The 57,671-nt window shown below is 49.0% G+C and carries 48 protein-coding genes and 3 tRNA genes (1 of these 51 running past the window's edge); 31 read left to right on the top strand and 20 right to left on the bottom strand.

The genetic code is table 11. The features are described from left to right. The 4 genes in view from M979_RS13480 to M979_RS13465 are tightly spaced (at most 15 nt apart) and all read right to left on the bottom strand, a layout consistent with a single transcriptional unit that may run on beyond the window. On the bottom strand, positions 1-206 hold the start of the coding sequence (locus M979_RS13480) for an ABC transporter substrate-binding protein (protein ID WP_034457589.1). 1,084 nt of this gene lie to the left of the window's left edge; the window shows 206 of its 1,290 coding nt (coding positions 1-206); it begins with the start codon at positions 204-206; the stop codon falls past the left edge of the window. A gap of 15 nt (positions 207-221) precedes the next feature. Then, positions 222-1,349 (bottom strand): ABC transporter ATP-binding protein, encoded by a 1,128-nt coding sequence (locus tag M979_RS13475; RefSeq protein ID WP_064555231.1) that lies wholly within the window; start codon positions 1,347-1,349, stop codon positions 222-224. Positions 1,350-1,362: 13 nt separating this feature from the next. Continuing rightward, positions 1,363-2,277: a carbohydrate ABC transporter permease gene (locus tag M979_RS13470; RefSeq protein ID WP_064555230.1), complete on the bottom strand. Its 915-nt coding sequence runs from the start codon at positions 2,275-2,277 to the stop codon at positions 1,363-1,365. Continuing rightward, positions 2,270-3,160, bottom strand: a complete 891-nt coding sequence (locus tag M979_RS13465) for a carbohydrate ABC transporter permease (RefSeq protein WP_034457582.1) — start codon at positions 3,158-3,160, stop codon at positions 2,270-2,272. The genes M979_RS13470 and M979_RS13465 overlap by 8 nt, the downstream gene beginning before the upstream one ends. A 687-nt stretch (positions 3,161-3,847) precedes the next feature. Here M979_RS13465 and wzz(fepE) point away from each other — a divergent pair. Next, entirely contained in the window at positions 3,848-4,957 is a 1,110-nt protein-coding gene (gene wzz(fepE), locus M979_RS13455; RefSeq protein ID WP_034457577.1) for an LPS O-antigen length regulator Wzz(fepE), read from the top strand. A gap of 54 nt (positions 4,958-5,011) precedes the next feature. Here the strand turns inward: wzz(fepE) and M979_RS13450 are convergent, their stop codons facing one another. Continuing rightward, positions 5,012-5,335, bottom strand: a complete 324-nt coding sequence (locus M979_RS13450) for a cupin domain-containing protein (RefSeq protein WP_034457575.1) — start codon at positions 5,333-5,335, stop codon at positions 5,012-5,014. Between the two features lie 163 nt (positions 5,336-5,498). On the opposite strand from M979_RS13450, the gene M979_RS13445 reads away from it, so the two are divergent. After that, positions 5,499-6,194, top strand: coding sequence for an aspartate/glutamate racemase (locus M979_RS13445; RefSeq protein WP_064555229.1), 696 nt, complete (start codon positions 5,499-5,501; stop codon positions 6,192-6,194). Positions 6,195-6,401: 207 nt separating this feature from the next. After that, positions 6,402-7,568, top strand: coding sequence for an MFS transporter (locus tag M979_RS13440; protein ID WP_034457570.1), 1,167 nt, complete (start codon positions 6,402-6,404; stop codon positions 7,566-7,568). Position 7,569: 1 nt separating this feature from the next. Here M979_RS13440 and M979_RS13435 read toward each other — a convergent pair whose 3' ends face one another. Beyond that, complete coding sequence (locus M979_RS13435) at positions 7,570-8,493, bottom strand: LysR family transcriptional regulator (RefSeq protein ID WP_034457569.1); 924 nt, start codon at positions 8,491-8,493, stop codon at positions 7,570-7,572. A gap of 113 nt (positions 8,494-8,606) precedes the next feature. On the opposite strand from M979_RS13435, the gene lysA reads away from it, so the two are divergent. Beyond that, positions 8,607-9,869, top strand: coding sequence for a diaminopimelate decarboxylase (gene lysA / locus M979_RS13430; RefSeq protein ID WP_064555228.1), 1,263 nt, complete (start codon positions 8,607-8,609; stop codon positions 9,867-9,869). Positions 9,870-9,965: 96 nt separating this feature from the next. Here the strand turns inward: lysA and M979_RS13425 are convergent, their stop codons facing one another. After that, positions 9,966-10,982, bottom strand: a complete 1,017-nt coding sequence (locus M979_RS13425) for a LacI family DNA-binding transcriptional regulator (RefSeq protein WP_034457565.1) — start codon at positions 10,980-10,982, stop codon at positions 9,966-9,968. Between the two features lie 441 nt (positions 10,983-11,423). Between M979_RS13425 and M979_RS13420 the strand changes: the two genes are divergently transcribed. The 4 genes from M979_RS13420 (at position 11,424) to M979_RS13405 (ending at position 15,503) form a co-directional block, all read left to right on the top strand. Then, a complete protein-coding gene (locus M979_RS13420; RefSeq protein ID WP_064555227.1) occupies positions 11,424-12,761 on the top strand; it encodes a PTS sugar transporter subunit IIC in 1,338 nt (445 codons plus the stop codon). Positions 12,762-12,768: 7 nt separating this feature from the next. Then, positions 12,769-14,196: a glycoside hydrolase family 1 protein gene (locus tag M979_RS13415; protein ID WP_064555226.1), complete on the top strand. Its 1,428-nt coding sequence runs from the start codon at positions 12,769-12,771 to the stop codon at positions 14,194-14,196. Between the two features lie 87 nt (positions 14,197-14,283). After that, positions 14,284-15,057, top strand: a complete 774-nt coding sequence (locus tag M979_RS13410) for a GntR family transcriptional regulator (RefSeq protein WP_064555225.1) — start codon at positions 14,284-14,286, stop codon at positions 15,055-15,057. Continuing rightward, positions 15,054-15,503, top strand: a complete 450-nt coding sequence (locus tag M979_RS13405; protein ID WP_034457560.1) for a GNAT family N-acetyltransferase — start codon at positions 15,054-15,056, stop codon at positions 15,501-15,503. The genes M979_RS13410 and M979_RS13405 overlap by 4 nt, the downstream gene beginning before the upstream one ends. A 3-nt stretch (positions 15,504-15,506) precedes the next feature. On the opposite strand, the gene galR is transcribed toward M979_RS13405, so the two are convergent. Beyond that, positions 15,507-16,514, bottom strand: coding sequence for an HTH-type transcriptional regulator GalR (galR, locus tag M979_RS13400; RefSeq protein WP_064555224.1), 1,008 nt, complete (start codon positions 16,512-16,514; stop codon positions 15,507-15,509). A 689-nt stretch (positions 16,515-17,203) separates the two neighbouring features. Between galR and aas the strand changes: the two genes are divergently transcribed. Both aas and lplT read left to right on the top strand, forming a co-directional pair. Continuing rightward, positions 17,204-19,363, top strand: a complete 2,160-nt coding sequence (gene aas / locus M979_RS13395) for a bifunctional acyl-ACP--phospholipid O-acyltransferase/long-chain-fatty-acid--ACP ligase (protein WP_064555223.1) — start codon at positions 17,204-17,206, stop codon at positions 19,361-19,363. Next, entirely contained in the window at positions 19,356-20,552 is a 1,197-nt protein-coding gene (gene lplT, locus M979_RS13390; RefSeq protein ID WP_167350278.1) for a lysophospholipid transporter LplT, read from the top strand. Before aas ends, lplT begins: the two co-directional genes overlap by 8 nt. A 37-nt stretch (positions 20,553-20,589) precedes the next feature. On the opposite strand, the gene M979_RS13385 is transcribed toward lplT, so the two are convergent. The 4 genes from M979_RS13385 to mutH form a co-directional block, all read right to left on the bottom strand. After that, the gene (locus M979_RS13385; RefSeq protein ID WP_064555222.1) at positions 20,590-21,630 is read right to left on the bottom strand and encodes an NADP(H)-dependent aldo-keto reductase; all 1,041 of its coding nucleotides are present in this window, start codon (positions 21,628-21,630) and stop codon (positions 20,590-20,592) included. A gap of 155 nt (positions 21,631-21,785) precedes the next feature. Then, positions 21,786-22,004 carry a YgdI/YgdR family lipoprotein gene (locus M979_RS13380; protein ID WP_034457556.1) on the bottom strand — a complete coding sequence of 73 codons (219 nt, stop codon included), beginning with the start codon at positions 22,002-22,004 and terminating at the stop codon, positions 21,786-21,788. 127 nt (positions 22,005-22,131) lie between these two features. Next, positions 22,132-22,845 (bottom strand): TerC family protein, encoded by a 714-nt coding sequence (locus M979_RS13375; RefSeq protein ID WP_064513437.1) that lies wholly within the window; start codon positions 22,843-22,845, stop codon positions 22,132-22,134. Between the two features lie 74 nt (positions 22,846-22,919). Next, a complete protein-coding gene (gene mutH / locus M979_RS13370; RefSeq protein WP_064555221.1) occupies positions 22,920-23,606 on the bottom strand; it encodes a DNA mismatch repair endonuclease MutH in 687 nt (228 codons plus the stop codon). 686 nt (positions 23,607-24,292) lie between these two features. Here mutH and rppH point away from each other — a divergent pair. From rppH to recD, 12 genes are all read left to right on the top strand, one after another. After that, positions 24,293-24,823 carry an RNA pyrophosphohydrolase gene (gene rppH / locus M979_RS13365; protein ID WP_034457550.1) on the top strand — a complete coding sequence of 177 codons (531 nt, stop codon included), beginning with the start codon at positions 24,293-24,295 and terminating at the stop codon, positions 24,821-24,823. A 12-nt stretch (positions 24,824-24,835) separates the two neighbouring features. Then, entirely contained in the window at positions 24,836-27,082 is a 2,247-nt protein-coding gene (ptsP, locus tag M979_RS13360) for a phosphoenolpyruvate--protein phosphotransferase (RefSeq protein ID WP_064555220.1), read from the top strand. A gap of 173 nt (positions 27,083-27,255) precedes the next feature. Then, positions 27,256-28,131, top strand: coding sequence for a prolipoprotein diacylglyceryl transferase (gene lgt / locus M979_RS13355; RefSeq protein WP_034457546.1), 876 nt, complete (start codon positions 27,256-27,258; stop codon positions 28,129-28,131). Between the two features lie 6 nt (positions 28,132-28,137). Continuing rightward, entirely contained in the window at positions 28,138-28,932 is a 795-nt protein-coding gene (gene thyA / locus M979_RS13350; protein WP_064555219.1) for a thymidylate synthase, read from the top strand. Between the two features lie 184 nt (positions 28,933-29,116). After that, on the top strand, positions 29,117-29,590 hold the full coding sequence (locus M979_RS13345; protein ID WP_064555218.1) for a prepilin peptidase-dependent protein: 474 nt from the start codon (positions 29,117-29,119) through the stop codon (positions 29,588-29,590). Then, positions 29,581-30,141, top strand: a complete 561-nt coding sequence (locus M979_RS13340) for a prepilin peptidase-dependent protein (RefSeq protein WP_064555217.1) — start codon at positions 29,581-29,583, stop codon at positions 30,139-30,141. The genes M979_RS13345 and M979_RS13340 overlap by 10 nt, the downstream gene beginning before the upstream one ends. Then, positions 30,138-30,566: a DUF2509 family protein gene (locus M979_RS13335; protein WP_074388657.1), complete on the top strand. Its 429-nt coding sequence runs from the start codon at positions 30,138-30,140 to the stop codon at positions 30,564-30,566. The genes M979_RS13340 and M979_RS13335 overlap by 4 nt, the downstream gene beginning before the upstream one ends. After that, positions 30,548-30,889 (top strand): prepilin-type N-terminal cleavage/methylation domain-containing protein, encoded by a 342-nt coding sequence (locus M979_RS13330; protein WP_064555215.1) that lies wholly within the window; start codon positions 30,548-30,550, stop codon positions 30,887-30,889. The genes M979_RS13335 and M979_RS13330 overlap by 19 nt, the downstream gene beginning before the upstream one ends. Before the next feature lie 7 nt (positions 30,890-30,896). Continuing rightward, on the top strand, positions 30,897-34,271 hold the full coding sequence (gene recC, locus M979_RS13325; RefSeq protein ID WP_064555214.1) for an exodeoxyribonuclease V subunit gamma: 3,375 nt from the start codon (positions 30,897-30,899) through the stop codon (positions 34,269-34,271). Positions 34,272-34,426: 155 nt separating this feature from the next. Then, positions 34,427-37,315, top strand: a complete 2,889-nt coding sequence (gene ptrA / locus M979_RS13320; protein WP_064555213.1) for a pitrilysin — start codon at positions 34,427-34,429, stop codon at positions 37,313-37,315. A 44-nt stretch (positions 37,316-37,359) separates the two neighbouring features. Then, the gene (recB, locus tag M979_RS13315; RefSeq protein ID WP_064555212.1) at positions 37,360-40,902 is read left to right on the top strand and encodes an exodeoxyribonuclease V subunit beta; all 3,543 of its coding nucleotides are present in this window, start codon (positions 37,360-37,362) and stop codon (positions 40,900-40,902) included. Next, complete coding sequence (gene recD, locus M979_RS13310; RefSeq protein WP_064555211.1) at positions 40,899-42,734, top strand: exodeoxyribonuclease V subunit alpha; 1,836 nt, start codon at positions 40,899-40,901, stop codon at positions 42,732-42,734. The genes recB and recD overlap by 4 nt, the downstream gene beginning before the upstream one ends. A 24-nt stretch (positions 42,735-42,758) precedes the next feature. On the opposite strand, the gene argA is transcribed toward recD, so the two are convergent. After that, on the bottom strand, positions 42,759-44,090 hold the full coding sequence (argA, locus tag M979_RS13305) for an amino-acid N-acetyltransferase (protein ID WP_064555210.1): 1,332 nt from the start codon (positions 44,088-44,090) through the stop codon (positions 42,759-42,761). Between the two features lie 235 nt (positions 44,091-44,325). On the opposite strand from argA, the gene amiC reads away from it, so the two are divergent. Further along, on the top strand, positions 44,326-45,582 hold the full coding sequence (amiC, locus tag M979_RS13300) for an N-acetylmuramoyl-L-alanine amidase AmiC (RefSeq protein WP_064555209.1): 1,257 nt from the start codon (positions 44,326-44,328) through the stop codon (positions 45,580-45,582). A gap of 118 nt (positions 45,583-45,700) precedes the next feature. On the opposite strand, the gene M979_RS13295 is transcribed toward amiC, so the two are convergent. From M979_RS13295 to M979_RS13285, 3 genes are all read right to left on the bottom strand, one after another. After that, a tRNA-Met gene (locus tag M979_RS13295) sits at positions 45,701-45,777 on the bottom strand. A 62-nt stretch (positions 45,778-45,839) separates the two neighbouring features. Next, positions 45,840-45,916: transfer RNA gene (locus M979_RS13290), tRNA-Met, on the bottom strand. Between the two features lie 64 nt (positions 45,917-45,980). Continuing rightward, positions 45,981-46,057 (bottom strand) — tRNA-Met (locus tag M979_RS13285). 232 nt (positions 46,058-46,289) lie between these two features. Between M979_RS13285 and mltA the strand changes: the two genes are divergently transcribed. Next, positions 46,290-47,390: a murein transglycosylase A gene (gene mltA, locus M979_RS13280; protein WP_064555208.1), complete on the top strand. Its 1,101-nt coding sequence runs from the start codon at positions 46,290-46,292 to the stop codon at positions 47,388-47,390. A gap of 81 nt (positions 47,391-47,471) precedes the next feature. Continuing rightward, a complete protein-coding gene (gene tcdA, locus M979_RS13275; protein WP_064555207.1) occupies positions 47,472-48,281 on the top strand; it encodes a tRNA cyclic N6-threonylcarbamoyladenosine(37) synthase TcdA in 810 nt (269 codons plus the stop codon). Here the strand turns inward: tcdA and csdE are convergent. Both csdE and csdA read right to left on the bottom strand, forming a co-directional pair. Next, a complete protein-coding gene (csdE, locus tag M979_RS13270; RefSeq protein ID WP_034457530.1) occupies positions 48,272-48,712 on the bottom strand; it encodes a cysteine desulfurase sulfur acceptor subunit CsdE in 441 nt (146 codons plus the stop codon). The genes tcdA and csdE overlap by 10 nt on opposite strands. Continuing rightward, positions 48,713-49,918: a cysteine desulfurase CsdA gene (csdA, locus tag M979_RS13265; protein ID WP_064555206.1), complete on the bottom strand. Its 1,206-nt coding sequence runs from the start codon at positions 49,916-49,918 to the stop codon at positions 48,713-48,715. It abuts the gene before it with no gap. Between the two features lie 192 nt (positions 49,919-50,110). Between csdA and M979_RS13260 the strand changes: the two genes are divergently transcribed. From M979_RS13260 to rlmM, 4 genes are all read left to right on the top strand, one after another. Next, positions 50,111-50,338, top strand: coding sequence for a YgdI/YgdR family lipoprotein (locus M979_RS13260; protein ID WP_034457528.1), 228 nt, complete (start codon positions 50,111-50,113; stop codon positions 50,336-50,338). A 368-nt stretch (positions 50,339-50,706) separates the two neighbouring features. Continuing rightward, on the top strand, positions 50,707-51,624 hold the full coding sequence (gene gcvA, locus M979_RS13255; RefSeq protein ID WP_034457527.1) for a glycine cleavage system transcriptional regulator GcvA: 918 nt from the start codon (positions 50,707-50,709) through the stop codon (positions 51,622-51,624). Positions 51,625-51,673: 49 nt separating this feature from the next. Then, on the top strand, positions 51,674-52,069 hold the full coding sequence (locus M979_RS13250; RefSeq protein WP_034457526.1) for a DUF423 domain-containing protein: 396 nt from the start codon (positions 51,674-51,676) through the stop codon (positions 52,067-52,069). After that, positions 52,062-53,162 carry a 23S rRNA (cytidine(2498)-2'-O)-methyltransferase RlmM gene (gene rlmM, locus M979_RS13245; RefSeq protein WP_034457525.1) on the top strand — a complete coding sequence of 367 codons (1,101 nt, stop codon included), beginning with the start codon at positions 52,062-52,064 and terminating at the stop codon, positions 53,160-53,162. Before M979_RS13250 ends, rlmM begins: the two co-directional genes overlap by 8 nt. Positions 53,163-53,202: 40 nt before the next feature. Here the strand turns inward: rlmM and xni are convergent, their stop codons facing one another. Further along, on the bottom strand, positions 53,203-53,973 hold the full coding sequence (gene xni / locus M979_RS13240; RefSeq protein ID WP_064555245.1) for a flap endonuclease Xni: 771 nt from the start codon (positions 53,971-53,973) through the stop codon (positions 53,203-53,205). Positions 53,974-54,159: 186 nt separating this feature from the next. Between xni and M979_RS13235 the strand changes: the two genes are divergently transcribed. After that, a complete protein-coding gene (locus tag M979_RS13235) occupies positions 54,160-55,344 on the top strand; it encodes an aminotransferase-like domain-containing protein (RefSeq protein WP_034457524.1) in 1,185 nt (394 codons plus the stop codon). A 51-nt stretch (positions 55,345-55,395) separates the two neighbouring features. Here M979_RS13235 and kdgT read toward each other — a convergent pair whose 3' ends face one another. Then, positions 55,396-56,388, bottom strand: a complete 993-nt coding sequence (gene kdgT, locus M979_RS13230) for a 2-keto-3-deoxygluconate transporter (RefSeq protein ID WP_064555205.1) — start codon at positions 56,386-56,388, stop codon at positions 55,396-55,398. A gap of 407 nt (positions 56,389-56,795) precedes the next feature. Here kdgT and kduI point away from each other — a divergent pair, with 407 nt between their 5' ends. Further along, positions 56,796-57,632 (top strand): 5-dehydro-4-deoxy-D-glucuronate isomerase, encoded by an 837-nt coding sequence (kduI, locus tag M979_RS13225; RefSeq protein WP_064555204.1) that lies wholly within the window; start codon positions 56,796-56,798, stop codon positions 57,630-57,632. The last annotated feature ends 39 nt before the right edge of the window (positions 57,633-57,671 follow it).

Genomic DNA, 57,671 nt, shown 5'->3' with positions numbered 1-57,671 from the left:
TGGCCGTCCCAACCGGTGTATTCAGACTTCACCTTGATGTTCGGATGTTGCTTCTGGAACTCTTCAACTGCTTTGAGCGTAACCTGGTGGCGTCCATTGCCGCCCCACCAGGACATACGTAAATCAACTTCATCTGCCGCAAACGCCGAGCCGGCAGCCATTCCTAAGGTAGAGGCAATCAGGGTACTTAACAGTACTTTTTTCATTATCATAGACTCCTGTCAGAGAGAGATGTTTTGTTCTGTTTTTGCGTCGAAAATATGACATTTTTCCATGTCAAACTTGAAATACACCTTACGGTGAAGGCCTTTTTCAATCATTGGCTTAGCTTCATCGGAAGGGATGCGGCAGGTCATTTCGAAATCAGCTACTTTCAGGTAGATGAAGAATTCATGGCCCATATTCTCTACACGCACCATCTCGCCGCTGGAATGGCTTTCGGCAAACGGTTCATCAGAGATTGAAATAAACTCAGGACGGATACCGAAGAAAATGTCCTGATTTTTGTATTCAGCACAACGCTTCTGCTGGCGCTCGTTCAGCGCGAGAGTGTCATTACCGACGCTGATCTGCAGGCTGCCGTCTTTTTCAATCAGCTTGCTCGGGCGAATGTTCATTTCTGGCGCACCGATAAAGCCTGCCACAAACATGTTTTTCGGGAAGTGATAGAGGTTATCTGGTGTGTCCACCTGCATGATGTGACCCAATTTCATCACGCAGATACGGTCGCCCATGGTCATCGCTTCAGTCTGGTCGTGAGTCACGTATACGGTGGTCGCAGGTTTGCCGCTTTTCTTGAGTTGCTTATGCAAGTCGGAGATACGAATACGCATCGACGCACGCAGTTTGGCATCAAGGTTAGATAACGGTTCGTCAAACAAGAACACGTCAGGTTTTTTCACAATCGCACGGCCTACGGCCACACGCTGTGCCTGGCCGCCGGATAACTGGCGCGGCAGGCGGTCCATCAGCTCGTCCAACTCAAGGATTTTGGCCGCTTCATTAACTTGAGTGTCGATCTGCTGTTTTGGCAGTTTGCTGAGCTTCAGGCCAAAGGCCAGATTTTCACGCACGGTCATATGTGGATACAGTGCGTAGTTCTGGAACACCATCGCGATACCGCGAGATTTCGGTGCCAGGTTGTTAACGACGCGGTCGCCAATTCTGACCTCACCGCCGCTGATGGTTTCCAGACCTGCCAGCATACGCAAGGTGGTTGATTTCGCGCAGCCAGATGGGCCGACGATAACCATGAATTCACCGTCTTCAATTTTCAGGTCGATACCATGAACCGCCTGGAAGCCGTTGGAGTAAACTTTTTGCAATTTGTTGAAAATAACTTCAGCCATGATATTCCCTCACTTAACCTTTAATTCCGCTGCTGGTCACGCCTTGTACGAAGTAGCGTTGAGCCAGGAAGAAGATGATGATCGATGGCAGAATGGAGATGCTCGCCATTGCCAGAATTTCGTTCCATGGAGCGCCTTCAGTCACGTCGATAGACATTTTGAGCGCCAGTGCAATTGGGTATTTGTCTACGCTGTACACATAAATCAGCGGCCCGATAAAGTCGTTCATTGACCACATGAACTGGAACAGGGCGACAGAGATAATGGCCGGTTTGAGAATCGGCACCACCACATACCACAGCACCTGGAAGGAGTTACAGCCATCAATCTGTGCTGCTTCTTCCATATCGCGTGGAACACCACGCAGGAACTGGATCAACATGAAGACAAAGAACCCCTGGGTTGCGAACGCCATCGGTAGCCACAGCGGCAGATAACTATTCAACATGCCCATTTCACGGAACATCAGGTATTGCGGGATTAACAGCACAGTGCTTGGCAGCAACATGGTGGTAATCAATGTCGCGAACCAAAACTTCTTGAACGGGATTTCGAAACGGGCAAAGCCGTAAGCGACAATCGTTGAAGAGATAATGGTCAGCAGTACTTTTGGAATCACATACTGCATTGTGTTCCACATGTAATGGCCAAAGGTGTACTCAGTACCGGTTTTCCAGCCGTTGACGAAGCCGTCACTGGTTGGGTTTGCCGGCCATAGCCCGAGTGTGGTGAAGATCTCATGGTTCGGTTTAAATGCCGCTGAGAACATCCACACCAATGGGTAGAGCATCAACAGACCGACAATAATCAGCACGATATAACGAACGGTGCGGCTGATTTTTTCACGGCGCAAAGTACGCGCAATTTCTTCTTCTGCAATTTCCGTCGCATTTTTAGCCGCTAACTGGCTTGGTTGAATATCAGCCATTTTTGCCTCCCTTATCTGCGGAGTAGAACACCCAGTATTTCGATGACTTAAAGGCGATGGAGGCAAAGACCGCCACGACCAGGAACAATACCCACGCCAGTGCCGCGCCATAACCCATATCGAAGTATTTGAATGCGGTGTCGTAGATATACAGTGAGAACAAGTAGGTGTAGTGAGTCGGGCCGCCGCCGGTAATGATGTACGGTGCGGTAAACTCCTGGAACGCCTGCGTGGTCTGCATGATGAAGTTGAAGAAGATGACTGGCGTAATCAAAGGCACGGTCACTTTCATGAACATCTGCCATTTAGACGCACCGTCGATCATTGCCGCTTCATACTGTGATTGTGGAACGTTTTGCAATGCCGCCAGGAAGATAACCATCGCCGAGCCGAACTGCCATACACGTAAGAGCGTAACGGACATCAGTGCCAGAGATGGCTCACCCAGCCAGTTCACCGGGTCCAGACCGAACACACCAATAAAGCTATTGAGCAGGCCGTCGATGGCAAACAGCGCACGCCATAAAACGGCGATCGCAACGGAGCTGCCCAGAATAGATGGGATGTAATACGCAGTACGGAAGAAGCCGATGCCGCGCAGTTTAAAGTTCAGAACAAATGCGATACCGAGTGCGAATGCAAGTTTTAACGGGATGGTTAAAAATACATAAGCAAAAGTTACCCCCATGGATTTCCAGAAGAGTGAATCTTCGGTCAACATGTAGCGATAGTTCTCAATACCGGTGAATACCGGCGGGTTCATCAAATCGTACTCAGTAAAACTGAGGAAGAAAGATGAAACAAATGGGAAGGCAGTAAAGACTAACAACCCTATTATGTAGGGCGAAATCCATGCCATTCCCAGCATTTTGTTTTCATTCATACATACCTACCTGGCGCTCAATGGTTTAAAAATTGTTTTCTGCAAAAATCTTTCTCGAAACTCATTGCCTCACCCGTGAAGTAAAACGGTTGGGTCGGAAAGCGGTGGGGGTATCGGTCATATTCATTCCCTGATAATTGGTTGATAATTAAAGGCTTACAACACCGTTACATTTCTGACATCTCTATTGTTTTCTGGATTTCAGAAACATACGAACCATGGTTCCTGATTTGTAAAACAGCGTTTTAATTAATCTTATTACGATTTGTAACCGAGTCATTCGATTCATCATGGAAATGTGATCAACATCGAAACACTGTTTCGATAATGTGAAATGGACGAGGTTTTGTGCGGGATAAAAAAAGGAAGGAGGAAATTCTTAGTTTTTAAACTGCAATAGTTGGTGGTTGTTTTTCAGGTGATTCTTAGGAATAATGCCCATTCATTAAAGAGAGTTACGTTTCGTTACAGAGTTAAGGCTTTGTTATCAGTGCATTACCAGATTGTAGGTATGTTGTTTAAAGTCAGTTTTGATATCGACAGTGACATGCACAAGGAAAAGATAAGCAGCCTTTCTTATGGTTTAAAACCCAACCTATTTCTCAATCTTTGACGTAAGCGCTGCTTAATTTTCTGTTCCTGGAAATTAGACGGGTATTTTCTCAATAACTTAAAAACCGGCCAGTTATGTCTTCTATAGAAATGAAAACCAATCAATTAGAGAACACATCTCCATACCCGCTTATGGCTCCACGCCATGAAGAGATCGATTTACTAAGCCTGATGTCTACTCTATACGCGGCAAAAAAACAGATAATTACAATTACGTTACTATTTGCATTATGTGGATTGGCAGTCAGTTTTTTATTGCCGCAAAAATGGACTAGCGAAGCGATTATCACACCACCTGAAACAGCCAATATTATTGGTTTGCGTCGCGCGATGGTTGATATGACGGTGCTTGGGGTGGATGCGAATATTGATGCGGGTAGCCTCTATAATATGTTTTTGAAGAAATTTGACTCGCAAGAGCTTCGCGAGCAATTTCTGGCAAAATCTCCTTATGTACAGGCATTGGTGAAAAATGCTGATGTGGATAAAAGTGCGCTTTATCGCGCAATATCCAATGTTTCGGAAAAATTTAAGGCAGTCAACAATATCGATCCTAAAAAAACCGACAATGCACCTTATAGTTCCTGGACACTCAGTTTTACCGCACCAGATGCGGAGGCGGCCCAGCAGGTGCTGAAAAGCTATGTTGAGTTTATTGCTGCTGAAGTGAATAAAGACGTTATCTCTAATGTAAAAACTGCTCTTGAACTCAAAGTGGCATTTGAAAAAAACAAACTGGCACTGGACCGTACTGCGCTTGAGAACGATCACAATGTTAACCTGGAGCGTCTGGGATATTCATTGCAGGTAGCAAATGCAGCGGGCCTGAAGGACCCGGTGTATAGCAATGGACAGGCGGTAAAAGATGACCCTGATTACTCTATTGCTCTGGGCTCAAGAGGGATTTCAGAAAAGTTAAAGATTGAGCAGTCAATTAAAGATGTGGCTCAGTTGAATGCTTCGGTACAAAACCGCGATCACATTCTACGTTCCTTAGAAGCCGTAAAGCTGGGTGAGATCGATTTCAAACCTTACCAATTCCAGATGCAGCCTTCGTTACCACTGAAAAAAGATGGTCCGGGTAAATCGTTGATTATCGTATTGGCAGCACTGGTGGGTTTAATTGTCGCATCAGGTATGGTGTTAGTACGTGGTGCATTCGCATCTCGTATGGATATTGATTGAATAAATCAGTATTTCTCAAAAGCGGCGCCTTATCAGGTGCCGCTTTTTTGCAGTTTACTTCAGGAAATCTTCACGCACTGGGGTGAAGGTGTCCAGCAGGGTACCCGCTTTCAGGCACACGCAGCCATGCATCACATGCGGTTCTTTATATAACGTATCACCCGCTGTAACGCGGTGAGTTTCATCACCGATAGTGAATTCAAACTCGCCGGACAGTACATAGGTTAACTGCTCATGTGGATGGTTATGCATCGGGCCGATTGCGCCAGCTTCAAAGTTAACCTGCACACCCATCATTTTACCGTTGTGAGCCAGAATTCGGCGACTTACGCCAGCACCTAAGTCTTCCAGTTTAGTATCTTTAATAAAAGTGAACATTCGCGATCCTTTTCTATGTGAAACGTTGTTTCATTTAATTAATCGTATCCTGAAAAGTCCTTTTGCGATAGTTCACGCCAGCGTTTTGTAAGGCGGATCACGCTTTCCTGATGGGTAATCTCTCTGATATAACCAAAGTAATAAAATTAATAGGTGAAAGGTCATGAAAACAATTGGTTTACTGGGCGGGATGAGTTGGGAGTCGACCATTCCTTATTATCGGTTAATTAATGAAGGTATTAAGGATCGTTTAGGTGGGTTGCATTCCGCTAAGATCCTTCTGCACAGCGTTGATTTTCATGAGATTGAAGCTTGCCAGTCTAAAGGTGAATGGGATTTGGCGGGTGATATGCTGGCACAGGCAGCGTTAGGGCTACAGAAAGCCGGAGCGGAAGGTATTGTGTTGTGCACCAACACGATGCACAAAGTCGCTCACCACATTGAATCTCGCTGTGAGCTGCCGTTTTTGCATATTGCTGACGCAACCGGGCGCGTGATTACCGCGCAAGGTGTGAATAAAGTGGCGCTGCTTGGCACGCGTTACACTATGGAACAAGATTTCTACCGTGGCCGCCTGAGTGCTGAATTTGGTATCGAATCTCTGATCCCGGACGAACCTCAACGGTTGCGTATCAACCAGATTATCTTTGAAGAGCTCTGTCTTGGGAAAATCACCGAAGAATCGAAACGCTACTATCAGCAAGTCATTGAAGAGTTGCAGGGGCAGGGGGCACAAGGGGTGATTTTTGGCTGCACTGAAATCGGGTTGCTGTTAAACCAGCAGGATTGTCCGCTCCCGGTCTTCGATACCGCAGCGATTCACGCCGCCGACGCGGTGAATTTCATGCTGGCCGAGTAATAATTTTTTATTCTATATTTCAAATGGTTAAACGGTAAAAAAGAATATCCTTAGCGTACGCCGGGTCACCCCCGGCGTTTTTTGTGTTATTAATTTGTTAAGCAGCGCACGCTTTTCCAAACAAGCTGCACCTCTGACATCCTCGTAATCTGGCGGTCGAACACAGTTCTGCCGCCTTTTATTATTTCTGTAACCTGGAGTTATTCCATGCCTATTTCCTTACTCGCGCTGGCGATGAGTGCATTTGCCATCGGCACGACGGAGTTCGTTATTATGGGCCTGTTGCCCGATGTGGCAGGGGATCTGGCGATCTCTATTCCCACAGCCGGTTGGTTGATTAGCGGCTATGCGCTGGGTGTGGCGATTGGTGCACCCATCATGGCGTTACTCACGGCAAGATTGCCGCGCAAACTCTCACTGGTGTTACTGATGGTGATTTTTATCGTCGGTAACATCCTGTGTGCCTTAGCGCTCAATTACCATTTCCTGATGTTAGCTCGCGTGATTACAGCACTTTGCCATGGTGCATTCTTCGGTATTGGCGCCGTGGTGGCCGCAAGTCTGGTTGCTCCGAATCGTAAAGCATCAGCGGTGGCACTGATGTTCACCGGTCTGACGCTGGCCAATGTGTTGGGCGTGCCGATTGGCACCTGGTTTGGGCAATTGTACGGTTGGCGTTCGACGTTCTGGGGAGTGGCGATCATCGGTGTGGTCGCATTTATTGCGCTGATCGTCAGCCTGCCGTCGCAGAAAGAGGAAGCGCCGACTGACCTTAAACGTGAAGTCAGCGCTTTGGCTAATGGCAAACTTTGGCTTTCTTTGGCGATGACTGTCTTTTTCGCGGCTGCCATGTTTGCTCTATTTAGTTATATCGCACCGATGTTGTTACAGGTGACTGGTGTGACTCATCAAGGCGTAAGCTGGACACTGTTCTTGATTGGTGCGGGTTTAACAGTCGGTAATATTCTTGGTGGGCGCCTGGCAGACTGGAAAGTTTCCTTTAGCCTGATACTGAGTTTTAGCTTGATTGCTATCTTCTCTTTGCTGTTTCGCTGGACTAGCCACGGTATGTGGCTTGCGGAAATCACCTTATTCCTTTGGGCGATGGCAGCTTTTGCGACAGTTCCCGCGCTGCAAATCAACGTTGTGCTGCATGGTAGAGATGCGCCGAACCTGGTTTCGACGCTGAATATTGCGGCCTTTAATGTTGGCAATGCGCTCGGTGCATGGGTTGGCGGTACAGTCATTGCCCACGGTTTTGGCCTGACAGCTGTTCCGGTTGCGGCGGCAGGGCTTGCGGCTATAGGGCTTATCATTTGCCTGATTAACTTTAGTGGTGGAACGGGTCACCATCAGCCGGTAACCGAGTCGTAATTCAGGCATCGAGCAGTTGATTTAGCGGCTCGATGTAAATCTGCATGCTGTTTTGCAGATGCTCGCTGAAAGCGCTCACTAGCGCAGATGCAGGACGGTGCAGTGGGCGAATCAGGCTCACCGTAAACGGCACCGCCACGCTGAAGCGACGAGCAACCACGCCACTTGAAGCATAATCCAGAGCGGTCAACGGATTGACCACTGATACACCCACCCCAGCCCGTACCATCGCGCAAACCGAGGCTGCACTGTGTGTTTCCATCACCATACGACGCTTTACATCGTGTTCCTGAAACAGCGAGTCCAGAAGCTGACGATAACTGTCGGTGCGTGAAAGGCTAATGTAGTTTTCCCCGGCGAAATCTTGCGGCGTGAGCACTTTTTTACCGGCTAGGCGATGCCCGGCGGGTAACACGCACACTTCATTGAGCGTGAGTAAAGTTTGGCGTTCCGTTCCGGCAGGTGTTGTGGTGTTTTCGGTTAACCCTAAATCATGACGCTGAGCTGATAGCCATTCCTCCAACAGCGGTGATTCCTGCGGCACAATATTCAGACTCAATTCCGGGTAGCGAGCCAGAAATGGTTGAATCAGCATCGGTAAGAATGATTGTGAAAACACGGGTAGGCAGGCTATAGAGAGCTCACCCTGGCGGAATTCGCGCAGGCTTTCAGCAGCACTCAGTATTCTGTCCAGTCCGTACCAGGAGCGCTGTACCTCTTCAAATAGCCTTAAACCCTGCACTGTAGGATGTAAGCGCCCGCGGCTACGTTCGAACAATTGCAGGCCAATCAACTTCTCAAGTCTTGCCAGTTCGCGGCTCACTGTAGGCTGTGAAGTATGCAGTAACCCTGCGGCTTCGGTGAGGTTACCGGCAGTCATTACCGCGTGGAAAATTTCGATATGGCGCAGGGTTATTGAGGGCATGATGGTCTCCTTTATCTATATCAGTTTTGCATAGACTCTGGCTAAAGCGATATTTTTTCTTCACTTCACTCTGTGGCGTAATACAAAAAAACAAATTGTTGCCGGAGCCAACCATGCCACGCCCACTCAATAACACTGACACTGCTTTAAATGCGCAAAACCTGCTGGCATTGCCAGCTGAATTTGGCTGCCCGGTCTGGGTTTACGATGCGCAAATTATTCGCCAGCAGATTGCTCAATTGCGTCAGTTTGATGTGATCCGCTTCGCGCAAAAAGCGTGCTCCAATATTCATATTTTGCGTCTGATGCGCGAGCAGGGCGTGAAGGTTGATTCTGTTTCACAGGGTGAAATTGAGCGTGCGCTGGCGGCAGGTTACAAGCCGCTGGAAAATCACGACGATATCGTATTCACCGCCGATATGATTGACCAGCCGACGCTGCAACTGGTCGCCGAGCAACAGATTCCGGTTAATGCCGGTTCCGTAGATATGCTCCAACAGCTTGGTGAAGTCTCTCCTGGTCATCGCGTATGGTTACGTGTCAACCCGGGCTTCGGCCATGGCCACAGCCAGAAAACCAATACCGGTGGCGAAAACAGCAAGCACGGTATCTGGCACGCAGATTTACCACAGGCACTGGAAGTTATTCAGCGTTACAAACTGCATTTGGTCGGCATCCATATGCATATTGGTTCTGGTGTTGATTACGGCCACCTTGAGCGTGTTTGTGGTGCGATGGTACAGCAGGTGATTGATTTTGGTCAGGATCTGGAGGCGATTTCCGCAGGTGGTGGCTTGTCTATTCCGTATCATGAAGGTGAAGAAACAATCGACACCAACCACTATTACGGATTGTGGAATGCTGCACGTGAAAAAATTGCTCAGCGTCTGGGGCACGCGGTGAAGCTCGAAATTGAACCAGGCCGTTTCCTGGTGGCGGAGTCTGGTGTACTGGTGGCTCAGGTGCGTTCGGTTAAAAACATGGGCTCTCGACACTTTGTGCTGATTGATGCCGGGTTTAACGATCTCATGCGGCCGTCGATGTACGGCAGCTACCACCATATTTCTGCTTTGGCGGGTGATGGGCGTGAGCTGACTCAGTTCCCGTTGGTTGAAACTGTTGTCGCCGGGCCATTATGTGAATCGGGGGATGTATTTACCCAACAGGAAGGCGGAAAAGTAGAAACTCGTGCGCTGCCGCCGGTACAGGTGGGGGATTATCTGGTGCTGCATGATACCGGGGCGTATGGCGCATCGATGTCGTCTAACTACAACAGCCGCCCATTGTTACCGGAAGTGCTGTTTGATAATGGTCAGGCACGACTGATTCGCCGCCGCCAGACTATTCAGGAGTTGCTGGCGTTAGAGTTGTTCTAATTTCATAGTTTTGTCGGGTGACGCAGCACTTATCCGAGCTACAAAGAGCCATTGTAGAGTGGATAAGCACTGCTTCATCCACCCTTTTTGTCAGAGCTAACGTGGCTCGTAATACGGACCCGGACCGACTGACTCGCGTAAAACCAGCTTGCCAACAAACGGTGGGATTGCTTCAAGCGACTCGCCGTTTGCCAGTTTTATGACTTGATCGATAGCCGTGGTTATCATGCTATCGATAGGCAAATAGACACTCGATAGCGCAGGTTCCAGCCACTGAGCGCTCGGGGCATCATCGAAGCCAAACAACGAAATATCCTGTGGTATTCGCACACCTGACTGATGCAGAGCTTTCGATGCACCCAATGCCATATCATCGTTGCAGGCAAATAGCGCGGTAAATGGTACGCGACTTTCCAGCAATTCCTGGCACAGTTTATGGCCGAGCTCCATGCTTGAATCACCATATTTGACCCGCTCTTCACTAAAGGCAATACCATGCTTTTGTAGCGCTTTTCGATAACCCATCAGGCGTGCCTGGCCCGTTGGAGTGGAAATTGGCACTGTAATACATGCAATGTCGCGATGGCCTTGCTCTACGAGGTATTCAGTCGCCTTAAATGCAGCATCCTGTTGCTCGAAGAACACGCAGCGATCGCGAGCCTGACTTACATCACGGTTAATTACGACCAGTGGTACTTTGATGCTATTCATGAGCGAAAGTAATGTGCGTTCATTCATAAACCGGGTGTAAAGCACAATAGCGTCACAATGTCTGTCCACCAGCATTTGCACGGCTTCCAGCTCCTTTTGCGGCGTGTCGTGCCCATCAGTGACAATCAACTGTTTACCCCAGGCTTCAGTCTGACGTGAGGCTTGCTGTAACAGGCGTCCAAAGTAGAAGCCATCAAAAGTAGACACCACCAGACCCACGCTATTACTGCTGCGATTGGCAAGGGATCGCGCCAAAAAGTTAGGTCGGTAGCCCAGCTCTTCCATGGCGTTAAATACCTGTTCACGGGTGCTCTCTTTGACTTGCCCAATCCCGTTGAGCACGCGTGATACCGTTGCTTTAGAAACGCCAGCGCGTAGCGCGACATCCAGCATTGTTACCATCAATTCATTCCTGATTAAGACGCTTGCTGCGTGGTCGCATGATTTCGCTAGTTTAACATGCTGTGTTTATGAAACATCGGGCTTGCGGCTTCGCTATATCATTTGTCGTGCCAGATCACGCTTTTGAATGATTCAGAATATTTATATTAATTTGGCATACCAAATTAATTGAATTGGTTGGTATTGGAATCCCAATATAACAATGTGGGACATTTATCACGGAAATGTTAAGAAGTTGGTTCTATTTTTGGTATACCAAATAAACCCGTCGCTCTTCAGGATGCAGGGTTGTTGGCTGCTCTTACTCACCCGAATCGCTGACTTCAGTAAGATCATCGGGATTCGTTCGATAGCCGCCTACCTGCATATTGAAGTCTTTCGGATCTAGGTCGTCATACATCACACTACATAATAAAAAACGACAACACCGAGGTATACCCTATGGCTTTGCAGGAAAAGTTAATCGACTCTCTGGGAAGTTTTGCCACTAAATTCAATAGCTACCGCTATATTATGGCGATCAAAGCTTCCTTTATTACCCTGATGCCAGTGATCATCGTTGGGGCATTCTCAGTACTGATCTCTAATATGGTGCTGGATCCCAAAAATGGTCTTGCCAGTTTTTCCGCGCTGTCGTTTCTCGCACAGCTAAAGCCGATTACCGCGGCGATAAACTACGCCACGCTTAACTTTTTGAACATTGGCGCGGTGTTCCTGATTGGTATCGAACTGGGCAGGATAAACGGTATTAAAAGTCTGTTCCCGGGATTGCTGGCGGTGATCTGTTTTATCTGTGTTACGCCGACCACAATCGAGATGATGGTCGACGGGCAGATGCATATGGTGAAAGACATTCTGGCACGCCAGTTTTCTGATACCCGCAGCCTGTTCCTTGGCATGTTTATCGCCATTTTATCGGTTGAAATTTACTGCTGGCTGGAAAAAAGGGAAGGGCTGAAGATCAAAATGCCTGACACCGTTCCGCCGAATGTCTCTGCTTCTTTCTCCGCATTGATCCCATCGATCATTACCGTTACCGCTATAGCGACCTTTGGTTTTATTTTTCACCAAACGACGGGCATGTACCTGTATGACGCGGTCTATCAGGTGGTGCAGCAACCTTTGGAAAAAGTGGTGCAAAGCCTACCGGGCATTTTGCTGTTGATGTTTGTGGCGCAGCTTTTCTGGGTTATCGGTATTCATGGCAACCAGATGATTAAGCCTATCCGCGAGCCGCTGTTGCTTGGGGCGATTACCGTGAACATGAGCGCGTTTGAACAAGGTAAAGAGATTCCAAATATCATCACCATGCCGTTCTGGGATGTGTATATGAGTATCGGTGGTTCTGGCTTAACCATCGGCCTGCTGATTGCGGTGATGATTGCGACAAAAAGGAAAGAAATGAAAGAGATAGCCAAACTCTCTTTTGGCCCTGGGATCTTCAATATTAACGAGCCAGTTATTTTTGGTATGCCGATTATGCTTAATCCCATACTGGCTATTCCTTTCATCATTACGCCACTGGTCACCGGCAGTATTGGTTATTTCGCCACGGTAATGGGTTTTGCGGGTAAAGCCGTTGTGATGGTGCCATGGACCACGCCACCGCTCATCAACGCCTGGCTTTCTACTGCCGGTTCTATGGGAGCGGTCGTTACGCAATTGGGTTGTATTTTGGTTTCTGTGCTGATTTACCTGCCGTTTGTGAAAATCGCTTCTCGCCGTGCCGAACAGGCTCAATTGCAGGCCGAACAGCAACAAATTGCTAATAACGCGTGAGGAAGGTATGAGCATCGTAAAAATCACCATCCCAAAAGATTTTATCCTCGGTGCAGCGGCATCGGCCTGGCAAACAGAAGGCTGGAGCGGTAAGAAAGAGGGGCAGGATACGTGGCTGGATGCCTGGTATAAAAACGACAGGCATGTCTGGCATGAGGGCTACGGCCCGGCGGTCGCCACGGATTTTATTAATCGTTATCGCGAAGATGTGGCGTTGATGAAACAGGCAGGGTTGACGCATTACCGCACTTCCATCAATTGGTCGCGCTTTTTCATTGACTATGAAAATGGCGTGGTTGATGAGGAATATGCGCAGTACTACGACAATCTGATCGACGAAATGCGCAGGAGTGGCATTGAGCCGATGATCTGCCTCGAACACTACGAGCTGCCTGCCACATTGTTTGAAACTTACGGCGGATGGGCGTCGAAGAAGGTCGTCGATTTGTATCTGTTATACGCGGAGAAAGTTTTGGCTCGTTATGCCCACAAGGTGAATCGCTGGTTCACTTTTAACGAGCCGATTGTGGTGCAAACCCGCGTGTATCTTGATGCACTACGTTGGCCATATGAACAAAATACCCATAAATGGATGCAGTGGAATCACCATAAAAACCTCGCCACAGCGAAAGTGGTGAAACATTTCCGCGAGAAAGGTTATAGCGGAACCATTGGCTGCATTCTTAATCCAGAAGTGACCTATGCACGGTCCAGTGCCGCTCATGATCAGCAAGCGGCGCAAATTTACGATCTGTTCTACAACCGTGTATTCCTGGACCCTCTGGTGCATGGTGAATATCCGCAACAGCTAATGGAATTGCTGGAAAAACACAATGTGCAGTGGGATTACACTGAACAAGAACTGGCGATCATCCGCGAAAATACCGTTGATGAATTGGGGATTAATTTGTACTACCCGCACCGGGTAAAAGCACCGTCGAGAGCCTGGAACCCGGAGACCCCATTCCATCCAGCTTATTATTATGAACCGTTTGAGTTGCCTGGGCGGCGGATGAATAAGTCGCGTGGCTGGGAAATCTACCCGCGCATTGTTTATGACATGGCGATGCGCATTAAAACCGAGTACCGCAATATTCCGTGGTTTGTCGCGGAGAGCGGAATGGGTACGGAAAATGAAGCTCAGTTTCGCAATGCTGACGGTGTGATTGAAGATGATTATCGTATTGCGTTTATCAGCGAACATTTGTACCAGACGCTGCGCGCCCGTGAAGATGGCGCCAACTGTCAGGGCTATATGCTGTGGGCTTTCACCGATAATGTTTCGCCAATGAACGCATTCAAAAACCGCTACGGATTGATTGAGATTAACCTGCAAAACAACCGCGAGCGACGTGCGAAAAAATCAGCCCATTGGTATCGGACGTTGGGTGAAACTCGCACGTTACAAATCACCATTGACGATGAATGGAAATAATTATTCAGCAGCTTAATTTGATAAGCTAATGAGTATTGATCAGCGGCATAACCCTGTGCCGCTTTTTGCAAAAACGTAGGTAACGCTGTGGACAAGGTAGTGCTTTCGCCAGAAAAAAAACAATACCAGGAAATTGGTGAGGATCTGCGCGCGCAAATAATACAGGGATTGTATCCAGTCGGTTCGCGTTTGCCGCCGGAACGAAATATTGCGGAGACTTACGGTGTTAGCCGCACCATCGTCCGTGAAGCCCTACTCATGCTTGAACTGCAAGGTACGGTTGATATTCGCCAGGGTTCGGGAGTGTATGTCACCCGTGTTCCTGCAGAAAACGAAGCGGAAGAAGAAGCGTTTTTCAGTAGCGATATTGGCCCATTTGAAATGCTCCAGGCCCGCCAGTTGCTGGAAAGCAACATCGCGGCGTTCGCTGCCAAAATGGCAACCAAAGCTGATATCGACAATCTCAAACGTATTCTCGAACAAGAGCAACGTGCGATTGCGATTAACGACCTGAGCCAGGATAACTGTAAAATGTTTCATCTGGTTCTGGCAGGCGCTTCGCAAAACCAAATGCTGCTGGCGACGGTGGAAAGCATCTGGCGTCATATGGATAGCAGCCCAATGTGGCAGCAACTGCGGGCGCACATTGATACGCGCAGCTATCGCTTGAAATGGCTGGGAGATCTGCAAACCATTCTGGCAGCGCTACGCCGTCGCGATGTTATGGGGTCATGGCAGGCAATGTGGCAGCACCTGGAAAACGTAAAAAACAGCCTGCTTGAACAGTCTGATTCTGATGCTCCTGATTTTGACGGCTATCTGTTCGAGTCCGTTCCTATCTTCCAGGGAAAACTGATGTGAAAATTGTGCCACTTTACGCAGTGCCACAACATGAACAGCAAATTACCGATTGGCTGTGGCAAGCGTTTGGTACTTCCGATAGCCGGGACTTTTTCGCCTCAATTGTGGCAACACGCCAGCGAGAAGAGAAGATGCCTTTAACTTTCGCTGCGGTTGAAGGTGAGAAGCTAGTTGGAACGGTAGGGTTATGGCGCTGCGATCTGATTAGCCGCCAGGATCTTTATCCATGGCTGGCTGCACTTTACATCGATGAAAACCAGCGCGGACAAGGTTTAGGGGAAAAACTCCAACAGCACGTTATCGAATATGCCCGTGGACTCGGTTACCCGCAGCTTTATCTTTACTCAGCCTGTAAAGGTTATTACGAACGTTTTGGGTGGCAGTACATTGGTGATGGCCTTGACTACCCAAATACACCTGTTCATTTGTACCAATTTACTCTCTGAATATTACTCGCCTGAATACGCAATAACTGAATGACGGCGCACAAGCGTTGGGCTAAACATATGAGTGATTTCTGGTAGTTCACGTTTTTCAGCCAGTGCCAGTGCCAGTTCTGCAGCTTGCGCTGCCATCGTGATTATTGGATAACGTACTGTCGTCAGGCGTGGACGCACGTAGCGAGAGATGAGCACATCATCGAAGCCAATCAATGAAATCTCTTTTGGTACGTCAATTCCGTTGTCATTGAGAACGCCCATCGCACCTGCGGCCATAGAATCGTTATAACAGGCGACTGCGCTGAAGTGTTTCCCACGCCCTAATAATTCGGTCATGGCTTGTTCACCGCCACTCTCATCCGGTTCACCGTAAGTCACCAAGCGATCATTTACCGACAAGCCGTGCTCCGTAAGCGCATCGTAGTAACCCTGTAGTCGGTCATCCGCATCAGAAATCTGGTGGTTGGAACACAGATAACCAATTTTGGTATGGCCTTGCTGAATCAGATGTCGTGTCGCGAGCCACGCGCCATAGCGATCGTCAAGTGCTACACAACGCTGCTCAAAACCGGGCAAGATGCGATTAATCACTACCATCCCAGGCATCTGCTTCATTAGTGAAATCAACTCACTATCAGGAATCATCTTTGCGTGAACCACTAATGCCGCACAACGATGGCGAATGAGTTGTTCAATGGCCTGACGCTCTTTTTGTTCGTTGTGATAGCCATTGCCGATCAATAAAAAATTACCGGTTCGGTAAGCAACTTGCTCGACGGCTTTTACCATTGCGCCAAAGAAAGGGTCGGACACATCGCCAACAATGAGTCCGATAGTTTCAGTGGTTTGTTGCGCCAGCGCACGTGCATTGGCGTTAGGGTGATAATTTAGCTCTTCCATCGCGCAGGTGACTGCCTGACGTGATGCATCGCTGGCTTTTGGTGAATCATTAATGACACGAGACACAGTGGCGACAGAAACGCCTGCCAGTCTTGCTACATCCTTTATTGTCGCCATCGTCAATATTCCTGGGTGGGTAAACGCTTACACAACGTTAAGTGTTACGGAAAAGACACGCTACTTCAAGGTTGGAACTGTATTCCTTGTCGCAAACCTATGCAAAATGGGGGCGTTTTAAGTGTAATCGTTACACTTAGCGAACACGGAAATTCAAGCGCAGCGGCAGAAAGAGGCATGTTCTGGATTTTTAATGATTTCAGACTAAATTTTTGCTTACAGTTTGCAGCGTGCTGTTGCTATTTCGCCATGGCGAAAAGTATTCAGCCACTGCTACATTTGAAGTCCCAGAGGTATTGATAGGTGATGTCAGCATCTAATGCTGATCACATGAATTACACCAACCTGCGCGGATGCGCAGGTTTTTTTTGCCCAAAATTTGCCTGCCTGTAACAAGACGCGATGTTTTAAACACCTGGTTGCACTTTCCGCTAATTCTCTTGCTTTTTCTCGCTGGTGACACCGACTGTACTGAGCCACAATTCAGATCCCAGAGGTATTGATTGGTGAGAATTCTAGTTACGTTGTTAAGTACAATTCTTTTGCACCAACCTGCGCAGATGCGCAGGTTTTTTTTGTCTTTTTTTCAGAGTTGACACACATTCCTCCTCTCGCTCCCATGCACTTAGTCATGTAATCTGCCGCTACACTTAATTGCCTGCGGTTCATTAATGACAAAGGGAGTTGCTATGCTATTTGGTTTTTTCCGTACGCTTTTTCGTATTCTGTTCAGGGTGCGACTTCATGGCGATCAACAACTTCTTTCCCAATCACGCGTTCTGATTGTCCCCAATCATGTCTCTTTTATTGACGGCATTTTACTGGCGTTATTTTTACCGGGGCGCCCGGTTTTTGCGGTGTATTCATCGATTAGCCAGCAGTGGTATATGCGTTGGCTAAAATCGCTGATTGATTTTGTGCCGCTTGACCCAACAAAACCGATGTCGATTAAGCATCTGGTTCGCCTGGTTGAGCAGGGACGACCGGTTGTTATCTTCCCGGAAGGGCGTATCTCGGTGACTGGCTCACTGATGAAAATCTATGAGGGCGCAGGGTTTGTTGCCGCTAAATCTAATGCGACTGTTATCCCCATTCGCATTGATGGTGCTGAACTGACATTTTTCAGCCGTCTGAAAGGGTTGGTCAAACGCCGCTTATTCCCGCGCATTAATCTGCATATTCTGCCACCCACTTCAATTGCGATGCCTGATGCACCACGTGCCCGCGAGCGTCGTAAAATGGCTGGGGAGATGCTTCATCAAATAATGATGGAAGCGCGTATGGCAGTGCGTCCTCGGGAAACATTGTTTGAGGCTTTGCTTTGCGCACAGTACCGCTACGGCGATCGTAAAAACTGCATCGAAGACATTAATTTCAAACCCGATACCTATCGTAGCTTACTCACTAAAACACTGTTTGTTGGGCGCATTTTGAACAAATACAGTGCGCCGGGCGAAACCATCGGGCTGATGTTGCCGAATGCGGCAATAACCGCTGCGGTGATTTTTGGTGCGTCATCGCGCGGACGGATTCCTGCCATGATGAACTACACCGCTGGCGTGAAAGGGTTGACCAGTGCGATAACGGCGGCTCAGCTCAAAACGATTTTCACCTCGCGCCAGTTTCTCGATAAAGGCAAGTTATGGCACCTTCCGGAGCAGCTTACACAGGTGCGCTGGGTGTTCCTCGAAGATTTAAAAGCAGAGGTAACACTTAGCGATAAACTATGGATATTCGCTCATTTATTCGTGCCTCATCTCGCCCAGGTAAAGCAGCAGCCAGAAGATGCGGCGATGGTGCTGTTCACTTCCGGGTCTGAAGGGAATCCAAAAGGCGTAGTGCATAGCCATAAAAGCCTGTTGGCAAACGTTGAACAAATTCGCACTATTGCTGATTTTACGGCCAATGACCGCTTTATGTCAGCGTTGCCACTGTTCCACTCTTTTGGCCTGACGGTAGGTTTGTTCACACCGCTATTAACCGGTGCGGAGGTCTTCCTGTACCCAAGCCCGCTGCATTATCGCATTGTGCCGGAACTGGTTTATGACCGTAACTGTACCGTGCTGTTTGGCACATCCACATTCCTCGGCAACTATGCGCGTTTTGCAAACCCATATGATTTCTTCCGTTTACGATATGTTGTAGCAGGGGCGGAAAAACTCCAGGAAAGCACCAAACAGCTTTGGCAGGATAAATTCGGCTTGCGCATTCTTGAAGGCTACGGTGTAACCGAGTGCGCACCAGTAGTTTCTATCAACGTCCCAATGGCGGCGAAGGTCGGGACTGTGGGGCGCATTCTCCCGGCGATGGATGCCCGTCTGATGGCGGTTCCCGGTATTGAAGATGGCGGGCGGCTACAACTGAAGGGGCCGAACATCATGAAAGGTTATCTTCGTGTGGAAAACCCTGGTGTACTGGAAGCGCCGGGCGCTGAAAATGCACTGGGTGAAGTTGAACCGGGTTGGTATGACACGGGCGATATCGTTAAATTTGATGAAAATGGTTTTTGTGTAATTCAGGGGCGAGCAAAACGCTTTGCAAAAATTGCTGGTGAAATGGTTTCGCTGGAAATGGTGGAGCAACTGGCACTCGGTGTTTCTCCAGAAAAAATGCATGCAACCGTTATCAAAATGGATGCAGCAAAGGGTGAGGCATTGGTGATGTTCACCACTGATAACGAACTTAATCGCGAAAAACTGCTGCAATATGCTCGCGCAAATGGTGTGCCGGAGTTGGCTATTCCGCGCGATATTCGCTACCTGAAACAGTTGCCTGTTTTAGGTAGCGGTAAACCAGATTATGTCAGCCTGAAAGCGCTGGTAGACCAGCCGGAGACAGAGAATGCATGATAATGCCGTGAACGATACCTCTATCTGGTCCAGAGGTATGATGGCAGTTACCGGCGCACAGTTTCTATCGGCGTTTGGTGATAACGCACTGTTGTTTGCCACGCTTGCGGTGCTGAAACAACAGTTCTATCCCGACTGGAGCCAGCCTGTTTTGCAGATGGTCTTTGTCGGTGCGTACATTCTGTTTGCTCCGTTTGTCGGCCAGATAGCTGATAGCTTTGCCAAGGGGCGGGTGATGATGTTCGCCAACAGCCTCAAACTAATGGGAGCGGCGATTATCTGTTTTGGCTTCAATCCGTTTGTCGGCTATACGCTGGTGGGCGTGGGGGCTGCTGCTTATTCACCGGCTAAATATGGCATTCTCGGTGAACTCACCACCGGCGATCGTCTGGTCAAGGCTAATGGCCTGATGGAATCTTCGACCATTGCTGCAATCTTGCTTGGCTCAATGGCTGGTGGTGTGCTGGCCGACTGGCATATCCTGGCGGCACTGAGCGTGTGCGTGCTGGTGTATGCGGGCGCGGTTGTTGCCAACCTCTTCATCCCAAAACTTGCCCCTGCGCGCCCTGGTCAGTCATGGCGCTTTACACCGATGACGCGCAGTTTCTTCACGGCGTGTCGTACACTTTGGCACAACGGTGAAACTCGTTTCTCGTTAGTTGGCACCAGTTTGTTCTGGGGTGCAGGCGTAACACTGCGCTTCTTGCTGGTGTTGTGGGTGCCGGTCGCGCTGGGTATTACCGATAACGCGACGCCAACGTATCTGAATGCGATGGTGGCGGTGGGGATTGTCGTTGGGGCCGGTGCGGCGGCAAAACTGGTGACGCTTAAAACTGTCGCGCGTTGTATGCCAGCCGGTATTTTGATTGGCGTTGGCGTACTGTTCTTCGCCATGCAAACCGCATTGCTGCCGTCTTATATGCTGCTGGTGCTAATTGGTATTATGGGTGGTTTCTTCGTTGTGCCGCTGAACGCATTGCTTCAGGAACGAGGGAAGCATTCGGTGGGGGCAGGGAATGCGATTGCAGTGCAGAATCTCGGTGAAAATACCGCGATGTTACTGATGCTTGGGTTGTATTCGCTGGCGGTTAAAACTGGCGCATCGATAGTCGGCATTGGCATTGGTTTCGGCGCTGTGTTCGCGCTGGCTATTGCTGGATTGTGGATTTGGCAGGTTCGTCAGAAATAGAGAATTTCCCCTCTCCAACAGGAGAGGGGTTTATAGTTTAAGGCGCAGGATAAGTATAAACGCGGTTCACCGCTTCCAGCTCTTCAATCACCTCTTCGCTTAGGTCCAGATGTAGGCTCTCAAGGTTAGTTTTTAGCTGCTCAAGTGTGGTGGCACCTAACAGCGTGCTGGCAACAAACGGCTGACGGCGAACAAATGCGAGTGCCATTTGGGCTGGGTCAAGATTGTGTCGCTTTGCAACATCAACATAGGCTGCAACCGCATGCTGAGTCTGTTCACCGCTATAACGAGTGAAGCGGCTAAACAGCGTGTTGCGAGCGCCAGCAGGTTTAGCTCCGTTAAGATATTTACCAGTCAGTGTTCCGAACGCCAGACAGGAATAAGCCAGCAACTCCACACCTTCGCGCTGAGTAATTTCTGCAAGCCCCACTTCAAAGCTGCGGTTTACTAAGCTGTAGGGGTTCTGAACGGTGACGATACGCGGCAAATCATGCTTTTCAGCAAGTTGCAGGTAACGCATCACGCCCCATGGCGTTTCATTGGAGACACCGATATAGCGGATTTTCCCAGCACGCTGGAACTCGGTGAGTGCTTCCAGGGTTTCAAGTAGGGTGACCGGTACTGCGTTATCGGTCCATGTATATCCCAGTTTGCCAAAGCAGTTGGTGGCTCGTTGCGGCCAGTGAACTTGATAAAGATCGATATAGTCGGTTTGCAAACGTTTCAGGCTGGCGTCCAGCGCATCGCGAATGTTTCGGCGATCCAGCATTTGATTGGGGCGGATGCCTGCATCGTTGTTGCGGCTTGGGCCACTGACTTTTGTGGCGATAATTAACTTCTCACGGTTCGCGCGCTGCTTTAACCAGTTACCGACGTAGGTTTCTGTTAAGCCTTGAGTTTCCGGGCGAGGTGGCACAGGGTACATTTCCGCGACATCAATCAGGTTAACGCCCTGGCTGACAGCGTAATCAAGTTGTTCATGAGCGTCGGCTTCGCTGTTTTGCTCACCAAACGTCATGGTTCCCAGCCCTAGCGTACTTATTTCAAGAGAGCTGTGGGGGATACGGTGATAGTGCATAGCCGCTTTCCTTATTCTACTGTCTTATCCGTCAGGCAAGCGCCCGACAAAAAATGGACTATAAACATGGCAGAGGGAAGGGAAAAGCGGAAGGGGGTAAATGAAGAAAAAGTATTACAGGCCAGCGAGGCGCTGACCTTTAGTCGCTGTATTTACTAACGTTCAATGATCTGTGAAACATCATCGCGATTAATCTGCATCTCATTGCCTTGCTGATCGCGATAACTAACTAAACCGGTATCGTCATCGACTTGCGGTTTACCATCAGTCAGGATCATACGGCCATCTTTGGTTGCCATCACGTAATCGCTGCTACAACCTGAAACCGCAAATGCCAGACCGACAGCGGAAATTATAACTGCCCATTTTTTCATTGTTATTCGCCTCGTGTGGTTTGGAATGACATATACAGTCTAGTAATAACTCGGGCAACCAGGAAAAGTAAGTAGTAAATTCTTAAAAGAAACAGAGGGGAAGCGAGAATGGCCTCCCCCGAGACGATTAAAGCGGGTTCTTTTTGTTGCGAATAAGATTTAGCGTTTCTACAGCGATTGAGAAGAACATCGCAAAGTAGATGTAACCTTTCGGCACATGAATATCGAAGCCTTCCAGGATCAGCGTAAAACCGACCAGCAACAAGAATGACAGCGCCAACATTTTCACCGAAGGGTGGCGTTCTACAAAATCACCAATCGATTTTGCAGCAAACATCATTACCATGACGGCAATCACTACAGCAGCCATCATAATAAACAGATGATCGGACAGGCCAACGGCGGTAATCACGGAATCCAGACTGAAGATAATATCCAGCAGCATTATCTGCACGATTGCGCCAAAGAAGGAGTGAACGTTGGTTTTTATTCCTTCCTCTTCACCTTCAATGGACTCGTGAATCTCTTTACTCGCTTTCCAGATTAAGAACACACCACCTAATGTCAAAATGAGGTCTCGTGCCGAGAACGCATGGCCCATCACGGAAAACAGTGGGTGAATTAAGTGCGTCATCCAGGCGATTGACGCCAGTAACACCAGACGCATAATCATCGCAGCGCCCAGTCCCAGACGGCGGGCTTTGGCTTGTTGTGCTTTCGGCAGCTTCGCCACGACAAGTGAAAGGAAGATGATATTGTCGATACCCAGTACGATTTCCAAAATCGTCAGGGTGCCCAGCGCCATCCACGCATTAGGGTCGGTAATCCATGCAAACAACATTAAAAAATCCTGCCTGAAAATATAAAACGCCAATTATAAACGCCAGCCTGGAACTGGGTGCAAGTTAAATGAATCTACAACAAGAAATGACGAGCCAGCAAAGCGGCGGTGAAGTTCTTTTTCAGATAAAAACCGCGGGGGAGCGTAAGAATTGGCGCGCCATCAGCACCGAATGCATTGGTTAGCGCTTTGCTGTTGGCGGCTTTAGGGCGTAATTGCAACACTTCTCCGTGACGTGCGGTGATACGCTCAACCTGGCCGAGCACAATCAAATCCATTAACTCTTCCCAGTCCTGGCGTAACTGCTGCTCTTCCTCTTCGGAAGGAGTCCATAGCAAAGGGGTGCCGATATGCCGCTGCGCAAGAGGAATTTGCCGCTCTCCTTCAACCGGAACCCAGAGCACCCGTTTTAATTTGTGGCGCACATGGCTGGTTTCCCAGCTCACCCCTGTGTTGCCGGTGAGCGGGGCCACGCAAACAAAAGTCGTTTCCAACGGGCGGCCAAGTCTATCCACAGGGATGGTTTTCAGCTCAATCCCTAATGCTGCGAAATCTTGTTCAGGTTTGCTACCGGCACTGGCACCCAACCATACTTCGAGCAAAACACCGATCCAGCCTTTGTCGCGCTTTAGATCCTTTGGGATCGGCAATCTGGCTAAAGTTGCGAGTTCACCTAGCGTATAGCCTGCCAGTCTCTGAGCTTGAGTTAGTAAAATCTGTTCATTTTCTGGAGGGTTAAGTAAAGGGCTAAGTGTTTGCATGGTGTCTTATTACTGGTTGGTCAAAAATTAAGCGTAATTATCCCGCGATAGGAAGATAGTTTAGCGTGCCGGGGATAAGAATGGCAATTCACTGATTTTTAATCATTTTTAAGATTAAAAATTATCGTTTTGTGATTTAGAAAAAACCTTTTCCCATTCTGGTCACTGGCAATGAACAGGATCTTACACCGGGTTATCCACAGAAAAATGGGATAAGTGGTAAAAAAGCCCACTACTGGTTCGATTTACAGCCTTGACTGAGGGGGGAAACCCATTTTTTCACCAGATTGTGACTAACTTGTTGGCACAATCTGTGGATAAAAACGTCATTGGTCGATCTTTCATCAGTGAGAGATCTTCATGTGTGATGATCATCACACTACTGAGCGGTGAGTTATTCATTTTATCTTTATTGCATTGAATATATTGATTATTTTATTTCATATTTTTAACGTGTTTCAGGAGTTATCCTAAGTTGTCCCGAGTGTATAAGGTAGTTCTTCACAGTTATATCCACAGAAAAAGTGAATAAACTACGAAGACTACCGGTGTTAATGTTTATAACTCGGTCATATTTTGTGAGTTATTCAAATGTTATTCCTTCTGAGAACCGCTACACAGTGGTTTACCGTCTAGCGCTTGTATGAAACAATCGCCCTAATCTAAGTTTGTTTTGAGGTAGTCCGGTGATCGATGATGATGGCTACCGCCCGAATGTTGGTATCGTAATCTGTAATCGGCAGGGTCAAGTAATGTGGGCCAGGCGTTTTGGTCAACATTCCTGGCAGTTTCCGCAAGGTGGCATCAATCCTGGCGAATCCCCGGAACAGGCAATGTACCGGGAACTTTTCGAGGAAGTGGGTTTACAGCGAAAAGATGTCCGAATACTCGCCTCGACCCGAAACTGGTTACGTTACAAGTTACCTAAACGTTTGGTGCGTTGGGACACAAAGCCGGTTTGTATCGGCCAGAAACAAAAATGGTTTCTCTTGCAGTTGATCAGCAGCGATAACGATATCAATATGCAAACCAGTAGTACTCCAGAGTTTGATGGCTGGCGCTGGGTTAGTTATTGGTATCCGGTTCGTCAGGTCGTCTCCTTTAAACGCGATGTTTATCGTCGGGTGATGAAAGAGTTTGCAAGCGTCGTAATGCCGCTACAGGAAGTTGCGCCACCACGTAATAACGCGCCTGCATGGCGACGTAAAAGAGGTTAAGTCACGCGAAAAATGCTTACCCGTCTGCGAGAAATAGTTGAGAAGGTTGCCAGTGCCCCGCGCCTCAATGAGGCGCTGGATATTTTGGTTACGGACATCTGCCTTGCGATGGATACCGAGGTATGCTCGGTTTATCTTGCAGATCATGACAGGCGTTGCTTTTATCTGATGGCAACACGTGGCCTTAAAAAGCCGCGTGGTCGCACCATTACACTCGCATTTGATGAAGGCATTGTCGGACTGGTTGGGCGTCTTGCAGAGCCGATAAACCTTGCGGATGCGCAGAAGCACCCAAGTTTTAAATATGTTCCTGCAGTAAAAGAAGAACGTTTCCGCGCCTTCCTCGGGGTTCCTATCATCCAGCGCCGCCAGTTGCTGGGTGTGTTGGTAGTACAACAACGTGAGCACCGGCAATATGATGAAAGCGAGGAGTCTTTTCTCGTAACGCTCGCCACACAAATGGCAGCAATCCTCTCTCAATCACAGCTAGCTGCCTTATTTGGTCAATATCGCCAAACGCGTATTCGCGCGTTGCCTGCCTCTCCGGGTGTGGCGATTGCAGAAGGTTGGATGGATTCGACACTCCCGTTAATGGAGCAAGTGTCTGAGGCATCTACACTCGATACGACACTTGAGCGTGAACGTCTGACTGCAGCCCTTGAAGAGGCTTCTAACGAGTTTCGCCGCTATAGCAAACGCTTTGCCGCGGGGGCCCAGAAAGAAACTGCCGCTATCTTTGACCTCTATTCTCACCTTCTTACCGATGCCCGACTTCGTCGTGAACTATTCGAAGAGGTGGATAAAGGCTCGGTGGCAGAATGGGCAGTTAAAACAGTCATCGAAAAATTTGCGGAGCAATTCGCAAGCCTCAGCGACAGCTACCTAAAAGAACGAGCGGGCGATCTCCGCACGCTCGGTCAACGTCTTCTATTCCATCTTGATGACAACATTCAGAGCCCAAATACATGGCCTGAACGCTTTGTGCTGGTGGCTGATGAGCTTTCAGCAACCACGCTTGCTGAGTTGCCGCAAAACCGCCTGGTTGGTGTTGTGGTGCGTGATGGCGCTGCGAACTCGCATGCTGCAATTATGGTGCGGGCGTTGGGCATTCCAACCGTCATGGGGGCTGATATTCAACCCTCGGTGCTTCATCGCCGCACATTGGTTGTCGATGGCTATCGCGGTGAACTGCTGGTTGACCCTGAAACAGTGCTGCTGCAGGAATACCAGCGACTCATCACCGAAGAGAATGAGCTCAGCCGCCTGGTTGAAGATGAGGTTGATAGCCCGGCAGCGCTGAAAAGCGGTGAGCGTGTACAAGTTATGCTCAATGCAGGCTTGAGCCCGGAGCATGAGCAACAACTTGGCAGTCGTATTGATGGTATAGGGCTATATCGCACTGAAATACCATTTATGCTGCAAAGTGGCTTTCCTTCAGAAGAAGAACAAGTTGCCCAATACCAGGGCATGTTGCAGATGTTTAATGAAAAACCCGTCACGCTGCGAACGCTCGATGTCGGCGCGGATAAACAACTGCCATATATGCCTATCAGCGAAGAAAATCCATGCCTGGGCTGGCGAGGGATCCGCATCACGCTCGACCAACCAGAGATTTTCCTGGTACAAGTGCGAGCCATGCTGCGAGCTAATGCGGCAACGGGCAACCTGAGCATTCTGCTACCGATGATCACCAGCATCGACGAGATTGATGAGGCACGCCGCCTGATTGATCGCGCCGGGCGTGAAGTGGAAGAAGTACTGGGTTATGAGCTACCTAAGCCGCGCATTGGCGTGATGGTTGAGGTGCCGTCGATGGTATTTATGATGGGGCACCTTGCCAGCCGGGTTGATTTTATCTCTGTGGGCACCAACGACCTGACGCAATATTTGCTGGCCGTCGATCGCAATAACACTCGCGTTGCAAGCCTATATGACAGCCTTCATCCGGCAATGATCCGTGCGTTGAGCCACATTGCGAAAGAAGCGGAACGTAACGGTATTGACCTATGTTTATGTGGTGAAATGGCGGGTGACCCGATGTGCGTGGCACTGCTGGTTGGTATGGGTTATCGCCATTTGTCGATGAACGGCCGCTCGGTGGCTCGCGTCAAATATCTGTTGCGCCACATTAGCCTGGAAGAGACGCAACAGCTTGCACAGCGTAGCCTGGAGGCTCAATTATCGACAGAAGTGCGCCATCAGGTAGCTTCCTTCATGGAGCGTCGCGGTATGGGTGGGTTGATTCGCGGTGGGCGTTAAGGCGCTCGTTGTTTCTTCCCCACACCCGGTATTACATATCTTTTACAACTTGCCCGGCTTAACCCTTCCCCCCTTTGTGCTATGATCCGCTGCTTTCGGAGCGCATCTGCACAGATGCGTACTTGCAACCCGTCGTCGACTTTCGGTGGGGTAACAATGGTTTGTGGTGACAGATGAATAGTGGCTATCTGCATTTCCCTGAATTTGACCCGGTGATTTTTTCCGTCGGGCCAGTCTCTTTGCACTGGTACGGAGTGATGTACCTGGTTGGTTTCGTGTTTGCTATGTGGCTTGCGGGTCGTCGCGCTAATAAGCCTGGTAGCGGTTGGACGAAAGACGAAGTCGAAAACCTGCTATATGCTGGCTTCCTTGGGGTATTCCTCGGCGGACGCCTTGGTTATGTCTTCTTCTATAACCTACCATCTTTCCTTGCTGACCCGCTGTATCTGTTTAAAGTCTGGGATGGCGGTATGTCCTTCCACGGCGGGCTGGTTGGTGTTATCTGCGTGATGATTTGGTTTGCGCGCCGCACTCACCGCTCTTTCTTCCAGGTTGCTGATTTCATTGCACCTCTGATTCCATTTGGCTTGGGCGCTGGTCGCCTGGGTAACTTCATCAATGGCGAATTGTGGGGCCGTGTTGATCCTAACTTCCAGTGGGCGATGCTTTTCCCTGGCTCCCGTAGCGAAGATATTGGCCTGCTGGCGACTCACCCTGAATGGCAGTCGCTGTTTAACACCTACGGTGTCTTACCACGTCATCCTTCTCAGCTTTACGAGATGGTTCTGGAAGGTATCGTGCTGTTCATCATTCTTAACATCTTCATCCGTAAACCGCGCCCGATGGGGGCTGTATCCGGTCTGTTCCTGATTGGTTATGGTGCTTTCCGCATTATCGTTGAATTCTTCCGCCAGCCGGATGCACAGTTTACCGGTGCGTGGGTGCAGTACATCAGCATGGGGCAAATCCTCTCTATTCCGATGATTGTCGCCGGTGTGGTAATGATGGTTTGGGCGTATCGTCGTCGTCCACAGCAACAACTTTCGTGAGGGAACATGCAACAGTATCTTGATTTGATGAAACATGTGCTGGAAAACGGCACTCCAAAAGATGACCGCACTGGCACCGGTACGCTGTCGATTTTCGGTCATCAGATGCGCTTTAATTTACAAGATGGTTTCCCGCTGGTTACCACCAAACGCTGCCATTTACGCTCCATCATTCATGAACTTTTGTGGTTCCTGAACGGGGACACCAACGTTGCTTATCTGCATGAAAACAACGTCTCTATCTGGGACGAATGGGCGGATGAAAATGGTGACCTTGGCCCTGTATATGGCAAGCAGTGGCGCTCCTGGGCAACGCCTGATGGCCGCCATATTGACCAGTTAACGACTGTGATTAACCAGCTTAAAAACGATCCAGACTCACGCCGCATTATCGTTTCGGCGTGGAACGTGGGTGAGCTGGATAAAATGGCGTTGGCCCCGTGCCATGCGTTCTTCCAGTTCTACGTGGCTGACGGCAAGCTTTCCTGCCAGCTTTACCAACGTTCATGCGACATCTTCCTTGGCCTGCCATTTAATATCGCCAGCTATGCACTGCTGGTTCATATGATGGCGCAGCAGTGCGACCTGGAAGTGGGTGACTTTGTCTGGACCGGTGGCGATACCCACTTGTACAGCAACCACCTCGAGCAAACCCGTTTGCAGTTAACCCGTGAGCCACGGGCTTTGCCGAAACTGGTGATCAAACGTAAACCTGAGTCTCTGTTCGATTACCGTTTCGACGATTTCGAAATAGAAGGCTACGATCCGCATCCTGCGATCAAAGCGCCAGTCGCTATCTGACGACCGACAGCCTGCCATAACCGGTGCCATTTGTGCGCCGGTTTTTTTTGCCTGAATTTCGCCTCTGCGAGACTCTTTCCAGTACATCTGTAACCTGATGAAACCGTAAAACTATCCTTCGAGTCACCCCGAAAAATAGATCCTTGTCTGTAGCGAAGAATTTTTCGGCTGCCACACTGTCGCCATGAAAACAAAACAACAAGGCTTTAGCCTGATAGAAATGATGGTGGTAATGATCATTGTTGCGGTACTAAGTGCAGGCGGTGTGTATGGCTGGCAACAGTGGCAGCAACAACAACGACTATGGATAACCACCCAACATGTCCGCAATTTGCTTGAACAACTGCGCAGTGATGCTAACTGGCATAACCGAGACCATCTGCTAGTGGTGAAGCGAACAGAGAAAATCTGGTGCCTTACCAGCAAATTGGTGGAGGACAGTGAATGTCATTCTGACAAACGCTGGCGATTGAACCAGCCTTTTACTGATGTTGATATCACTGAGATCACGCCAGGTATCGGGTTTTATGGATTAAGAAATACTGCCTGGCCTGGCCATATCATGTTGCAAAGCATGGCTGGGAAATGGCGGGTTGTTCTATCGGCTCAGGGACGAATTCGTGTCTGCGAGGTTATAGGGAGCAACAAATGCAGCTAAATCAGCAGGGATTCACCTTACTGGAAACCCTCATCGCCATGGCATTAAGTAGTATTGTTTTGCTCGGTGCAGGGCGATTATTTCCAGCTCTGCAACAAGCAGTATTGCAGCAATACCATAAAGAAAGCCTACAAGAGTCAATCTGGCAATTGGCGTTCAGCTTGGGGAAACAGTTGCAAAGAGCAGGCTATTGTCACGGAAGTTGCCAGGGTGATGGGTTGGTGCTGCGCAAAGAGGGCGGATGCGTTTTATTGCAATGGGATAGCAATAGTAATGGGCGCTGGGAGCCCGCCAGCCATGCCGAAACTGAATTGGCAGGCTATCGACTAAATGGTAGCAATCTGGAGTTTATGCGCGGAGCTACCAGTTGTGAAGGTAGTGGCTGGGAGAAAGTATCCGATCCAGCAATAATGTCTATACAGAAATTCTCCGTCGCCCGCCAGGCCCGTCATTTAATGCCTCCGTTGTTAATCATTGAACTGGAAGCTGCTTTCAAAAAAGGCCAAAACCCGGTGTCTGTGCGTCATGCCGTTGTGGGATACAACCTTTGAGCCGGCATTCTGAGCAGGGAAATATCACCCTCGGATTTGTCCTGCTATTGTTTGCGCTGGGTATATTAATGCTTGGTGGATTACAACGGCAGTTAAGTCACCAGCGGCATTTAGTCGCCAGCGAAGTGGGTTTTCTTAAGCAATATGCTGCTGCCGTTTCTGCTCAAGCCTGGGGAAGTCAGTTAACCTGGCAACCTCAGCAAACATGGCAGTGCCAGCAAGAAATAGAAAAAGGCTGGAAAGCCTGCATCTTGCTGGTCGAGAGAAATGAGGTTGTGATGGCGGCGCGTGGAGCTTATTCAGGGGCGCCACTAACATTGTGGCAATGGGGTATTGTAGATAATTTACATTGGCTATCGACGCCTCATGGTTGGCTGGATTTTTGCCCTTTTGCTGAGGTGCCCAGATGCCAGTTACCACAGTAAAATCGTTAGAGCGCGGATTTAGTCTGATTGAAGTGTTGTGTGCTATGGCACTATTTTCAGTGGTGATGCTGGCTCTGCTGGGGTATTACCGAGTATTACAACAAGGTTTTCAGTCGCAATGGCATTCTCGTCAGTTGTGGCGTTTAGCCATAGAGATGAGCGAGCCTGATGTGCCATTGCCAACAGATGGATGGACAGTCAGTCGACAGCAGACATCAGCGGCGGGATGTGTCAGCATCGCCGTTACTATTATTAGCCCTGGTGGGCGAACCGGGCAGCTATCGCGGCTATATTGCCCGCAAAAAGAGAAAAGTCAGGAGTAGCGATTCTATGTTGCGTGTTTACCATTCCAACCGGCTGGATGTGCTGGAAGCAATTATGGAATATATAGTGGAAAGGCAACCGTTGCCGGACCCTTTCCAGCCTGAAGTGGTATTGGTGCAAAGCACCGGTATGGCGCAGTGGCTACAAATGACGTTGGCACAAAAATTTGGAATCGCAGCGAACATAAGCTTCCCGCTTCCCGCTAGTTTCATCTGGGATATGTTTGTACGTGTATTACCAAACATTCCTGAGCAAAGTGCTTTCAACAAGCAAAGCATGAGCTGGAAATTGATGACGCTCATCCCGACGATGCTGGAGCAGCCTGAATTTTCACTTTTGGGTCAGTATCTTGAAGAAGATGAAAATGGGCGAAAACTCTCACAGTTGGCCTCAAGAATTGCTGACCTCTATGACCAATATTTAGTTTATCGGCCTGCATGGTTAAGCCTGTGGGAAAAGGGGGAACTCGCAGACAATGTGGGTGAAGCCCAATCGTGGCAGGCTCCTCTCTGGGCGGCATTGGTTCGGCATACGCAAGAACTTGAACAACCGGAATGGCATCGTGCAAATCTCTATCAACGCTTCATTGATACTCTGGATAAAAGCAGTGAATGCCCGCCGGGCTTACCAGCGCGTGTGTTTATTTGTGGTATTTCGGCATTACCACCTGTTTACCTTCAGGCGTTACAGGCCCTTGGTAAGCACATTGACGTGCATCTGCTGTTTACCAACCCTTGCCGCTACTACTGGGGTGATATTAAAGACCCCGCTTATCTTGCTCGTTTGATCAGCCGTCGACGTCGCAGCCACGCGCAGCGAGACATCACGCTGCCACTGTTCAGAGATTGCGACACAGCCTCAGCATTGTTCAACGACGAGGGTGAACAAGATATTGGCAACCCACTGCTGGCCTCATGGGGGAAGTTGGGGCGTGATTACACGTACCTGTTAGCTGAATTACAACGTTTTGAAGAGATTGATGTATTTGTCGATATTGAGCCTGACAACGTGCTGCGCAATGTGCAGTACGATTTGCTGGAGCTACAAAACAATGCTGTCACCGGATTAACCGAAGAAGAGTTTGAACATAGCCATAAGAAACGCCTTCTTGCTCTTGATGATCAATCAGTGACATTCCATGAATGCCACAGCCCTCAGCGTGAAGTCGAAGTGCTGCACGATCAGCTACTGGCGATGCTTGATGCAGATCCGACGCTAACACCACGAGACATTATCGTGATGGTGGCAGATATCGATAGCTACAGCCCATTTATCCAGGCCGTATTTGGGAACGCTGTTGGTGAGCGTCGTTTACCCTTTGCGATTTCTGACCGCCGCGCCAGACAGGCTCACCCGGCTCTGCAGGCGTTTATTTCTCTACTTTCGCTTCCTGATAGCCGTTTCGTAGCACAGGATGTTCTTGCACTGCTTGAGGTTCCCGCGCTGGCTGCTCGCTTCTCAATTAACGAAGAAGGGCTGCGCTATTTGCGCCAATGGGTCAATGAATCTGGGATTCGTTGGGGAATTGATGATGACAATGTGCGCGAATTGGATCTTCCCGCAACCGGGCAGCACACGTGGCGCTTTGGTCTCACACGTATGCTGTTGGGTTATGCAATGGATAGTCAGGCGGGCGAGTGGCAATCCATTCTCCCTTACGATGAGTCGAGCGGTTTAATCGCTGAACTTGTCGGGCAATTGGCTGAATTATTAATGCAGTTGAACATCTGGCGTAGGGAGCTCTCAGTGGCTCGGCCATTAGCCGAATGGACAACAGTCTGCCGCGACATGTTATCGAGCTTCTTCTTGCCTGATACTGAAACAGAAGGTGCGCTGGCGCTCATTGAACAGCAGTGGCAAGAAATCATTAAATATGGTCTTGAGTCGCGTTACCAGGAGCAAATCTCGCTAACGTTATTACGTGACGAGTTGGCACAGCGTCTCGATCAAGAACGCATCAGTCAACGTTTTCTGGCCGGGCCAATAAACTTCTGTACCCTGATGCCGATGCGTTCCATTCCTTTCAAAGTCGTGTGCTTGCTTGGTATGAATGATGGCGTTTATCCGCGCACACTGGCGCCACTTGGTTTTGATCTTATGAGCCAGAAGCCGCAGCGTGGTGACCGTAGCCGCAGGGACGATGACCGTTACTTATTCCTTGAAGCCCTAAATTCGGCGCAATTACGTTTTTATATTAGCTATATCGGGCGGTCTATTCAGGACAACAGCCAACGCTATCCTTCAGTACTGGTTGACGAATTATTGGACTACATCGCGCAAAGTCATTGCCTGCCACAGGACACGGAACAGACCTGTGATGAAAGCAGTGAGCTTGTGAAAAAACATCTGGTTCAGCAACATTATCGTACCCCTTTCGAGGCGGGTAATTTTTTGCCGGGAGCGCTTGTACAAAGCTATGCCAACGAATGGTTACCAGCCGCAAGGGATCAGGGCCAGGCCCAGGTGGCATTTATTCAACCATTACAAGAAGAGAGTCAGGAAGTCATTACGCTCGACCAATTACAGCGTTTCTGGCGTCATCCGGTACGGGCCTTTTTCCAGATGCGTCTGGGTATCCATTTTCGACTTGAAGAGAGCGATTTACCCGATGCCGAGCCGTTCACATTAGATAGCCTGGAGCGTTTCCAGATGAATCAGGAATTGCTCAATACCCTGGTTCAGGAAGGTGACACACAGCAACTATTCCGCCGCTACCGTGCGGCAGGCTCGTTGCCGTATGGAGCTTTCGGTGAGATTTTATGGGAAACCCAGTTAACAGAAATGGCAGAACTGGCACAAAAAGTGAGAGCTGAACGGCAAAACGGTAACAGTGTGGAAGTCTCGCTAGATTTAGACGGAACAAGTCTGGAAGGTTGGCTGTCGGATGTGCAGGCTGATGGCTTGTTGCGCTGGCGTCCTTCCATCCTCAATCCGGCACACGGTATGCAGCTGTGGATCGAACATGTTGTCTGGTGTGCATTGGGGGGGAATGGCGAAAGTCGCCTGTACGGACGGGATTCAACGGAGTGGAAATTCCCTGCACTTGAGAGGGAACAGGCAAAAAGCTATCTCCAGCAACTTATTGATGGTTATCGCAAAGGATTAGTACAACCGCTCTTGTTGCTTCCTGTGAGTGGCGGCGCATGGATAAAAGCCTGTTATGAACCTGCAAATGATGCCATTTTATGGGATGAGCAAACGCAACAGAAAGCCAAAAGTAAGCTATTGGCGGCCTGGGAAGGAAATCAGAGAGTTGAAGGTGAGGGGGCTGATATGTGGCTACAACGCCTGTATCGTACGCTTGAACCTGACTACTACGAGGCGATTATAAGAGAGGCAGAGCGCTACTTACTGCCGCTGTTTCGTTTTAATAAAGCTTAAATGACTGTATAAAAATTGCACAATTCGGCGGGTTCATCTATGATGCGCTACTTGCTCAGGGTTGGCGAAAAAATAAACAACTAAAATAACAGATTGTTTTTAAAAGTTGTTAATGATGAGTGAGTTAGGAAGTTTCGTGATTATGAGGTTCGTGAATGCCTAAATGCAGCACCTGGTTAAAACCGCTTTTCTTGTTGTTAGTTGCCCTTTGGGCACCATTAAGTCAGGCAGACACGGGTTGGCAACCTATCCAGGAAACTATACGCAAAAGTGAGAAAGACAACCGTCAATATCAGGCTATACGTCTTGATAATGGTATGACAGTCCTGCTGGTTTCTGATCCGCAAGCTGTTAAGTCATTGTCTGCGTTGGTTGTTCCCGTTGGTTCTTTAGAGGATCCTAACGACCATCTTGGCTTGGCTCACTATCTTGAACATATGACGCTGATGGGCTCCAAAAAGTATCCGGAGCCGGATAGCCTGTCAGAATTTCTCAAAAAGCATGGTGGCAGCCATAACGCCAGCACTGCAACTTACCGCACTGCGTTTTATCTCGAAGTAGAAAACGATGCGCTGGAAGGGGCGGTTGACCGTTTGTCTGATGCTATCGCTGAGCCGAATCTCGCGCCAGAATATGCCGAACGTGAACGTAATGCGGTTAATGCAGAGCTGACCTTAGCTCGCGCCCGTGATGGTATGCGTATGGCGCAAGTTAGTGCTGAAACTATCAATCCTGCACATCCTGGTTCGCGTTTTTCAGGCGGTAATCTTGAAACTCTGCGCGACAAACCAGGAAGCAAGCTGCTGGATGCTCTGGTCGCTTTCCGTGATAAATATTATTCTGCGAACCTGATGAAGGCCGTTATTTACAGTAATAAACCATTGCCAGAACTGGCAAAAATTGCTGTGGAAACATATGGCCGAGTGCCGAATAAAAATATTGAACGGCCTGTTATTGATGTGCCGGTTGTCACTGATGCGCAAAAAGGAATCGTCATTCATTATGTACCCGCATTGCCTCGCAAAGTGGTGCGTGTTGAATTCCGTATCGACAATAACAGCGATAAATTCCGCAGCAAAACAGATGAATTAATTGGCTATTTGATTGGCAATCGTAGCAACAATACGCTTTCTGACTGGCTGCAAAAGCAGGGGTTGGCAGATAGCATCCGTGCCGATTCCGACCCGTTAGTTAACGGCAACAGCGGTGTGTTCGCAATCTCCGTATCGTTGACGGATAAAGGTCTTGCGCAGCGTGATGAAGTGGTTGCGGCTATTTTCAGTTACTTAAATAAACTGCGTGAGAATGGTGTCGATAAAAGTTATTTCGACGAACTTGCCCATGTTCTCGATCTCGACTTCCGTTATCCATCCATAACCCGAGATATGGATTATGTAGAATGGTTAGCAGACACCATGCTGCGCGTGCCTGTCGAGCACACACTTGATGCTGTCAATATCGCCGATCAATACGATCCAGCGGCTATTAAAGCGCGCCTGGATATGATGACGCCGCAAAATGCACGTGTCTGGTATATCAGCCCGAAAGAGCCACATAATAAAACGGCTTATTTTGTCGAAGCGCCTTATCAGGTCGATAAAATCACACCACAACTCTTCGATACCTGGCAGAAAAAAGCGGCAGCAATCAAACTGACATTGCCGCAATTGAACCCGTACATCCCGGATGACTTTACGTTAGTTAAACCAGATAAAACCTATGCTCACCCTGAGTTACTGGTAAAAGAACCAGGTTTGCGTGTGTTGTATATGCCAAGCCACTATTTTGCCAGTGAACCAAAAGCTGACGTGACTATGGTGCTGCGTAACCCGCAGGCGATGGATAGCGCGAAAAACCAGGTCTTGTTTGCTCTGAATGACTATCTGGCAGGAATCGCCCTGGACGAGTTAAGCAACCAGGCTTCCATTGGCGGTATTGGCTTCTCTACAAATGCCAATAGCGGTTTGATGGTTAATGCCAACGGTTACACCCAACGTTTGCCACAACTTTTTGAAGCACTGCTAAAAGGCTATTTCTCCTATACACCGACTCAAGAGCAGTTGGATCAGGCAAAGTCATGGTATGCCCAAATGATGGATTCGGCAGATAAAGGCAAAGCTTACGATCAGGCGATTATGCCGGTGCAGATGGTATCGCAGGTGCCGTACTTCCAGCGTGAAACACGCCGTGCGTTGTTGCCTGATCTGACGATAAAAGACGTGCTTGATTACCGGGAAGCTTTAAAAACTAATGCTAAACCTGAGTTTTTAGTGCTGGGCAATATGTCTGCTGGTCAGGCAAAAGAGCTTGCACATAATGTACAAAACCAGCTCGCTACCAAAGGTAATGAGTGGTGCCGCAATAAAGACGTGCTTGTGGATAGCAAACATTTAGCGATGTTTGAAAAAACAGGTAGTAGCACAGATTCGGCGCTGGCCGCAGTTTATGTACCGAAAGGTTTCGATGAAACGGTAAGTACAGCTTACAGCTCTATGCTGGGGCAAATCATTCAGCCTTGGTTCTACAATCAGTTGCGTACCCAGGAACAGTTGGGTTATGCCGTGTTTGCATTCCCGATGTCAGTTGGCCGCCAGTGGGGGATTGGTTTCTTACTGCAAAGTAACGATAAGCAACCAGCCTACTTGTACCAGCGTTTTAAAGCGTTTTACCCAACGGCTGAAAAGAAGTTGCGTGAGATGAGCGCTGAAGATTTTGCTCAAATGCAGCAGGGAATGATCAGTGAAATTATGCAGGCACCGCAAACCTTGTCTCAGGAGGCTTCACAACTGAGCAAAGATTTCGATCGCGGAAACCTGGATTTTGATTCGCGTGATAAAGTAGTCGCCGAAATTAAAAAACTGACGCCGCAAAAACTGGCTGATTTCTTCCATCAGGCAGTGATTGAACCACAGGGAATAGCTGTACTGTCGCAAGTTTCTGGTAGCCACAATGGCAAGTCAGATTATGCCACTCCGAAAGGCTGGAAAACCTGGAAGGAGGTCAGCTCTCTGCAGCAATCTTTGCCGCTTGTAGACGCTAAGTAATGGCGGCCACGGCACCTGCAACTTGAAAGACAATGGGTATAATAATGACCGGAATCACTCAGCCGCTTGACCCCCTAAGTTTACCTCTGACGGGGGAGCGGCTGATTGAAGCCTCTGCCGGTACCGGAAAGACATTTACCATTGCGGCACTCTATTTGCGTTTGCTACTTGGCCTGGGTGGGCAAAACGCCCATCCCCGGCCACTGTCAGTTGAAGAATTATTGGTCGTTACCTTCACTCAGGCTGCGACCGAAGAGCTCCGCGGCCGTATTCGCGCCAATATTCATGAGTTGCGCATCGCCTGTGTACGTAATCGTACTGACAACCCACTGTTCCAAAGTCTGCTGGCCGAAATTCCAGATCTTCATCAGGCTGCCCAGGTTTTGCGCCTTGCAGAACAGCAAATGGACGAAGCGGCTATTTTCACTATCCATGGTTTTTGCCAGCGAATGCTCAGCCTGAATGCCTTCGAATCAGGCATGTTGTTTGAGCAACAACTCATTGAAGATGAATCGCGGCTGCGCCGTAATGCCTGTGCTGATTTCTGGCGTCGCCATTGTTACCCGCTTCCTAAACCGGTCGCGCAGGTAATGGCTGAGGAGTGGGCTGGCCCGGAAGAACTTCTCAGAGACATAAACAGCTGGTTGCAAGGTGAACAACCGGTTCTGAAACAGCCACCAGCCGATGATGAAACGCTTCTCGCACGCCATCAGAAAATAATTAACGCTATTGAAGATGTGAAAGCACAATGGTGTGCTTGCGCGGATGAAATTGCGCAACTCCTGAGTGTGGCGAAAATAGACCGCCGTAGTTATAGCAGCAAAAATCTACCTAACTGGCTGAACATTGTTGGCACATGGGCGCAGACGGAAACCATAACTTATAAATTGCCTGACCAACTGGAGCGTTTCTCTCAGTCAATGCTTGATGAGAAAACCCAAGAAGGCCAACCGCCGCAGCATCCTGTTTTCAGAGCGATTAACGATTTATTGGGTGAGCCGCTAACACTGCGTGATTTAGTTATCGCTCGTGCTATGGCAGAAATCCGCTATACCGTTCAGCAGGAAAAGCTTCGTCGTGGCGAACTCGGGTTTGACGATATGCTGACTCGTCTTGATGAAGCTCTGCATAAGCCGGGTGGTGATGCCCTGGCAGCCGCCATTCGTGCCCGTTTCCCGGCAGCGATGATTGATGAGTTCCAGGATACCGACCCTCAGCAATATCGCATTTTTCGGCGCTTATATATCAATCAGCCCGAAACGGCGCTGTTGCTTATCGGTGACCCAAAACAAGCCATTTATGCTTTCCGCGGGGCAGATATTTTTACCTATATGAAAGCTCGTCATGAGGTAAGTGCCCACTACACGTTGGATACTAACTGGCGCTCATCGCCTGCAATGATAAGCAGCGTAAATACGCTGTTCCAACAACTGGATAATCCCTTCTTATTCGAGCAAATTCCGTTTATGGCGGTGAAAGCTGCGGAGAAGAACTGCGGCCTGCGTTTTACCATGAAAGGGAAGAACCAGGCGGCGATGTCACTCTGGGTGCCGTCGGGTGATGGTTGTGGTGTGAGTGATTACCAACAAATCATGGCCATGCAGTGTGCGCAGCAGATTCGCGACTGGCTGAGTGCCGGGCAGCGCGGTGAGGCTCTATTATGGAAAGGTGAGGTATCTCGTCCGGTACAGTCATCAGACATCACTATTTTGGTTCGTAGTCGTGGTGAAGCTTCAATTGTTCGGGAAGCTTTGAGCGCGCTAAATATCCCCTCTGTTTACCTTTCAAATCGTGACTCGGTTTTTGCAACGCCTGAAGCGCGCGAGATTTTGTGGATCTTGCAGGCTGTACTTGCTCCTGAAATTGAAACAGCACTGAGAAGTGCGGTTGCGACCAGTATGCTTGGCCTTGATGCCCAAATGATTGAGGCGCTAAATAATGATGAAAATGCCTGGGATCAGTTGGTTGAAGAGTTCTCAGAATATAGACAAATTTGGCTGCGCCGGGGCGTAATGCCTATGTTGCGGGCGCTTATTGCATATCGCCAGGTCGCTGAAAACTTGTTGGCAACGCCGGGAGGTGAACGGCGTCTTACCGACATTCTGCACATCAGCGAGTTGCTACAAGAAGAAGCCGCGCAAACAGACAGTGAACATGCTCTGGTTCGATGGTTGGCGCAACAGGTCGCTGAACCTGACAGCAACGCGTTTAGCCAACAATTACGTCTCGAAAGTGACAGGCATTTGGTTCAGGTTGTCACTATCCATAAATCAAAAGGGCTTGAGTATCCGTTGGTCTGGTTGCCATTCATTGCCAACTACCGAGCGCAAAACAGTGGCCTGTACCACGATCGTTCAACATTCTCGCCGTTGCTGGATTTAAGCGACGATGAGGAAAGCCTTAGTCTTGCGGAAGAAGAGCGTCTGGCAGAGGATTTACGTTTGCTGTACGTCGCTTTGACGCGCTCTATCTGGCATTGCAGTCTTGGTGTCGCCCCATTGTTTAAGGGGAATCGCGCTAAAAAGGGGAACAGCGATCTGCATCTCGGTGCGCTGGGCTATCTTCTGCAAAAAGGTGAAGCGAAAGATGCTGCCGGTTTACAGGCATGCTTGCAGGAACTGGTCAGTGAGTCGATTAATGTCGAAGAACCTCACTCGGAAGACTACACGCCGTGGCAGCCCGTTAGTGCCGCACTCCCGGAACTGAGTGCCAGAGTGATGAAAAGACAGGTTGCTGATAACTGGCGTGTAACCAGTTATTCCGGTTTGCAGCAGCATGGCAGTAGCCAGGTGCTGGAACTATTGCCTCGATTAGATGTGGATGCTGCAGGTGTAATGCCTGTGCAAAGTGAGCCATCACTAACTCCACACACCTTCCCGCGTGGGGCAGGGCCGGGCACATTTTTGCATAGCTTATTCGAAGGCATTGATTTTACTCAGCCGATTGACGATGCGTGGGTTGCAAAGCAACTCACAGAGCAAGGTTTTGCTGAAGAGTGGCAGCCGATTGTCAGCGAATGGTTGCAGGCAATTTTACAGGCCCCGTTGAATGATTCAGGCGTCTCACTCAACCAATTATCTTCTCAGGAAAAACAGGTCGAACTGGCGTTCTATCTACCCATTGAAAGTGATTTGCAGGCTGCACATTTGGATAGGTTGGTACGTGAACATGACTCATTATCGGCAGGTTGCCCACCGTTAAACTTCAAACAGGTGCGTGGCATGCTGAAAGGGTTTATCGACCTGGTTTTCCGCTGGCAAGGGCGTTACTACCTGCTGGATTACAAATCCAACTGGCTGGGTGAAGACAGTAGTGCCTATACCCAGGAAGCAATGATGGGTGCGATGCAATCCCATCGTTATGACCTGCAATATCAGTTATACACGTTGGCACTGCATCGCTATTTGCGCCACCGTATGCCTGATTACGATTACCAAAAGCATTTTGGTGGTGTTATTTATCTGTTTTTACGCGGTGTTGAAAGCAATGGCTCGTCACAGGGAATATTTACAACACGCCCTTCTGTGCAATTAATTGATCAGATGGACGCATTGTTTGCCGGGCAAACGGACGAGGTTATGCCATGAAAATGTCTGAGCTGTTACAGCAGGCGGTCGAGCAAAAATTGTTGCGCGCATTGGATACGCAATTCGCCATGATGATTGCCAGTGACGAGCAGCCCGCAGTCATGCTGGCAGCGGCACTTGTTAGTCACGATGCAGGTGAAGGCCATGTGTGTATCCCAGTTTCTCGCTTAAAACCGGAGTTCTGTTTTGCCGGGCGGCAACCTGATTTTGCTGAGCAACTTTTCGCTATGGTTGATACCAAAGCCAACTGGCACGAGGTGCTACTGGCGTCTGATGCGGTAAGTGAGCATGAAGGGGCGACACCGCTGAAATTAATTGGCGAGCGTTTGTACCTCAACCGGATGTGGCAAAACGAACAGTCTGTCGCGCGATTTTTTGGTGAAGAGAACTGCGCAATCCCACTTGATGAAACGCAGATTATCCGTGTACTAAATCAACTCTTTGAACCAACAGCCGATATCGACTGGCAAAAGGTTGCTGCGGCCGTGGCACTGACACGACGCATTTCAGTGATTTCTGGTGGGCCAGGAACGGGGAAGACCACTACGGTGGCTAAATTGCTCGCAGCACTTGTTCAACTGTCTGACGCAAAACCTTTGCGTATTCAACTGGCGGCTCCAACGGGTAAGGCTGCTGCACGTTTAACCGAATCCTTAGGTTCAGCTCTACGGCGTTTGCCGCTGGATGATGTGCAAAAAGCCTCGTTGCCGAGCGATGCTTGTACCCTGCACCGTTTATTGGGTGCACAACCTAACAGCCAACGTCTGCGCTATCACGCAGGGAACCCATTGCATCTTGATGTGCTGGTAGTGGATGAGGCCTCGATGGTGGATTTGCCAATGATGGCGAAGCTGATTCATGCGTTGCCAACGCATGCGCGGATCATTTTCTTAGGCGACCGTGATCAACTGGCATCGGTGGAAGCGGGGGCGGTGCTCGGGGATATTTGCCACTATGTTACACACGGATATTCTCCTGTTCGTGCGGCCGAATTAAGTCGACTGACGGGTTACTCACTGTCGACCGGTGAAGGAACCGAAGCTAGTGTGTTGCGTGATGGACTTTGTCTACTGCAAAAAAGCTACCGTTTTGATAGCCAATCAGGGATTGGGCAACTGGCCTATGCCGTCAATGCAAGCGATGTGAAACAGGCTAAAGCAGTGTTTGCTAAAGGTTTTGGCGATATCACAAAGCAGCCTTTGCGCGAAACTGAAGACTACGCATTCATGATTGCTGATGCAGTGGATGGGTATCGGCCCTATCTGGAGTTAATGCGCAATCACGCAGAGCCTGCAGCTATTATTGACGCTTTCGGGCGTTATCAGTTGTTATGTGCATTGCGTGATGGCCCGTTTGGCGTCAGCGGCCTGAACAACAGAATCGAACTTGCGCTGATTCAAAAAAGGCTCATTGAGCGGCCAAATCAGGCTGCTTCAAGATGGTACAACGGCAGACCAATTATGATTTCGCGTAACGACAGCTCGTTAGGCTTATTCAATGGTGACATTGGTATTGCGTTAGACACAGGCGAGGGGCTACGCGTCTGGTTCCCGATGCCAGATGGCACGATAAAATCAGTGCAGCCGAGCCGTTTACCAGGGCATGAAACTGCCTATGCTATGACGGTGCATAAATCTCAGGGTTCGGAATTTGATCATGCCGCACTGGTTTTGCCAAATCAGTATACCGCTGTGGTGACGCGTGAACTGGTCTATACCGCGATTACTCGTGCTCGAAGCAGGCTATCTTTGTATGCCGATGATCGGGTGCTGGAAAAGGCAATTGTGACGAAGACGGAAAGACGCAGTGGATTAATGGAGAGTTTTAGCTAGCCCTTAAAAGGGCTAGCTTATTGGTTATGCTAAATCAGCCATCAGCACTTTCGAACGGCGTTGATAGTTGTACATCTCTTTTTTACTTTCTGGCAGCAGTTCAACATCGACCGGCATAAAGCCACGTTCCTGGAACCAATGAATGCTACGAGTTGTCAGCACGAACAACTTGCTCAGACCCATTTGACGGGCCTGTGTGGCAATGCGTTGTAGCAACACCTCACCGCGTGACGAACTTCGATAGTCCGGGTGAACGGCTACGCAGGCCATCTCTCCAATCCCTTCTTCCAGGAATGGATAGAGTGCTGCACAGGCGATAGTCAGATTGTCGCGCTGGATAATAGTGAATTTGTCGATCTCCATTTCCAGTTGCTCACGCGAGCGACGCACCAGAATCCCTTGCTGTTCGAGAGGGCGAATCAACTCCAGAATACCGCCAATATCGTTAATGGTGGCGCGACGAATTTGCTCCGCGCTCTCCATAACAATTTGTGTACCGATGCCGTCGCGTGAGAATAGCTCCTGCAGTAACGCGCCATCTTCCTGATAACTGATCAAATGGCTACGACGTACACCGCTACGGCAGGCTTTCACCGCTCCACGTAAGAAACGCACGGTGCCAGAATGGTAATCGCTGGCTGCTTCCAGCTCTTCAATGCGTTTTTGCGCATCGTTCGGGAAGAGTTCGGAAACGATATTGCCGTTGTCGTCAATAACCCCCTGAGAAGAGCAGAAGCCAATCATTTTTTCGGCTTTCAGTTTGACGGCCAGCTGCGTGGCAATCTCTTCAGATGTGAGATTGAAGCTTTCACCTGTGACAGAAACCGCAACCGGCCCCATCAAAACAATCGCACCGTTATCAAGCTGACGGTGAATGGCCTCTTCGTCGATACGACGCACGCGCCCGCTGTGGCAATAATCCACGCCATCATCCACACCCAATGGTTGCGCAATAATAAAGTTGCCGCTGACCACATTGATGTGTGCGCCTTGTAATGGCGTATTCCCAAGGCTCATGGATAAACGTGCGGTAATATCCAGTTGCAGTAGACCGGCTGCCTGTTTTACCAGCTCCAGCGTTTTTGCATCGGTAACACGCGTGTGTTTGTGGTAGATAGGCTCATGATTATGCGAAGCCAAATTGGCATCAATCTGTGGGCGGGCGCCATACACCACCACCAGACGAATCCCCAGGCTGTGGAGTAGCCCAATATCATTAACGATACTGGAGAAGTTCTCGTGTTCGATGGCTTCGCCGCCAAGCATAATGACAAACGTTTTTCCCCGATGGGCATTTATATAGGGAACAGAATGGCGGAATCCCTGTACCAGTTCGGTTCTACGTTCCTTCACCACGGCCAGACCTCATTGCATGATTATTCGTAATTTATGTATTTTTATTCTTTTATTGCCTTCGGTGCAAGAGACAATTTCCACAAAGCGGATATTTCTACATTTAACCTGCCAGGTGCTTGATTGCGAATGTTTACCCTTTAATGAGTGACAGTCCGTGCCTGTTTCGTTAAAGTTTTCGGCTCAAAAAAATAAAACTGAATATTTGATTCCCGGAAATACACCGCTCAGGAGAGCTATGTCTGATTCCAGTCCATTAATAAGTCGGCGCCGCTTGCTTAAGGGAGCAGGTGCTATGTGGCTGCTAAGTGTTAGCCAGGTTGGTTTTGCTGCCTCAAGCCTGGTCGTTGCGGTGCGTGTCTGGCCCGCTTCGTCTTACACTCGTGTCACGCTGGAATCGAACAAGGAGCTTAAATATAAGCAGTTCGCTCTGAGTAACCCTGATCGTGTCGTTGTCGACATCGAAGGTGTGAATTTAAATTCAGTATTAAAAGGAATCGGTAGCCAAATTCGTGCTGACGATCCTTTCATCAAATCTGCGCGTGTCGGGCAGTTTGACCCGCAAACCGTACGTATGGTGTTTGAGCTTAAACAGAACGTCACACCACATCTGTTTGGACTTGCCCCGGTAGCTGAATTTAAAGAGCGCCTGGTGATGGATTTGTATCCGGCAAATATGAATAGCGAGCAAGATCCGCTGTTGGCATTGCTGGAGGATTACAACAACGGCAAGCTGGATAAAGACAAACCGCCGTCTCCAGAACAAGGGCCACAGCCGGGTAAAGCCGGGCGTGACCGGCCGATTGTTATCATGCTGGATCCCGGCCACGGCGGGGAAGACCCTGGTGCTATCGGGCCGAATAAGACGCGTGAGAAAGACATTGTGCTGAAAATTGCTCGCCGCCTGAAAGCGCTGATTGATAAAGAAGCGAATATGAAAGCCTACATGACACGCAACGAGGATGTGTTTATCCCGTTAAAAGTCAGGGTAGCGAAAGCGCAGAAGCAACGTGCCGATCTTTTTGTTTCTATTCATGCGGATGCATTTACCTCCGGCGCTGCGCGTGGTTCTTCTGTCTTTGCGCTCTCAACCAAAGGTGCGACCAGTACCGCCGCAAAATTCCTCGCCCAAACACAGAATGCCGCCGACTTAATCGGTGGGGTGAGTAAGAGTGGCGACAGATATCTCGACCATACGATGTTCGATATGGTGCAGTCGTTAACCATCAACGACAGTCTTAAATTTGGTAAAGAAGTGCTGACTCGCCTGGGGCAGGTGAATAAGCTGCATAAAAACAGCGTCGACCAGGCAGGGTTTGCGGTTCTGAAAGCGCCGGATATTCCATCCATTCTGGTGGAGACTGCGTTTCTTAGTAACGTTGAGGAAGAGCGCAAGTTGCGTACGGCTACTTTCCAGCAGGAAGTTGCCGAGTCTATTCTGGCGGGGATAAAAGCGTATTTTGCAGATAGTGCGCGATTGGCAAGACGCGGATAATCCCTCGTTATAATTTGAGCGCAGCTATGTTGGCTGCGTTACGCAATTTTTGAGAGGGTTGGAGAGTCATGAGTGGATTTCAGATACAAAAAAAGCACCTATAAAGGTGCTTTAATGTTGGTTGCGGGGGCCAGATTTGAACTGACGACCTTCGGGTTATGAGCCCGACGAGCTACCAGGCTGCTCCACCCCGCGTCCGTAAACTTCTTTAGTACCCAAATGATTTTCATCATTGCGCGAAAACTCAGCGACTTAGTTGGTTGCGGGGGCCAGATTTGAACTGACGACCTTCGGGTTATGAGCCCGACGAGCTACCAGGCTGCTCCACCCCGCGTCCGTATAACTAATTTACTACTAATGGCTTTCACCACCGCGCTACTTTCAGCGACTTTTTTAATTGGTTGCGGGGGCCAGATTTGAACTGACGACCTTCGGGTTATGAGCCCGACGAGCTACCAGGCTGCTCCACCCCGCGTCCGTGGAAGCGCACTATACTCTGCCCGGCTTTTGATGCAACCTTTTTTTTAATAAATGCCCGATTTGTCACATGTAGCTGATAATAATTTACTTTAAGTACAGATAGTGAACACATCTGGTCTGTGTGGGGTCCAACACGTTTAATTCTTGCATGGTGTTTGCTATCTTCCCGTGGCTGCATCTAGAAGTATCCCGGGTATAGCGCAAATTATTAACAGGGCGGGGAAGTAATGATAGGACGTTGGACGAAGTACATTGTAACTGGGGTAATGGTTGCCATTCTGGCAGGTTGTTCCTCAAAACCGACAGATAAAGGCCAGCAATATAAGGATGGGAAATTTTCTCAGCCTTTTTCGCTCGTAAACCGGCCAGATGCGGTGGGTGCACCCATTAATGGTGGCGACTTTGCGGAACAAGTTAACCAGATTCGTTCTGCGTCTCCTCGCCTCTATAATAGCAAGAGTGATGTTTACGGTGCCGTGCAGCAGTGGTTACGTGCCGGTGGAGACACCAGTAAGCTGAGCCAGTACGGCATCGATGCCTGGCAGATGGAAGGTGCAGATAACTACGGTAACGTACAGTTCACTGGTTACTACACGCCCGTGGTGCAAGCGCGTTATACCCGCCAGGGCGAGTTCCAGTATCCTATCTACCGTATGCCGCCAAAACGTGGACGTTTACCCTCTCGCGCTGAGATCTACAGTGGCGCACTAAATGACAGCTACATTATTGCTTACAGCAACTCCTTAATGGATAACTTCATTATGGACGTACAGGGCAGCGGCTATATCGATTTCGGCGATGGGCAGCCATTAACCTTCTTTGGCTATTCAGGTAAGAACGGCCATGCCTACCGCAGTATCGGCAAGGTGCTTATCGACCGGGGTGAAGTAAAGAAAGAAGATATGTCTATGCAGGCAATTCGCCACTGGGGTGAAACTCACAGCCCGGCGCAAGTGCAGGAATTGCTCGAGCAGAACCCATCTTTTGTCTTCTTCAAACCAGCAAGTTTCGCTCCAGTTAAAGGGGCGAGTGCCGTGCCGTTAATTGGCCGTGCATCTGTCGCATCTGACCGTTCTATTATTCCTGCGGGCACTACCATTCTTGCTGAAGTCCCTTTACTGGATAACAACGGTAAATTTAATGGCCAGTATGAGTTGCGTGTCATGGTTGCGCTGGATGTTGGCGGTGCGATTAAAGGGCAGCACTTTGATATCTACCAGGGGATTGGGGCTGATGCCGGTCACCGCGCGGGTTGGTACAACCACTATGGTCGCGTGTGGGTGCTGAAAAATGCTCCGGGCACGACCAACAGTGTATTCACGGGTTAATCTTCCCGCAGACGGGCTGTATAATCAGCCCGTCATCTGTATCTGCAATAACACCCGCAAAGATTTTCCGAGGATAACGTAATGTCTGTAGTTTTGACCGATGCCTGGCTGCAACGCTTTGGTGGTACTGCTCGTTTGTATGGCCGCGATGCCCTGCAACTGTTTGCTGATGCACATGTCTGCGTAATTGGCATTGGCGGTGTGGGCTCATGGGCCGCAGAAGCACTGGCTCGTACTGGAATTGGTGCAATTACGCTTATCGACATGGACGATGTTTGTGTGACGAACACTAACCGTCAGATTCACGCTTTGCGAGCTACGGTAGGGCAGTCCAAGGCTGAAGTGATGGCCGCTCGTATCCGCGAAATTAACCCGGAATGCCGTGTGACAGTGGTGGATGACTTTATTACTGCCGAAAACACCGAGCAATTGCTCAATCAGGGCTTTAACTACGTGATTGATGCTATTGACAGTGTGCGCCCTAAAGCCGCCTTGATAGCCTATTGTCGTCGCTACAAGATCCCATTGGTCACCACCGGTGGTGCGGGTGGGCAAATCGATCCAACGCAGATCCAGGTTACCGATCTGGCAAAAACGATTCAGGATCCGCTGGCAGCAAAACTGCGTGAAAGATTAAAAAGTGATTTTGGTGTAGTGAAGAACAGCAAAGGGAAGCTGGGTGTGGATTGCGTGTTTTCCACCGAAGCGCTGGTTTACCCGCAGGCTGATGGTTCCGTGTGCGCCATGAAAAGCACCGCTGATGGCCCGAAACGTATGGATTGTGCATCCGGTTTTGGTGCGGCAACCATGGTCACCGCCAGTTTTGGCTTCGTGGCGGTGTCCCATGTTTTAAAGAAAATGATGGCGAAAGCTGCGCGTAATCAGGCCTGAGCCGCAACACGTACGGCTTGCGCTAATGCCGCAAGCCCGCTGCTACGTGAAGCACTCAGCTGATTACGTAACCCTAAATCATCAAACAGGGCGAGCGGATCTTCATTGAGCAGTTGTTCCGCTGTTTTCCCTTCAACTGCGGTGAGCAACACCGCCAGCAAGCCCCGAACGATTCGCCCTTCGCTATCCCCATAGAAATGCAGAGTGCCATCTGCCTGAAGGTTGTGACCCAACCAGACGCGGTTTTCACAGCCTGCAATCTCGATATTTTCGCACTTTAAATCAGCCGGGAGTGCTGGAAGCTGTTTCCCTAGCAGGATCAGCTGGCGGTATTTATCTTCCCATTGCTGCAATGGAGCGAATGTGGCTCGTAGGTTGTCAGCGGTGATTGAGGTGCCGAAAGGGTGACCGGCCAGGAATCCACTTGTCATTTAATCCACCAAAATTTCCAGTGCATTGTCGATGGCTTTGACCAGCGCATCCACATCGCTTTGCGTATTGTATGGTGCAAAAGAGGCGCGTAGTGTCCCGCTCACCCCTAATGCGGCGAGCAGCGGCTGTGCACAATGTTGACCGGCACGCAGGGAAATACCCGCTTCAGCCAATAACGTGACCATATCGTTGTGGTGAACGCCGGTGAAATCGAACGCCAGCAGGCTTGAATCCTGGCAGCGAAAACTGCGAAAACCTGGGCGTTTAGCCAACTGCGCTTCAGCGAGAGTCGCAAGGCCTCGGCTATATGCTTCAGCCTCCTGCAAATCAACGCTTTCCAACCACTCAAGAGCAGCACTCAAGCCGATAACTCCCGCTACATTTGGCGTGCCTGCTTCAAAGCGATACGGTACCGGCTGCGTTTTAAAACCTTCAAACGAGACGTGAGTAATCATTTTGCCGCCGCCAAGCCAAGGAGACATTTCTTCCAGCAGTTCGCTTTTGCCGTAGAGCGCGCCGATGCCGGTTGGGCCGTAAAGCTTATGGGCGGAGAAAGCATAAAAATCGATATCTAATGCTTGTACGTCAGGTGGGCAATGCACTATGCCTTGCGCCCCATCGACCATTACAACCGCGCCTGCTGCATGAGCGGCAGTGATGGCTTTAACCAGATCCGGGCAGCCACCCGTAACATTAGACATCTGGCCTAATGCCAGAATTTTAGTCCGCTCGTTCAGCAATTCGGGCAGTTTGCTTAAATCAGCGAGGTAATCTTTGCCCAGCGGCAGCTTAATGACTTTTGCACCAGTTTGCTCCGCGACCATTAACCACGGCACAAAGTTAGCGTGGTGTTCGGCTTCGCTAACAATAATTTCGTCACCAGGTTGCAGGCGAGGGCGTGCATAGCACTGTGCTACCAGGTTGATTGCTTCGGTGGTGCCACGAGTCCAGACGATATCTTTGCCTGAAGGCGCGTTGAGTAGAGTCGCTACGCTGTCGCGAGCTGCCTCATAGCGTTCTGTAAGACGCTGTGCCGCTGCAAATTGGCTGCGGTGAACATTACCGGCACTGAGGCTATAAAACTGTTGAGTCGCTTCAATAACGGCGAGAGGTTTGAGTGTGGTTGCAGCGCTGTCGAGATAGACACCCGCATCTGCCAGTGCCGGAAACTGGCTGCGAAACTGGGCAGGATTAAAAGTTTTCATGATTTTCCTCGTATCCAATCCGTAGATCGTGGCGCATTTGCTTTAATCACACAAGGGATCAATGACCTTCGGAATAATCTGCAAAACTGGCAAGCTCACGAAAGAGAGTTATGCTAATTAATGTTAGGTGAGTATTTCACCTACTTTATTTTTTAGTGTTAATCAGCATTAAACGCTACTAAGGAGAAGAATATGAACAAGGCAGCCGCAGCAGTATTTGTTGGTGTTATGGCTTTTGGTCTTTCAGGATGTTCCAGCCCGAATTACGTAATGCACACCAACGATGGCCGTACCATCGTGTCCGATGGCAAACCGAAAACTGATGATGAAACCGGGATGATTTCTTATAAAGATGCCAACGGTAATAAGCAGCAGATTAACCGTACGGATGTGAAAGAGATGGTTGAACTGGATCAGTAACCTTTTTGCTCAGACTTTCGCGCAAAGTACAGGCAAAAAAAAGCACCGCAATTTGCGGTGCTACATTAATCACTATGGACAGACAGGGTAAATGTACAGGAAGTGAAAAAGGGGTAGCTTAGCTACCGGGGTCTGGAATGCCAGACCAATTGCAAACACAACAACACAACATCACAACCGTAAGCCAAAAGCCCTCCGAAACACGCATTTCAGATAACTTTTCGTTCCGGCTCAGGAAGTGACGCCACTATAGGTATTTGCTGGTGCATCCTCAACGGACAATTTATAATGGCTCAGATAAAAAAAACTAATAGGTTAACTAAGTTCACCTGTTTGTTAATAGACTTTAACATTTAAGCCAATCAACTATGTCCAAGCGTTTGCCACCTTTAAATGCCTTACGTGTATTTGACGCCGCTGCTCGCCACCTGAGTTTTACTAAAGCGGCTGATGAGTTATTCGTGACACAGGCCGCCGTGAGCCACCAGATTAAGTCTCTGGAGGATTTTCTGGGCCTGAAACTGTTCCGCCGCCGCAACCGCTCTTTGTTGCTGACTGAGGAGGGGCAGAGTTACTATCTGGACATCAAAGAGATATTTTCGCAGCTGACAGAAGCAACGCGTAAGCTTCAGGCGCGAAGCGCTAAAGGTGCATTAACGGTCAGTTTACTGCCAAGTTTTGCCATTCACTGGCTTGTGCCACGCCTAACTAGCTTTAATACAGCTTATCCGGGAATCGACGTACGAATCCAGGCTGTTGACCGCCAGGAAGATAAACTTTCTGATGATGTCGACGTCGCGATTTTTTACGGGCGTGGAAACTGGCCAGGTTTGCGAGTGGAAAAGCTTTATGCAGAATATTTGCTGCCGGTCTGCTCGCCTTTGCTGTTAACGGGCGATAAACCAATTAAAACCCCTGAAGATTTAGCCCATCATACTTTGCTGCATGATGCTTCTCGTCGAGACTGGCAGACCTATACTCGCCAATTAGGCGTAAGCCATATTAATGTGCAGCAAGGCCCCATCTTCAGCCACAGTGCGATGGTGTTACAGGCTGCAATTCACGGGCAAGGCATTGCATTGGCGAATAATGTTATGGCGCAATCCGAGCTTGAAGCGGGCCGCTTAGTTTGCCCATTTAATGATGTTCTGGTGAGTAAAAACGCGTTTTATCTTGTTTGTCATGACAGCCAGGCAGAACTGGGTAAAATAGCGGCCTTCAGGCAGTGGATTCTGGCGAAAACTGCGAGCGAACAAGAAAAATTCCGTTTTCGCTACGATCAATAAGCAAACCATCGCGTAGCCAGGCCGCTACGCCTTAATTTAGGGTTACACCATGACCAGCCGTTTCATGCTGATTTTTACCGCAATTAGCGGTTTTGTCTTTGTTGCTCTCGGAGCCTTCGGGGCTCACGTTTTGAGCAAAACGCTTGGTGTTGTGGAGATGGGCTGGATTCAAACCGGCCTTGAATATCAGGCGTTTCACACATTAGCCATTTTTGGTCTGGCGGTCGCTATGCAGCGCCGGATCAGCATTTGGTTTTACTGGAGCAGCGTATTTATGGCGCTCGGTACAGTTCTATTTAGCGGCAGCCTTTATTGTCTGGCGCTGTCTCATTTACGCCTTTGGGCGTTTGTTACCCCCGTCGGTGGAATCAGTTTTCTGGCCGGTTGGATATTGATGTTGATTGGTGCAATGCGCCTGAAACGTAGGGGCGTAAGCCATGAATAAAGTTATTTTGTATTGCCGACAAGGTTTTGAGAAAGAGTGTGCGGCAGAGATTACCGATAAGGCCAGTCAACGCGACATTTTTGGTTTTGCTCGTGTTAAAGAAAACAGCGGTTATGTTATTTACGAATGTTATCAGCAAGATGATGCCGATAAGCTTGCGCGTGAGCTGCCATTTAAAGATTTGATCTTTGCTCGTCAGATGTTTGTTGCCGGTGAACTGCTCAAAGATCTTCCAACTGACGATCGTATTACGCCAATCACCGGAATGCTGACAGGTGTCGTAGAAAAAGGCGGCGATCTTCGCGTTGAAGTTGCCGACACCAATGAAAGCAAAGAGTTGATGAAGTTCTGCCGTAAGCTGACGGTGCCACTGCGTGCAAGCCTGCGTGAAGCAGGGGTTCTTACCAATTACGAAACGCCAAAACGCCCGGTAGTGCATGTGTTTTTTATCGCGCCCGGCTGTTGCTATACCGGCTATTCCTATAGCAATAACAACTCGCCTTTCTATATGGGCATCCAACGTCTGAAATTGCCTTCTGAGGCGCCAAGCCGTTCAACGCTGAAACTGGAAGAGGCTTTCCATACTTTTATTCCGGCTGATGAGTGGGATGAGCGTCTGGCAAACGGGATGCATGCCGTTGACCTTGGAGCCTGTCCAGGCGGTTGGACTTACCAATTAACGCAACGCAACATGTGGGTTTGTTCAGTCGACAACGGCCCAATGGCGCAAAGTCTGATGGACACAGGGCAGGTGACCTGGTTGCAGGAAGACGGTTTCAAATACAAGCCAAGCCGCAATAACATCTCCTGGATGGTCTGTGACATGGTTGAGAAACCGGCGAAAGTAGCGAGTCTGATGGCAACGTGGCTGGTTAATGGCTGGTGCCGTGAAACCATTTTCAACCTTAAGCTGCCAATGAAGAAACGTTATGAAGAAGTGTCGCAAAACCTGGCATTGATTCATGAAAAACTGGCAGAACATGGTATCAGCGCTGAGATTCAGGCTCGCCAGTTATATCACGACCGTGAAGAAGTGACCGTGCATGTGCGCCGTATGTGGGCGGCTGTCGGTGGTCGTCGCGACGAAAGATAATAATTCGCCCCTCATCCCAACCCTCTCCTCATAGAGAGGGCTATGGTGAGGGTATTCCATTCGGCAAACGTAACTGCTGCAAATTCCCATCAAGCACCAAATCCGTCTGTAGCTTTGCAACCTGGCGGCTAATAAACGCAACTTCCCTATGCTGCTCTAATTTCTTGCGCCATTTTTCTGGCACTTCATCCAGCCTTTCGTACAGCGCTTCCAGTGTGGAAAATTGATTGATTAACTGCGTGGCACTTTTCGGCCCAATGCCCGGAACGCCGGAAATTTTGCTGCTGCTTATCCCTGCAAGTCCCCAGAAATCAGCCAACTGTTCAGGCTGAACGCCATATTCCTGCGCAATAAAAGGCGCATCCAACCAGCGCTTTTGAAAATAATCACGAATTTGAATAGTGGGCGCTAACAGTTGGCAAAAACCTTTATCGGTCGAAACGATGGTGGCTCGATGCCCACCGGCTGCGACTTTTACTGCAAGAGTTGCCGCCAGGTCATCTGCTTCATTTCCCTGGGAATGCCAACAAGCCACACCTCTTTTAGCGAAAGCTTCCCGTAAGAGTGGCATTTCTTGATGCAAGGTATCTGGCATTGGTGCGCGCCCCGCTTTATAGTCTGGCAAGACCTGATGTCGCCAACCTTCACGGCGGTCTTCGTCGTCAAACACGGCAACAGCATGTGTAGGTTGACTGTGTGTTATCAGCGCATCAAGGGCATGCAGACAAGTTTCAACGCAGGGGGACCCCTGGACCGCATGGATACGACGTATCAGGTTCAGGGCGTCAACGATAAGTAAATGAATCATCATGGATATTTCGCTTTCGATATTTGCTTTGTACACACTAACATTTCTGTAGAGTGACCGCGAATTCGGGACGCGTAATCAGGAAAGCGGCTCGCAATAAAAGTCGTACTTATTGATCTGAAAATACATTGCTAACTAATTAGGTTGCTATGTATATTTTAAGCGAATAGAAAAATTAGAGACAACAACATGAGTAATAGTTCACACCTCGCACATCGTATTCAGGCTCTACAACCATCAGCAATCAGAGAATTATTGAAACACAGCAAAATGCCAGGCGTGATTTCTCTTGCTGGCGGCATTCCTTCCAGCGAATTGTTTGATACCGAAGGGTTAGGTATAGCGACTCAAAAAGTGGTCGCTGAGAATTTTAACGATGCTTTTCAATATGGTTTGACTGAAGGCAATGTTGAATTACGTCATCAACTCGTTGGACTTTGCCAGGAACGTGGCATTACCACTACTGCGGATCAACTCCTGATCACTTCTGGTTCGCAGCAAGCATTGGATTTGCTGATGCGTGCGCTGGTGAATCCGGGTGATGTGTTTGTTGTTGAGCGCCCAACTTATCTGGCGACGCTGCAAATCCTCAGCCTCAATGAAGCCAATGTGAAATCAGTGGGCAGCGACGAGCACGGTATGATCGTCGATGAACTGGAAGAATTGCTGAAAACAACGCGTATTAAAGGCGTCTACATCGTTCCGACATTTGGCAACCCAAGCGGCACAACACTCAGTGCCAGTCGCCGTGAAAAACTGGTCAAGCTGGCAGAAGAGCACCATTTTGTCATCGTTGAAGACGATCCGTATGGGGCTATTAGCTTCTCTGAAGCTCGAGAAAAAACCTTGCTGCAAGTGGCTACTGAACGCGGCAGCAGAGATAACGTCGTGTATACCTCAACGTTTTCTAAGATTCTGGCACCAGGTCTGCGTGTAGGTTGGATTGTTTTGCCCGAGTGGATGAAGCAAAAAGTGGCCATCATTAAACAAGCTACAGATTTGCATGCTAATTCCTTTACGCAATCGCTGGTGTCGGCGTATCTCACACTTGAGCGCCTGAACCCGCAAATCGAGCTTATTCGTGAAGCGTATAAGAAGAAGTGTCTGAGTTTGTCTACGTTTTTACAACAGGAACTCGGTGAGCATATTACCTTCAATCAGCCGCAGGGTGGGATGTTCTTGTGGGCCGCTTTCCGCTATGAATTTGATACCACTCGTTGGTTACAACAGACCCTGGAAAAAGGAGTCGTGTATGTACCTGGTGAGTTCTTCTTTAGTGATAATGCTGATAAGAAAACGCTACGTTTCTCTTACGCAACGGCCACTGAAGAGCAGCTTTACGAGGCAGTTCAGCGACTTAAATCTGCGCTGTAAGATAAAAAAATGGAGCCGAAAGGCTCCATTTTTTATTAAAGCATTCTGAAATTAATGCGTCATTTCGACGGCTTCAGCCTTTTTAGCTTTTACGACTTTGCCGCCCATACGCCTTGAATACAGCGCGGTAATAATTGGTACCAGAATTGCTGTCACAATCACACTTGCTGCAACCAGAGCTGTTGCTGATGCGGCTACTGGCTCAAATGCCGGATTGATTTGTGCAATGATAACCGGGTTTGCTACTGCAGCCCCTGCTGCGGAAGATGCTGCAATACCCGCTGTACCGTTACCGCCACCGATGTATTTATCGGCAAGAATCAAAGGAATACCAGTCACTACGATAACCGCAACACCCAGCATGATACCCAGCAGACCGGTATCCATAATCACGCCCAGGTTGATGGTGTTACCCAACGCAAAGCCGAAGAACGGAATCAGGACAGGCGTTGCTTTACTAAAGAAAGCACGGAAATCGTGGTCAAGGTTACCCAACGCAAAACCAATCAGGAATGGCAGCACGGCACCGATAAAGTGGTGAGGTTCAAATGAAGCCAGACCTGCGGAACCCAGAATCACCATGGTCATCAGTGGGCCAGATTCCAGAGACATCAGGACAAATGCACCTGACTCTTCTTTAGTACCGTACTGGTTCATCAGGCTCGCATACAGGCCACCGTTGGTCATGTCCATCGCAGAAACGAGGGCCAGAACGGACAAACCTGCAAACATACCGGTCTGAATACCGCCTTCAGGAATAAAGGAGGCGGCAATCATTGCTACAACCCAGGCAACGGCAATTTTGGTCAGTACCAGGGTGCCAGATTTACGCAGAACCGTACCTGTAGCACGAAGATCAATTGAGGCACCAATACAGAAGAACCAGACCGCCAGAATTGGAACGGTGCCGCTTATCATCCCTTTAGTAAATGAACCAAAATAGGCACCAGTATCTGGAGCGAAAGTATTTAAAATAGCTCCAAGTATCAATGGAACCAACATCATCCCACCAGGAATGCGTTCAATAGTAGTTTTGATCTTCATGGTAATTCCTTATGATTTTTTCATTAATTACAGCGTGTTAATGAAAAAATGACTTAACAGTTAGCGGCGAAAACCGTTTGTTTTCCCTGATTAATGAGTATGTTGGGTCAGAGATGCTATTTGCTCTTAATGGCAGTTTCATAAATCTTATTGAGCTAATTACCTCGGCTAATCTGCCAGGTAACGCGTCGTGAGATAAACTATCTACCGATCGGAACTGCACTTCAATCAAATTGAAACAATATTTCAATTTGGATCACATTATTTATTTATTCTGGTGATAAACTGTCTTTGTGGTGCAGTTAAATGTAGGGTTTCTGTGAACAACTATATTTTAATTGCTAAATTATTATTAATAGTAACGGGCGTGATTTTATTTCCGCCTCTTATTCCAGTAAGGGAAAATAATGGATATTCGTCAAAGCATTCATAGTGATCATGCAAAAACGCTGGATACTGCCGGTCTGCGTAAAGAGTTTCTGATTGAAACTATTTTTACCGCCGATGAGTACACCATGACTTACAGCCACATTGACCGCATCATTGTTGGTGGTGTCATGCCAGTAACTCGCACTGTGAGCGTTGGCGGTGAAGTAGGTAAACAGTTAGGCGTGAGCTACTTCCTGGAGCGTCGTGAACTGGGTGTGATTAACATCGGCGGGCAGGGCACAATTACTGTCGATGGAACTTGCTACGAAATTGGCTCTCGTGATGGTCTGTATGTTGGTAAAGGTGCTAAAGAAGTGGTGTTTGCAAGCATTGACCCGGCAAACCCAGCGCGCTTCTACTATAACTGCGCACCGGCTCATACTGCTTACCCAACCAAGCGCGTAACGCCTGCGGATGTTTCTCCGGTTACTCTGGGCGACAGCGTTACCAGCAACCGTCGTACCATCAATAAGTACTTCGTTCCGGATGTACTGGAAACCTGCCAACTGAGCATGGGTCTGACCCAACTGGAACCTGGCAACCTGTGGAACACTATGCCTTGCCATACTCACGAACGTCGTATGGAAGTCTATTTCTACTTCGGACTTGAGCAGGATAGCTGTGTATTCCACATGATGGGCCAGCCGCAAGAAACTCGTCACATTGTGATGCAGAACGAGCAAGCTGTGATCTCACCAAGCTGGTCAATTCACTCAGGTGTGGGTACGCGTGCGTATACCTTTATCTGGGGTATGGTTGGCGAGAACCAGGTGTTTGATGATATGGACCACGTGAAAGTGGGCGATTTGCGCTAAGTAGATGGCATAAAAAAACCCGCTTTCAGCGCAATGCCG

This window comes from Buttiauxella noackiae ATCC 51607 (genome assembly GCF_001654865.1).
Classification (GTDB): domain Bacteria; phylum Pseudomonadota; class Gammaproteobacteria; order Enterobacterales; family Enterobacteriaceae; genus Buttiauxella; species Buttiauxella noackiae.
Note: the sequence above shows the minus strand (reverse complement) of the source record. Positions and strands in the feature narration are given on the sequence as shown.

What these genes read in the sequence shown, in the direction of transcription:
- M979_RS13475 (WP_064555231.1), bottom strand. Translation starts at nt 1,349, where the DNA reads ATGGCTGAAGTTATTTTCAACAAATTGCAAAAAGTTTACTCCAACGGC.
- M979_RS13470 (WP_064555230.1), bottom strand. Translation starts at nt 2,277, where the DNA reads ATGGCTGATATTCAACCAAGCCAGTTAGCGGCTAAAAATGCGACGGAA.
- M979_RS13465 (WP_034457582.1), bottom strand. Translation starts at nt 3,160, where the DNA reads ATGAATGAAAACAAAATGCTGGGAATGGCATGGATTTCGCCCTACATA.
- M979_RS13450 (WP_034457575.1), bottom strand. Translation starts at nt 5,335, where the DNA reads ATGTTCACTTTTATTAAAGATACTAAACTGGAAGACTTAGGTGCTGGC.
- M979_RS13445 (WP_064555229.1), top strand. Translation starts at nt 5,499, where the DNA reads ATGAAAACAATTGGTTTACTGGGCGGGATGAGTTGGGAGTCGACCATT.
- M979_RS13440 (WP_034457570.1), top strand. Translation starts at nt 6,402, where the DNA reads ATGCCTATTTCCTTACTCGCGCTGGCGATGAGTGCATTTGCCATCGGC.
- M979_RS13435 (WP_034457569.1), bottom strand. Translation starts at nt 8,493, where the DNA reads ATGCCCTCAATAACCCTGCGCCATATCGAAATTTTCCACGCGGTAATG.
- lysA (WP_064555228.1), top strand. Translation starts at nt 8,607, where the DNA reads ATGCCACGCCCACTCAATAACACTGACACTGCTTTAAATGCGCAAAAC.
- M979_RS13425 (WP_034457565.1), bottom strand. Translation starts at nt 10,982, where the DNA reads ATGGTAACAATGCTGGATGTCGCGCTACGCGCTGGCGTTTCTAAAGCA.
- M979_RS13420 (WP_064555227.1), top strand. Translation starts at nt 11,424, where the DNA reads ATGGCTTTGCAGGAAAAGTTAATCGACTCTCTGGGAAGTTTTGCCACT.
- M979_RS13415 (WP_064555226.1), top strand. Translation starts at nt 12,769, where the DNA reads ATGAGCATCGTAAAAATCACCATCCCAAAAGATTTTATCCTCGGTGCA.
- galR (WP_064555224.1), bottom strand. Translation starts at nt 16,514, where the DNA reads ATGGCGACAATAAAGGATGTAGCAAGACTGGCAGGCGTTTCTGTCGCC.
- aas (WP_064555223.1), top strand. Translation starts at nt 17,204, where the DNA reads ATGCTATTTGGTTTTTTCCGTACGCTTTTTCGTATTCTGTTCAGGGTG.
- lplT (WP_167350278.1), top strand. Translation starts at nt 19,356, where the DNA reads ATGCATGATAATGCCGTGAACGATACCTCTATCTGGTCCAGAGGTATG.
- M979_RS13385 (WP_064555222.1), bottom strand. Translation starts at nt 21,630, where the DNA reads ATGCACTATCACCGTATCCCCCACAGCTCTCTTGAAATAAGTACGCTA.
- M979_RS13380 (WP_034457556.1), bottom strand. Translation starts at nt 22,004, where the DNA reads ATGAAAAAATGGGCAGTTATAATTTCCGCTGTCGGTCTGGCATTTGCG.
- M979_RS13375 (WP_064513437.1), bottom strand. Translation starts at nt 22,845, where the DNA reads ATGTTGTTTGCATGGATTACCGACCCTAATGCGTGGATGGCGCTGGGC.
- mutH (WP_064555221.1), bottom strand. Translation starts at nt 23,606, where the DNA reads ATGCAAACACTTAGCCCTTTACTTAACCCTCCAGAAAATGAACAGATT.
- ptsP (WP_064555220.1), top strand. Translation starts at nt 24,836, where the DNA reads ATGCTTACCCGTCTGCGAGAAATAGTTGAGAAGGTTGCCAGTGCCCCG.
- lgt (WP_034457546.1), top strand. Translation starts at nt 27,256, where the DNA reads ATGAATAGTGGCTATCTGCATTTCCCTGAATTTGACCCGGTGATTTTT.
- thyA (WP_064555219.1), top strand. Translation starts at nt 28,138, where the DNA reads ATGCAACAGTATCTTGATTTGATGAAACATGTGCTGGAAAACGGCACT.
- M979_RS13345 (WP_064555218.1), top strand. Translation starts at nt 29,117, where the DNA reads ATGAAAACAAAACAACAAGGCTTTAGCCTGATAGAAATGATGGTGGTA.
- M979_RS13340 (WP_064555217.1), top strand. Translation starts at nt 29,581, where the DNA reads ATGCAGCTAAATCAGCAGGGATTCACCTTACTGGAAACCCTCATCGCC.
- M979_RS13330 (WP_064555215.1), top strand. Translation starts at nt 30,548, where the DNA reads ATGCCAGTTACCACAGTAAAATCGTTAGAGCGCGGATTTAGTCTGATT.
- recC (WP_064555214.1), top strand. Translation starts at nt 30,897, where the DNA reads ATGTTGCGTGTTTACCATTCCAACCGGCTGGATGTGCTGGAAGCAATT.
- ptrA (WP_064555213.1), top strand. Translation starts at nt 34,427, where the DNA reads ATGCCTAAATGCAGCACCTGGTTAAAACCGCTTTTCTTGTTGTTAGTT.
- recB (WP_064555212.1), top strand. Translation starts at nt 37,360, where the DNA reads ATGACCGGAATCACTCAGCCGCTTGACCCCCTAAGTTTACCTCTGACG.
- recD (WP_064555211.1), top strand. Translation starts at nt 40,899, where the DNA reads ATGAAAATGTCTGAGCTGTTACAGCAGGCGGTCGAGCAAAAATTGTTG.
- amiC (WP_064555209.1), top strand. Translation starts at nt 44,326, where the DNA reads ATGTCTGATTCCAGTCCATTAATAAGTCGGCGCCGCTTGCTTAAGGGA.
- mltA (WP_064555208.1), top strand. Translation starts at nt 46,290, where the DNA reads ATGATAGGACGTTGGACGAAGTACATTGTAACTGGGGTAATGGTTGCC.
- tcdA (WP_064555207.1), top strand. Translation starts at nt 47,472, where the DNA reads ATGTCTGTAGTTTTGACCGATGCCTGGCTGCAACGCTTTGGTGGTACT.
- csdE (WP_034457530.1), bottom strand. Translation starts at nt 48,712, where the DNA reads ATGACAAGTGGATTCCTGGCCGGTCACCCTTTCGGCACCTCAATCACC.
- csdA (WP_064555206.1), bottom strand. Translation starts at nt 49,918, where the DNA reads ATGAAAACTTTTAATCCTGCCCAGTTTCGCAGCCAGTTTCCGGCACTG.
- M979_RS13260 (WP_034457528.1), top strand. Translation starts at nt 50,111, where the DNA reads ATGAACAAGGCAGCCGCAGCAGTATTTGTTGGTGTTATGGCTTTTGGT.
- gcvA (WP_034457527.1), top strand. Translation starts at nt 50,707, where the DNA reads ATGTCCAAGCGTTTGCCACCTTTAAATGCCTTACGTGTATTTGACGCC.
- M979_RS13250 (WP_034457526.1), top strand. Translation starts at nt 51,674, where the DNA reads ATGACCAGCCGTTTCATGCTGATTTTTACCGCAATTAGCGGTTTTGTC.
- rlmM (WP_034457525.1), top strand. Translation starts at nt 52,062, where the DNA reads ATGAATAAAGTTATTTTGTATTGCCGACAAGGTTTTGAGAAAGAGTGT.
- xni (WP_064555245.1), bottom strand. Translation starts at nt 53,973, where the DNA reads ATGATGATTCATTTACTTATCGTTGACGCCCTGAACCTGATACGTCGT.
- M979_RS13235 (WP_034457524.1), top strand. Translation starts at nt 54,160, where the DNA reads ATGAGTAATAGTTCACACCTCGCACATCGTATTCAGGCTCTACAACCA.
- kdgT (WP_064555205.1), bottom strand. Translation starts at nt 56,388, where the DNA reads ATGAAGATCAAAACTACTATTGAACGCATTCCTGGTGGGATGATGTTG.
- kduI (WP_064555204.1), top strand. Translation starts at nt 56,796, where the DNA reads ATGGATATTCGTCAAAGCATTCATAGTGATCATGCAAAAACGCTGGAT.